The organism is Escherichia sp. E2748 (genome assembly GCF_005781125.1).
Lineage (GTDB): Bacteria > Pseudomonadota > Gammaproteobacteria > Enterobacterales > Enterobacteriaceae > Escherichia.
The window spans coordinates 1-56555 of the sequence record NZ_VATP01000020.1 but is presented as its reverse complement, the minus strand read 5'-3'; the positions used below and the strand labels follow the sequence as shown (position 1 = coordinate 56555).

Here is a 56555-nt window from a genome sequence, read left to right as displayed (position 1 = left end):
ATTGCCACCAGCACGTTTGGGATATGCCAGCCATGCCTGTTCAAACTCCGGAGAGTATTCCGGTCGGTTTGAACGAACCCGCACAGACTCATCAGCAGATTCACCAACAGCTATTGGTTCATTGACTGGTTCTTTGACTGGTTCAAAAGAGTGACTGGTTCTGGGTGAATCTCCTGCACTACCCCCTGGTGCAACTCCTGCACTACCTGGTGAATTTGCTGCACCAGATAGTGAATTATTTGCACTACCCCCTAGTGAATCTCCTGCACCATCCAGATGAAGGAGATAGATATTACTTGAGTTACCTTTTTCACCTTTCCGGGTGACTTTTTTTACCAGCCCGGACTCACAAAGGGCCGCAATATGATTCATCACAGAACGTTTGCTAATCTCGCACTGGTCAGCAATATGCTGGTAGCTGGGCCAGCACTCACCCTGATCGCTGGCATTATCAGCCAGCTTGATCAGAACCAGTTTTCGCAATGGATTACCCACTCGAATTTTCATCGCTTTAACCATCAGCTCCATACTCATGCTGCACCTCCGAGATGCTTCATGTTTTTTCCGGAGCAAAAGGCTATAAGCGGCATACTGACTCGGTAATTACGGCCCAGCGGTTCACAAATCACCTTCTGACATTCACGGTCAACCAGGCTAACACGTAGAACATGCCCTGCAGGCGTGGTGTACCACTGCCCAACTGTAGGAATTGATGTTTTTTTACGCTGAAGCAAACGGCAAATATTGAGGATCAACGGATTAAGCATGACGATGCCCTCCGCTGATATTCAGGAGACGGTGAATATGAAAATTAGCCTTATCCGCCAGACGAATACGTTCAGCCTGCAAGTTAAGAAGGGTTTCTACCAGAACCTGATGCGCCTGCGGATCCGAAAGAGTTACCTTGCGCAGAGCACGTAGTGCAGTTGTTACATAACTGAGTTTATGTAAGTCTTCATCATTCAGACGAGAGAGGGCTGGGACAGTAGCCATGATGGCAGCCTCCGATAACAGTGAATTACCTTCACCACCGGAAACGCCAATTTCGCTGGTGGTGAACTGAACGGGGTTGGCGTAACCGGCGTTATCGGAAACCGGCGCACCTTTCGGTGCCCCCGTCCAGCCCACCATAATTTGGGTGTGCGCAGACGCAGACGATAAAAAAGACGCTGGCGCGTCATATATCGCCGATAACATTTCCAGGACGCCAATCCCGGCACCCGCTTTATAAGGTGCCTGAACAGTGTAACGTCCCGGAATGGCAGAATCAATGTGCTGGTGGTCCTTCACACTCAACAAAATCACGCCTGAATTTCCACAAAGGACTAAAACACTCATGCGGGTAGTCTTTGCGAAGATAGATAACGCGCTGTGTTTCTGGCTCCCAACGAATAACATGGACATAAAGCCCTCTTCCGTCACGAAACCAGCGGTTAAGTTCCTGCACAACTCGCCCCCCACAGTCAGGTAAAGTTCTCTGTGGTTACTTACAGCCAGGTGATTTGGTAATCTGCATTCATGCCGTAACAACAGGTGTTCAGCGACGCTGACCACCTGCTGTTGCGACAAACGGTTATTTGCCGTTAAACTGTTCATGCGTTAGTTTCTCCACAGACACAAAACGCCACGACGCCCGGAGCTGCACACTCGCGGGCGTCACTCTTTTCTGGAGCGCAAAAGATTTTGTAGACCAGTGCTGCATGCTCCTGGAGCTTCGAAATTGACAGATACAACTCATCATTAATTGCTGTCTGCTCGTGTGGCTCCACTACCCCATCTTCGATTGCCGAACGAATCTGCTTTGAGTAACTCCCGATCTGTTCGATGACTTCCAGCAGGCGCTGGTTTATATCGGCGTTCTCCACTTCCTCAATTTCAGGAAGCGATACAAACACCCCACCAGCAGACTGTGCGACAGCATCCGCAATGTAGTGAGTGCCAGCCGCGCGCTGTAAAATCATTGCCCATCCCAGCGGGAAAATCTGATCGCCATCTGCACGAAGGCGGTTGAATAAAGCGTTCTCTGTTACATCCAGCCACTCAGCAGCTTCAGCGTACCCCCCCGGCAACGCCGCGATAGTTTTTCTGACAGCTTTCACGTACCACTCAGGCTGTTTTTCTACTTTCCAGTGATGCTTACCCACGGTTAGCCTCATCGTTCTGTGGTTAAAAATTGAAGGTGTTCTGTTAATCTTTCGGATAGATATCCGGTCTTAAGTCAGATTTCGTAATTGCACCTGACGTGCATTGCTCAAGTTTTTTAGCCAGCACAAAACTGGCTTTTTTATAACCATTGAAAACCAGCCGTAAGTAGCCTGGTGTTGAGCCAACTTTTCCGGCCAACTCGCCCTGCTGTTCTTTGGTTAAAGAGTCCCAATACGCTTTCATACAATATGTACCTCCGATGTACATATTACATGATTAAAATGAACCTTCAAGATACTTGTACCTTAACGGTACAAGGGTTTTAATTTCATTATGAAAACAGTCCATGACATCCGGCGGTCTAACGCCAGAAAACTGAGAGATGGTGTTGGCGGGAATTCTTCCTTTGCCACCATGATTGATCGCGAGCCAACCCAGACCAGCAGGTTTATGGGAGATGGTGCAACTAAAAATATCGGTGACAGCATGGCACGGCACATCGAAAAATGTTTCGACCTGCCTGTCGGATGGCTTGATCAAGAACACCAGACAACGAACATCACAAAAAAACCTGATGTTTCAATCACTAACAAACAAATAACGTTAGTCCCTGTCATATCATGGGTACAGGCCGGAGCATGGAAAGAAGTTGGCTATTCTGAGGTTGATTTGAGCACAGCAGAAACTTATCCCTGCCCTGTACCCTGTGGCGAAATGACTTATATCTTGCGGGTGATTGGTGATTCAATGATTGATGAGTACCGCCCGGGAGACATGATTTTTGTTGATCCTGAAGTCCCTGCCTGCCACGGTGACGACGTTATTGCATTGATGCACGATACAGGCGAAACCACCTTCAAGCGGTTGATAGAAGATGGAACACAGCGTTACCTCAAAGCATTAAACCCAAACTGGCCTGAACCTTACATTAAGATCAACGGTAATTGCTCTATAATTGGTACAGTGATTTTCTCGGGAAAACCAAGAAGATACAAAATAAAGGCCTAATCAATATTTATGAACCTGCTTCGGCAGGTTTTTTTATACTTGACAATGTACCTTTGAGATACATAATGTATCCAAAAGAAACATGCAACAGGCAAGATTCAAACAAAATTTGGTTGTAACACGGCGTATGGCACATGCGTCGTTAGCGGTCTGGGGACGTTAAAGGGGACAATCCACTCCTTGCTCGGGCAAACAAACCAGGTAGCCGGAATGTGCAAGTCAATGATGATGCTGATAAGACGCCTAACCAGCGTGGCGATTCGGTTTGACGCCTGGGAAGAGACCAGGGTGCAACGATAAGAGCATTTATGGAGCCGCGACAAAGTGTGGTGCCGTAACTGGCTAAGTGCTCTCAGCGTTGTGGTAATCCGCGAAATGGCGCGGCGGTAAGTATGGCGGGGTTACTCTTTCCCCGTTGAGGACACCGGATTGTCAGGCTGACCATACGCCTGAGTGACAATCCCGCCACAACAGCCACTGCTTTGGCGGTACCAGTTTGTACACTTGCTTCCGGCTGGTACCGCTCTTTTTACAAAACAGAGAAGAGCATCACCGGACGACGGGCTCATAACCCAATCCATCCGGGCGGCTGTCACCGCAGGTGTTCTTCTCTGTTTTGTGGAGAAACTAACCGACCTTGCAGGGTCGATATGATGAGGAGCAGCAAAATGGCTAGCGAACGCAGTACTGATGTGCAGGCATTTATCGGGGAGCTGGACGGCGGCGTATTTGAAACCAAAATCGGCGCAGTTCTCAGTGAAGTCGCTTCCGGTGTGATGAACACGAAAACCAAAGGTAAGGTCTCACTCAACCTGGAAATCGAACCGTTTGATGAGAACCGTGTGAAAATCAAACACAAACTCTCATATGTTCGCCCGACTAACCGCGGGAAAATTTCCGAAGAAGACACCACCGAAACGCCGATGTATGTCAATCGCGGTGGTCGCCTGACTATTCTGCAGGAAGACCAAGGACAATTACTGACTCTTGCCGGTGAGCCTGACGGAAAACTCCGCGCAGCAGGTCGTTAATATCGTTCTTAATAAACTGATTATTTATCTCATCACTGAATATCTTTATATAGTGAGGACTTATTATGTCTCAGAACTTAGACGCAACCGCAATTAATCAAATCCATGCCCTTATTTCTGCTCAGGGTGTTAATGAAATTATCAGTAAGATTGGTGCCGATGCTGTGGCATTGCCTGAGAATTTCCGCATTCATGATCTGGAAAAATTTAATTTAAATCGCTTCCGTTTCCGTGGTGCGCTTTCCACTGCCAGCATCGATGACTTTACCCGTTATTCTAAAGATCTTGCAGATGAAGGCACCCGCTGCTTTATCGATGCCGATAATATGCGAGCCGTCAGTGTGCTTAACCTGGGTACTATTGATGAACCAGGTCACGCAGATAACACCGCCACTCTCAAACTGAAAAAGACAGCACCGTTCTCTGCTCTGTTGTCTGTTAACGGCGAGCGTAACTCCCAGAAGTCACTGGCAGAATGGATTGAAGACTGGGCCGACTATCTTGTGGGCTTTGATGCTAATGGTGACGCTATTCAGGCAACAAAAGCGGCTGCGGCGGTCCGTAAAATCACGATTGAAGCAAACCAGACCGCTGATTTTGAAGATAATGACTTCAGCGGCAAACGCTCCCTGATGGAGTCTGTCGAAGCGAAAACCAAAGACATTATGCCAGTGGCATTTGAATTTAAATGCGTTCCGTTTGAAGGCCTGAAAGAACGTCCGTTTAAATTACGCCTCAGCATTATCACTGGCGATCGTCCTGTACTGGTTCTGCGCATTATTCAGCTGGAAGCGGTGCAGGAAGAAATGGCTAACGAATTTCGTGATCTGCTTGTTGAGAAATTCAAAGACAGCAAAGTAGAAACCTTTATTGGTACTTTCACCGCCTGATTTCATTACTGCAAATGCCCCTGCGGGGGCATTTATGGAAACATAATTTACTCAATAATCGCCGGATGGTGAGGGCTTCCTTTTACCAAAATTCAGCGCGGTGCAGCGCATATAAAGTGGAGAACGAAATGTCATTTATTAAAACTTTTTCCGGGAAGCATTTTTATTATGACAAGATAAATAAAGACGACATCGTTATTAACGATATCGCGGTTTCCCTTTCAAATATCTGCCGCTTTGCCGGTCATCTTTCTCACTTCTACAGCGTCGCCCAACATGCGGTGCTTTGCAGCCAGCTGGTGCCGCAGGAATTTGCTTTTGAAGCGTTAATGCATGATGCAACAGAAGCGTATTGCCAGGACATCCCCGCACCACTGAAACGCCTTCTTCCTGACTATAAACGGATGGAAGAAAAAATAGACGCCGTAATCCGTGAGAAATACGGGTTACCTCCGGTTATGAGCACGCCAGTGAAATATGCCGATCTCATTATGCTGGCAACCGAACGCCGCGATCTCGGGCTTGATGATGGCTCTTTCTGGCCTGTACTGGAAGGTATCCCGGCAACAGATATGTTCAAAGTGATTCCACTGGCACCGGGCCATGCCTACGGGATGTTTATGGAACGTTTTAACGAGTTATCGGAGTTACGCAAATGCGCATGAATGTTTTCGAAATGGAAGGGTTTCTTCGTGGGAGATGTGTACCGCGAGACCTGAAAGTGAATGAAACAGATGCTGAATACCTGGTGCGTAAATTCGATGCGCTTGAAGCTAAATGTGCGGCACTGGAAAACAAAGTAATACCAGTGTCAACTGCACTGCCACCAGCAAATGAAAGTGTTTTGTTATTCGATGCTAACGGAGAAGGCTGGCTAATTGGCTGGCGTTCTCTCTGGTACACCTGGGGGCAAAAAGAAACCGGAGAATGGCAGTGGACATTTCAGGTCGGGGACCTTGAAAACGTCAATATCACTCACTGGGCAGTAATGCCGAAAGCACCGGAGGCTGGAGCATAATGATCACGTTTACCGACAAAGAACTGATTAAAGAAATCAAAGAGCGAATTGGGAGCCTGGACGTTCGAGACAATATTGAGCGCCGTGCTTATGAAATAGCGTTAGCTTCGCTGGAAGCCGAACCTGTAAGCCAGACTTACAAGTTGAACGAGCTATCTGGCAACTCTCCGGTAACTCCGGCTGGTTGGATAAGCTGTAGTGAGCGAATGCCGAACGACGCGCAGTGGTGCGTAGTGGACACAGAAGGCGGGTATTACGTGCAATGCTGGTCTGAAGGTCAAGGATGGCTTGGAGATGACATCAACCTAAGTAATTGCGATGTAATCAGATGGATGCCGATACAAGAACCGAAGCAGGAGGTGGAGTGATGAACAACTTAATGATCGACCTTGAGACGATGGGGAAAAATAAAGATGCACCGATCGTTTCCGTTGGCGCGGTGTTCTTCACCCCAGAAACCGGAGACATCGGACAAGAATTCTATACGGTTGTCAGCCTGGACAGTGCTATGGAGCAAGGGGCTACACCTGACGGCGATACCATCCTGTGGTGGTTGAAACAAAGCCCTGAAGCACGAGCTGCAATCTGTATTGATGATGCTTTGTCGATCAGCGATGCACTCTCTGAACTGAGCCATTTCATTAATCGGCACGCAGACAATACGAAATATTTAAAAGTCTGGGGTAACGGAGCCAACTTCGACAACGTAATTTTACGCGGAGCTTATGAGCGAGCTGGACAAATCTGCCCATGGGCGTACTGGAATGATCACGATGTACGCACGATCGTTACGCTTGGGCGTTCCATCGGATTCGACCCAAAAATGGACATGCCTTTCGATGGCGAACGGCACAACGCCCTGGCTGATGCCCGTCATCAGGCAAAATATGTTTCCGCTATCTGGCAGAAATTAATTCCTGCCACCAGCACAGAATTATGATTTTCCCGGGTGCAGCCGGTTTTGATGGAGAAAATTATGAACACCTTGTTTTTACTGATGGCTGAATTCAATACCCCAAACATTGAACTCTCAGCAGTTAGCCAAAAGTACTTTGGTATGAGTCCAGCCACAGCAGAAGCAAAAGCAAATGCTTGTAAGTTACCTGTTCCAACATATCGCATCGGCACATCACAAAAAGCAAAACGTTGCATCAATATTCAGGATCTTGCGGAATACATAGACAAAAGACGAGAAGAAGGACGAGCTGAGTGGGAAAAGGTCAGAACGGATAAACAAAAATATAACTAAACTAAAACCATGAATAACCCGTGTATATACGGGTTATTTTTCTTTATCGCCATCTTTTCTTGATTTGAACAATCCACTAACAACGAAGCCAACCAAACCAACAATGCTAATTGTACTTGTACCTAGTAATGCAACGATTGCTTCAACTGGAGGCTTTCCTTCATGAGCAATAAGAAACGATACAAACATTACGGCTACAAATAAGCACCACCACGACATAAACCAAACCGTGAATGATGCCATTTTTGTCCGAAGTTCATTGTCTATTTCTTTACCAGTTGCGTCAGCTATCTTATCGCGTACTTGTGATTTGAGCATATCAAGCTGAGCTTGAAGACTGTCCATTCTGTGCTGCTGCATAAACTCATGCAATGCACCTGTATTAGAACCAAACTCTTCTTCCTCCAGAATAGCTTTATTTTCTGAAGAAGAATCATCATCGCTCTCATGATTAGACGGCTCAAATGCAGATTTAAAAACCTGTTCTTGACTGTCAGTATAGTTTAAGGATGCTTCAGAGCGACCATTTTCAACACCTGCAGCCGCTCCGATAAGTTTATAGATATCTGAATTGCGAGACATGTCATCCCTGAATATTACTTTTTCAGAGGCCCTGACATTGCTGTCGGTTATTCAATAAATCATGATAATAAGTCTTGATCGCATCATCTGGGATGATTGACGAGCCAATACCATTATAAGTTTGTGACCAAGGCGTACCTGGCATATGAGTTAGAGTTGATAACTCAATTCCATTTTTCGAGCCGTAAAATTTATAAACAGCCCCTATAATGCTCTCTGCTTGCGGATCCATAGTAACAATGCCACCAAAAGGAGCTACTGCTACATTCGTAACAGGCTTATTCCCATAATCTTTGAAAGCATCGTACATTCCGGGAATAACCGGACCGTACTTCCACGCAGAGACACATTCGTTGAGCAAAGGCTTACCTGTTAATGCTAAATAGTAACCATGGGCAATATAAGTAAGCTTCTGCAGTTGCATGTGGGTCAGAGGATTATGATGTTGGTTTCCCAACGTTATGAATTTATTGGCTATTTGTACCGGGCTGTACATAACCACCCTCCTCATTACACTGAATGTGCAAACAGTATCATCACTGTTATCTCAACCTAGCACGAACAAAAAAATTTTGGAAGATTGCAAGAGCAATTCACTGTGTTTATAACCAGTAAACAACTGTACATATACACAGGTTACAAATTGGTGGCGAATTATACATGCAGACGTTGCGATGTCAACAAAGCTACCATCACAGTGTTTTGCACCTCACACTGTTTATGACAAAAAATCTTTTGATAGGTTCCCAATAGGCTCCCACAAAACACATAACCAATTGTTTTTCAAAAACGATACATCCTATCGAGCATAGGAGCAATAGAGAAACGGTATGCGGGATAAGCGGTTTGTGATTCTGCTGACATGGCGATTTTTTAAGCATCTGGTGAATTGGGGGCGCTACTATAGCATAACGAATATGCGATCAGGCAATGTGGCAGCTTCGATGCCCGGTTGTCGGTGTTTAAGTGAGAATTATGGTAAAGTAAGGACATTCTTAACCCCACTTTCGAGGTGCACAATGGAAAAGACCACAACGCAGGAGTTATTGGCGCAGGCTGAAAAACTCTGCGCGCAGCGTAATGTGCGCCTGACACCGCAACGTCTCGAAGTGCTGCGCCTGATGAGCCTGCAAGAAGGGGCTATCAGCGCCTACGATCTACTTGATTTGCTGCGCGAAGCCGAGCCGCAAGCCAAGCCGCCGACGGTTTATCGCGCGCTCGATTTTCTGCTTGAACAAGGTTTTGTGCATAAGGTGGAATCCACCAACAGTTATGTGCTCTGTCATCTGTTCGATCAGCCTACGCATACTTCAGCCATGTTTATTTGCGATCGCTGCGGCGCAGTGAAAGAAGAGTGTGCAGAAGGCGTGGAAGACATTATGCATACGCTGGCGGCAAAAATGGGTTTTGCCCTGCGGCATAATGTGATTGAAGCACATGGTCTCTGTGCGGCATGTGTGGAAGTTGAAGCGTGTCGTCATCCTGAACAGTGCCAGCATGATCACTCTGTGCAGGTTAAAAAGAAACCGCGTTAAGAGGGCGTACATCCTTGTACACGTCGGGCAGGAGGGATTAATTACCAGCGGTAATCATGGCGTTTTTCCCAGCTATCAACCTCTTTTTCTGCCTGATCTTTCTGGTAACCGTAACGTTCCTGGATTTTACCCACTAACTGGTCACGCTTACCTTCAATGACCGTCATGTCATCATCGGTCAGTTTGCCCCATTGCTCTTTCACTTTACCTTTGAACTGTTTCCAGTTACCGCCGACTTCGTCTTTATTCATATTCAAATCCTCATCGTTAGGTGGTGAATGAGTGTACGCTCACTTTTCTTCTGAACGTGGGATTAAGTGTAGTCAGGAATTTGGCTTAGGATTATTTATTCAGAACTTTTAACCGTCATGTTGCTGAAAACCAGGTTCCATTACGCCAGTGACGACGCCAGATAACCGCCAGTGAAAGCCCGCGCAGCGCCAGAAAGACGGTTAACGCCAGCCATAAACCATGGTTACCCAACCACGGCAACGTCAGTAGCGTCAAAGCGAACCCTGCTGCTGCGACTGCCATACTATTGCGCATTTCGGCAGCGCGCGTTGCGCCAATAAACATACCATCCAGCAGATAACACCAGACTCCTACCAGCGGTAAAATAACCTGCCAGATTAGGTAGCGATCGGCCAGTTGCTGAATCTGAGTTAACGACGTTAGCAACGCGATGATATGTTCACCCGCCAGCAAATAAACCACCGAAAACAGCAATGCCACGATCCCCGACTGGCGGCATGCTGCGCGCCAGACATCCAGTAACTGGCTACCGTCGCGCGCACCATACGCCTGACCGGAGTGGGCTTCAACCGCGTAGGCAAAACCATCCAGCGCATAAGCGGTAAAGGTGAGTAGCGTCATCAGGACTGCGTTGACGGCGATAATATCGCTCCCCAGCCGCGCCCCAAGAACCGTTATTGCGCCAAAACAGAGTTGTAGCAGCAGTGAGCGCAGCATAATGTCGCGGTTAAGCGCCAGCAAGCGACGGAAGTTTCCTCGCCAGGCAGTTTTCAGCATTTCGCCGGAGATGCCACGTAGTTTGAGGATTTTACGCACCATTAGCAGACCAATCATCAATGTTGCATATTCCGCAATAACCGTCGCCAGCGCCGCGCCCTGCACGTTCATATGCAGCCCCATCACCAGCCAGACATCCAGCACAATGTTGAGGATATTGCCAACCACTAACAAAATCACTGGCGCGCGGGCATATTGCACGCCGAGCAACCAGCCGAGCAGCACCAGATTCGCCAGCGACGCCGGTGCGCTTAACCAGCGGATTGCAAGAAAGCGCCGCGCCTGTTCCAGAACCGCTTCGCTACCACCAACAATATGCAGCGCCAGCTCGATAATCGGCGTACGCAGTAAGGCAATCAACGCTCCGGCCCCCAGTGCCAGCAGCAACGGCTGCACCAGTGCACGCGCCAATGCCTGAGGATTTTTGGCACCATAAGCCTGTGCAGTAAGCCCGGTAGTGCTCATACGCAAAAACAGCAACAGCATAAAGAGAAAACTGGTCGCCGTTGCGCCAACCGCCACGCCGCCCAGATAAACCGGACTATCAAGATGACCAATGACCGCCGTATCAACCAGTCCCAGCAAGGGAACGGTGATATTGGAGAAAATCATGGGTAAAGCCAGATGCCAGAGTGCCTTATCAGATGAAGTGAGGAATGCCATGCAGACAAGCCTGATGAAGAGAGATTAAAAACAAACCGCGATGCCAGGCGGCATCGCGGTATCAGAGATAGATTACAGCCAGTCGCCGTTGCGAATAACACCAACCGCCAGCCCTTCAATGCTGAAGCTCTGCTGACGAAGGTCAACGACAATGGGTTTAAACTCGCTATTTTCTGGCAGAAGTTCGACTTTATTACCCTGTTTTTTCAGACGCTTAACGGTAACTTCGTCATCTATACGCGCGACAACGACCTGACCATTACGCACATCCTGGGTTTTATGCACTGCCAGCAAGTCGCCGTCCATAATGCCGATATCTTTCATCGACATCCCACTGACGCGCAGCAGGAAATCGGCATTCGGTTTGAACAGGGAAGGATCGACCTGATAATGACCTTCAATATGCTGCTGCGCCAGAAGCGGTTCACCGGCAGCCACACGACCCACCAGCGGCAACCCTTCTTCCTCTTCCTGCAACAGACGAATCCCGCGCGATGCGCCGGAAACAATTTCAATAACGCCTTTGCGTGCCAGCGCCTTCAGATGTTCTTCTGCCGCATTTGGGGAACGGAACCCCAAACGCTGCGCGATTTCCGCACGCGTCGGCGGCATACCTGTCTGGCTGATGTGATCACGGATGAGATCAAACACCTCTTGTTGCCTGGCCGTTAACGCTTTCATTCCGCCCCCTGGGTGTATATACAGTTATGCTGTGAGTATATACAGCAAAAGGTGATTTTGGAACCATAAACTACACAATAAACCAGAGATTTATCGAATTCTGGAAGGGTTATCCAAAATGCGACCATAACAGAATGCACCAGGTAATCACGGCGACGATAATAGCGATCAGCACCGCGGCAGAGCCCATATCTTTCGCCCGCCCGGAAAGCTCATGGTATTCAGAGCCAATACGGTCAACCACCGCTTCGATGGCACTATTGAGAATTTCCACAATCATCACCAGCATGACAGAACTAATAAGCAATACTCGGGTTATTGCATCCACATCCAGCCAACAGGCAATAACAACTGCCAACAATACCGCCACGCCTTCCTGACGGAATGCCGCTTCGTTGATCCATGCGGCACGTAAACCTTTCCAGGAATAGCCAGCAGCTTTGATAATTCGGGTGAATCCAGTGGTATTATTGGCCATCGAAAGAACCTTTTTACATTATGAGCGTCAATATCAGTGTACCGTTGAATCCGAAGATTACGGTTAGCGTAACGTCGCGCGAAACATGAGCGGATACCACAGAATTTCCCATGACTTTCTGCTATCCTTCCCGCGCATTTGCATTATTAACCAGAGGCTTTACATCGTTTATGTCCGGCTGGCCACGAATTTACTACAAATTACTGAATTTACCATTAAGCATCCTGGTAAAAAGCAAGTCTATTCCGGCAGATCCTGCCCCGGAACTGGGACTCGATACCTCTCGTCCAATTATGTACGTTTTACCGTACAACTCAAAAGCGGATTTGCTGACGTTGCGCGCCCAGTGCCTGGCGCACGACCTGCCTGACCCATTAGAGCCGCTGGAAATAGACGGCACGTTACTACCGCGCTATGTGTTTATTCATGGCGGGCCGCGTGTTTTCACCTATTACACACCGAAAGAAGAGTCTATTAAGCTGTTCCACGACTATCTCGATCTGCACCGCAGCAACCCAAATCTGGATGTGCAGATGGTGCCGGTATCGGTGATGTTTGGTCGTGCGCCGGGGCGCGAAAAAGGTGAAGTTAACCCGCCACTGCGCATGCTCAACGGCGTACAGAAATTTTTCGCCGTGCTATGGCTCGGTCGCGACAGTTTTGTGCGCTTCTCTCCGTCAGTTTCGCTGCGCCGTATGGCGGATGAACACGGCACGGATAAAACCATCGCCCAAAAACTGGCACGCGTGGCGCGTATGCACTTTGCCCGCCAGCGTCTGGCTGCCGTAGGGCCGCGCCTGCCAGCTCGTCAGGATCTGTTTAACAAACTGCTCGCCTCCCGCGCCATTGCCAAAGCGGTAGAAGACGAAGCGCGCAGCAAAAAAATCTCCCATGAAAAAGCGCAGCAGAATGCTATTGCACTGATGGAAGAGATTGCTGCGAACTTCTCTTACGAGATGATCCGCCTGACTGACCGTATTCTGGGCTTCACCTGGAACCGACTTTATCAGGGCATCAACGTCCATAACGCCGAGCGCGTTCGCCAGTTGGCCCACGACGGTCATGAGCTGGTGTATGTGCCTTGCCACCGCAGCCACATGGACTACCTGCTGCTTTCTTACGTGCTGTATCACCAGGGGCTGGTGCCGCCGCATATCGCCGCCGGGATCAACCTGAATTTCTGGCCTGCCGGGCCGATTTTCCGCCGTCTGGGTGCGTTCTTTATTCGCCGCACGTTTAAAGGCAATAAACTCTATTCCACGGTTTTCCGTGAGTATCTCGGCGAACTGTTCAGCCGTGGTTATTCCGTCGAGTACTTTGTGGAAGGCGGTCGTTCGCGTACAGGCCGTTTGCTGGACCCGAAAACCGGTACGCTGTCGATGACCATTCAGGCGATGCTGCGTGGCGGCACACGTCCGATTACGCTGATTCCGATCTACATCGGTTATGAGCACGTCATGGAAGTGGGTACTTACGCCAAAGAACTGCGCGGGGCAACGAAAGAGAAAGAGAGCCTGCTGCAGATGCTGCGCGGTTTAAGCAAGCTGCGTAATCTCGGTCAAGGCTATGTCAACTTCGGTGAACCAATGCCGTTGATGACCTACCTTAACCAGCACGTGCCAGACTGGCGTGAATCTATCGATCCCATCGAAGCGGTGCGTCCGGCCTGGTTAACGCCGACGGTCAATAACATTGCTGCCGATCTGATGGTACGCATTAACAACGCGGGCGCGGCTAACGCCATGAACCTGTGCTGTACTGCACTTCTGGCGTCACGTCAGCGCTCACTCACCCGCGAGCAGTTAACCGAGCAACTCAACTGCTATCTGGATTTGATGCGCAACGTGCCTTACTCCACGGACTCTACCGTTCCTTCAGCCAGTGCCAGCGAGCTTATCGATCACGCGCTGCAGATGAACAAGTTTGAAGTTGAGAAGGATACTATCGGCGACATCATCATTCTGCCGCGCGAGCAAGCAGTGCTGATGACCTACTATCGCAACAACATTGCGCATATGTTGGTGCTGCCTTCGCTGATGGCGGCAATTGTCACCCAGCATCGCCACATCTCTCGCGACGTATTGATGGAGCACGTCAATGTGCTGTATCCGATGCTGAAAGCGGAGCTGTTCCTGCGCTGGGAGCGCGACGAGTTGCCGGGCGTTATTGATGCGCTGGCGAATGAAATGCAACGTCAGGGGCTGATTACGCTGCAAAATGATGAATTGCATATCAACCCAGCGCATTCCCGCACGCTTCAGTTGCTGGCCGCAGGCGCGCGCGAAACGCTGCAACGTTATGCCATCACTTTCTGGCTGCTGAGCGCCAACCCGTCGATCAACCGCGGTACGCTGGAGAAAGAGAGCCGCACCGTGGCGCAACGTCTCTCCGTGCTTCACGGCATCAACGCGCCAGAGTTCTTCGACAAAGCAGTATTCAGTTCTCTGGTACTGACGCTGCGTGATGAAGGGTATATCAGCGACAGCGGCGACGCCGAACCGGCAGAGACGATGAAGGTCTATCAGTTGCTGGCGGAGTTGATTACGTCAGATGTACGTTTGACGATTGAGAGTGCGACGCAAAGCGAAGGGTAATCGGTGAGAGTTGCCGGATGCGGCGCAAACGCCTTATCCGGCCGACCATAATCTGCAAATTCAATAAATTGCGATTTATTGTGTAGGCCTGATAAGCGCAGCGCATCAGGCAGCCCAGAAGAAAGCCGGATGATCATCCGGCTTTTTTACATCATCAGAAATGCCAGTAACTCATTGCCAGCCCTAAAAACAGCACCAGGCCAACATAGTTATTATTCATAAATGCTTTAAAGCAGGCTTCACGCTCGCGGTTGGCAATCAGTTTTTGTTGATAAACAAACAGAGCGCCAGCCACCAGAATTGACCAGTAATATCCCCAGCCTAAGCCATTTAACTCACCGATGATTGCCATCAGCGCCAGTACGCCAATCTGCAAAATACCGATAATCAACTTATCGTATTGGCCGAACAGAATTGCGGTGGATTTAATACCAATCTTCACGTCATCGTCACGGTCGACCATCGCATATTGCGTGTCGTAAGCCACCGCCCACAGAATATTGGCAAGGAACATCAGCCAGCAGCTTAACGGCACCGATTCACTCACAGCGGCAAAAGCCATTGGAATCGACCAACCAAACGCCGCACCCAGCACCACTTGCGGTAAATGGGTATACCGCTTCATAAACGGGTAAACCCACGCCAGCGCCAGTCCGGCAATCGACAACAGAATGGTCATCGTGTTCAGTGTCAATACCAGTAAGAACGAAAGCAGCACCAGCACCACAAATAGCGTTCGCGCCTCTTTCTCCGTAACCGCACCGCTGGGAAGTGGTCGGTTTGCCGTGCGCTTAACATGGCCGTCAAACTTACGGTCAGCATAGTCATTCACCACGCAACCGGCGGCGCGCATCAGCCAGACGCCTGCGACAAACACCGCCAGGATCCAGAGTTGGGGAACACCTGGGGTCGCCACCCACAGCGCCCATAACGTTGGCCAGAGCAGCAGTAACGCGCCAATTGGCTTATCCGTACGCATTAAGCGGTGAAACGCCAGCAGCTTATTTTGCGTCAGACTCCACTCCATATTTTTTTCCTCTTAGTACAACGGTGACGCCGGTAAAAACAGCTCGGTCAGCAGCAGTGGCTTACCGCTTAATCGCAGGCGGGAACGTCGCCCCCACAATCCGGCATCACGGCCTATCTCAATAAAGTCCCGGGTTAATGTCGATGATGTGAACAGATAGCGGCCTAACGGCGTTTTACCTAATTTTTGTAACGCCAGCTCGGGGCCACTTAACGTTGACACAGGAACGACGGTACGTCCGGCGAGCCAGGGTTCACCATCAGCACATAACAATATTTCTCGTAACCAGTAACGGGGCTCTTTCGGCAGCAGCGGTAATTCTTCGGGGATTTCATTCTGCTCGACAAACCCTTCACGGATCATCGTTACGCTCACCGTTTTTCCCTGCTGTTCAAAACGTTTAGTCATGGAATCTTCCAGCAACAACCAGTCGAGCAGTTGCGGTTCCAGCGCAGGGATCTCTGCAAAATAGCGCAGCGCACGCAGTTGCGTTAACGCGGGGTGTGACATGCCGAACTCTCCGTTACATAACGTAAAGGCATTGTATCGCAGAAAAGCGATAACGGGAGATGTAAAGCATATTAAGTGATCTAATACGCAACAAAAACGCAACAATCACTGGGAGGGAGAAAAAAAGGTGCGCCCGAAGACGCACCAGTTGTTGCAAAATCAGCACTGTGGGGCGTACTTACCCCTTGCCTTTTACACTGCTGATAAAGGTGGAACGGGCAGATGTCGATCCCAGACGTTCAGCTTCATCAAGCAGTTTTAACGCCTTATCAACATCACCTTTCGCGACAGCGTTTTTGATCGCGGTATTAAAATAACTTTCCGTGTCGTTGAGCATCGGTTCGCTTTTCTTCGCTGGCGCCGGAGCGGGTGCAGCCACGGTTGGTGCCGCCGTGTTGCCTACCGTAACCGGAGCTGGGGCGGAAGAACCAAATAACGGCCCCACCAACACGCTGGAGCTGGAGTTGGTTTTCACTTTCAGTTTCAGCAGGCCATCAGTGGTATGACGGGCAACCGGATCTGGAATATCTGGCACCGAGTTACCAACACCTTTGGCATAGGCTTTTGCCGGGTCGAGCAGTTGCGTCGTCTGCTGGAGATCTTTTTCCGTGGTAAAGACCAGAACATACAGTTTTTGTTGCCCCAGTGCTGGTGTCAGGCGCATCACTCCTTCCAGACGATCGGCGCTCATGACGCCAGGTTCCTGGTAAGTGAAATAACTGCTGGGGAAGAAGGCAGATGGCGTCATGTTTTGATCAAGAATCAGCACGTTCGGCGCAAATACACTGGTTTGTTTGTTCACTTCGCTGGTCAGCGTAAGGGTCAGTTCGCCAATGTTTGCCGGAACGCTGTATGCCGCAACCGGGCCACTGATACCAGGAACGTTCAACCGTTGGCCGCCAGTCGCTAACTGGGTAGTCTGAGTTTTGGATTGATCGACGGGTGTCCAAGTTAATTGTTGCAGCGCAGCAGATGGAATGGCAGGCGCGTCACTGGTGTTTTGCGGTACGTAGTTGACGTCGGCGAGGCTAATTCCAGGCGCGCTCGCCAGCAACCCTGCTGATAAACAGAGGGCGATGAGACTTTTATTCATTTTCATTGTTTTCACCTCAAAATCTGGAGTTCAGCGGTAGCCAGGCAATAGCGCGCTAAACCGATAATCAGAGGGGCTTGCGCCCCTTATAGATAATGGCAACGTGTTTTTATGCCGGATGCGGCGTAAACGCCTTATCCGGCCTACATTCGGCAACAGTTGTAGGCCTGATAAGACGCGGCAGCGTCGCATCAGGCGTTGGTTGCCGCATGCGGCGTAAACGCCTTATCCGGCCTACATTCGGCAGCTGTTGTAGGCCTGATAAGACGCGGCAGCGTCGCATCAGGCGTTGGTTGCCGGATGCGGCGCAAGCACCTTATCCGGCATACACATTGCTATTACCACCAGATTTCCATCTGGGCGCCGAAGGTCCACTCGTCGCTATCACCGCGACCGAAGCTACCACCTTCGAAGCTCGCCGGAACGGCTTTACCGTAGTTCGGGTTGGAAGAGGAACTACCGTTGTAGTCATAGCCCCATTTCTCATCCCACTTGGCGTAGGTTGCGAAGACACGAATAGCCGGGCGTGACCAGATGCTGTCGCCAGCCTGCCATTGTTGTGCGAGGGTAATTTTGTACTGATTGTTCTTGTCGCCAGTGCGCTGGGATTCGACGTTGTCGTAGCCGATCTCCATCAAAGTGCTCATGATTGGCGTCCACTTGTACATCGGGCGAATACCGACGGTCCACCACTTGGTGCCGTTATCGTTATCCCAGTTGATATCCTGATACATACCCACGTACATCATGTCCCAGTTGTCGCCCATCGAGATCGCACCATGATCAAGAATACGCAGCATGTGACCGTTGTTGTTGATGTTGTAGGCAAAGTGTTCGTTATCAAACGCGACGCCAGAGCCCTGTGACAGACCTTTACCCTGCGAGGTCATCGAGTCAGTTGCGTACTGAACAACAAACTTGTTGAAGCCCTTCAGGATGCTCTGAGTATGTTCAGCAGTGAATAACCAACCGTCTTTCGATGCGCCATCAACCAGACGATAGTTATCACGCAGGTTAGCGCGACCGTAGTCGACACCCAGTTCTAACGTACCGCCTGGGTTGATTTCCATCTGCGCTAAACGCACGTCGAAGACATCGTTCGCAGTTTCGTTGGTGTAGTCATAGATATTGTTGCTGGCGAACGAGGAAGAACCACCTGCTTCAGAAGAGCGGGTTGCAGCCAGAGAGAGCTTACCGAAGCCAACATCGATGTTTTCCAGACCGGCACCAGGACCAGAAATATCCCAGTAGTAGAAGTCGATCATATGAACGTCATGACGTTGATAGAAACGCTTACCCGCCCAGATGGTGGAACCAGGCAGCCATTCAATCAGGTTTTTACCCTGCACGTTCGCTTCACGGAAGGCCGGATCAGTGGCTTCCCAGTCATTCTGTTGCGCGACGGAATAGGCCACGTTAGTGTCGAAATAGAAGCTCTTATCGCCCTCTTTCCACACTTCCTGACCCAATTTTAATTCAGCATAAGTTTCACATTCGTTGCCAAGACGGTATTTACTTTGAGCACCAGTGGTCTGGAAACACTGTTGTTCACCGCCACTCCCTGTCCAGCCGATACCGGAACGAGCGTAACCGTGGAAATCCACAGCCATTGCCTGAGCAGACATTACGCCCGCTGCGACGGCAACCGCCAGAGGAAGTTTGCGCAGAGTAATCATCATTCTATCTCCTGAGTCATTGCTTTTCTTTTTTCACATCACCTGTCACAGGTTTTGTGTCTTTTGTAGGGTGCTTAAACGCCCGGCTCCTGATGCAGTCGACGACATGCAGTGCCATCCTCACGGAACAGATGGCAACGCTCTGGCGGCAGGCCGATAGCGAATGTGGCACCTTCTTCTACCAACACCACGTCAGACTGGCGGTACACCAGGTTTTGACGAATGGAAGGGATCTGGATATGAATTTGGGTTTCGTTGCCGAGTTGCTCGACGACCTGAACTTCACCTTCAAGGATGACGTCGGCGATATCACTTGGCAGTAGATGTTCCGGGCGAATGCCCAGTGACATGTTGGCTCCGACCTGAACGTTGTGGCTTTCAACCGGAAGCCAGACTTGCTGGAGGTTTGGCATCGGCAGCTCAACCTGGACTTGATCGATTGCAACGGCGGTCACTTTTACCGGCAGGAAGTTCATTTTCGGCGAACCAATAAAACCTGCGACAAAGCGGTCTGCCGGATAGTGATACAGTTCGAGAGGTTTCCCGACCTGCGCCACGCGCCCGGCATCCAGCACCACGATTTTATCGGCCAGCGTCATCGCTTCGACCTGATCGTGGGTGACGTAAATCATCGTGCGGCCCAGACGTTTATGCAGGCGGGAGATTTCGATACGCATCTGCACACGCAGCGCAGCGTCAAGGTTGGATAGCGGTTCATCAAGTAAAAACACGCTTGGCTCTGCCACCAGCGTTCGACCAATCGCCACTCGCTGACGCTGCCCGCCGGAGAGTGCCTTCGGTTTGCGATCAAGCAAGTGCGCCAGTTGCAGTACTTCCGCCACCTGGTTAACGCGCTGGTTGATCACCTCTTTCTTCGCGCCCGCCAGTTTCAGGCCAAAGGACATGTTTTCTGCCACTGACAGATGGGGATAGAGCGCATAGGACTGGAACACCATGCCGACGCCGCGTTCGGCTGGCGGGGTATCGTTCATTCGTTTCTCACCGATGAACAGGTCGCCGCTGGTGATCGTCTCAAGACCGGCAATCATGCGCAGTAACGTTGATTTACCGCAGCCAGATGGCCCGACAAACACCACGAACTCACCTTCGTGGATCTCGAGGTTGATATCTTTCGATACCACCACATCCCCCCAGGCCTTCGTTACATTTTGCAGCTGTACGCTCGCCATGCCCTTCTCCCTTCGTTACAACCTGTCATCGACAGCAACATTCATGATGCGGTGACTATGCTTGATCGACAGATAGCTTAAATCCTCCACCCCCAGGCTTTTTTATGGGGGAGGAGGCGGGAGGATGAGAAGGTGGTGTCTGCGTACTAATCCGAAGGAAAGTAAGGAAATTCGTGATGTTGCTTGCAAAAAACATGGCGATTTTGTGTGCGCCCTCCCGCAATACTGCCGTTTCTGCGACATGGATCACACAAAACGAAGGTGGGGCGTAGGGGCAAGGAGGATGGAAAGAGGTTGCCGTATAAAGAAACTAGAGTCCGTTTAGGCGTTTTCACAAGCACTTCACCAACAAGGACCAGAGATTATGAAAATAAAAACAGGTGCACGCATCCTCGCATTATCTGTTTTAACGACGATGATGTTTTCCGCCTCGGCTCTCGCCAAAATCGAAGAAGGTAAGCTGGTAATCTGGATCAACGGCGATAAAGGCTACAACGGCCTTGCTGAAGTCGGTAAGAAATTCGAGAAAGATACCGGAATTAAAGTCACCGTTGAGCATCCGGATAAGCTGGAAGAGAAATTCCCCCAGGTTGCGGCAACTGGCGATGGTCCGGACATCATCTTCTGGGCGCACGACCGCTTTGGCGGCTATGCCCAGTCTGGTCTGTTAGCTGAAATCTCTCCGGACAAAGCGCTCCAGGACAAGATTTATCCATTCACCTGGGATGCCGTGCGTTTTAACGGCAAACTCATTGCTTACCCGGTTGCCGTTGAAGCGTTATCGCTGATTTATAACAAAGATCTGCTGCCGAACCCGCCAAAAACCTGGGAAGAGATCCCGGCGCTGGATAAAGAACTGAAAGCGAAAGGTAAGAGCGCGCTGATGTTCAACCTGCAAGAACCGTACTTTACCTGGCCGCTGATTGCTGCCGACGGTGGTTATGCGTTCAAGTATGAAAACGACAAATACAACGTGAAAGACGTTGGCGTGGATAACGCTGGCGCGAAAGCGGGTCTGACCTTCCTGGTTGATCTGATAAAAAACAAACACATGAATGCGGATACTGACTACTCCATTGCAGAGGCAGCCTTTAACAAAGGTGAAACTGCGATGACCATTAATGGTCCGTGGGCATGGTCTAACATCGACACCAGCAAAGTGAACTACGGTGTGACGATGCTGCCAACCTTCAAGGGACAACCGTCCAAACCGTTCGTTGGCGTGCTGAGCGCAGGCATTAACGCGGCCAGTCCGAACAAAGAGCTGGCGAAAGAGTTCCTCGAAAACTACCTGCTGACCGACGAAGGTCTGGAAGCGGTGAATAAAGACAAACCGCTGGGTGCCGTGGCGCTGAAGTCTTACCAGGATCAGCTGGCGAAAGATCAACGCATCGCCGCCACCATGGATAACGCCAAGAACGGTGAAATCATGCCGAACATCCCGCAGATGTCCGCCTTCTGGTATGCCGTGCGTACCGCAGTAATCAACGCAGCCAGTGGTCGTCAGACCGTTGATGCCGCGCTGAAAGATGCACAGGGTCGTATCACTAAGTAATGCCTGAAATGCCGGATGCGGCGTGAACGCCTTATCCGGCCTACGAAAATAAAACGTATGTAGGCCTGATAAGACGCATCAGCGTCGCATCAGGCAGTTGTTGCCGGATGCGGCGTAAACGCCTTATCTGTCCTGGAATGAGGAAGAACCCCATGGATGTCATTAAAAAGAAACATTGGTGGCAAAGCGACGCGCTGAAATGGTCAGTGTTAGGTCTGCTCGGCCTGCTGGTGGGTTACCTTGTTGTTTTAATGTACGCACAAGGGGAATACCTGTTCGCCATTACCACGCTAATTTTGAGCTCAGCGGGGCTCTATATTTTCGCCAATCGTAAAGCCTACGCCTGGCGCTATGTCTACCCGGGAATGGCCGGGATGGGGCTATTCGTTCTCTTCCCTCTGGTCTGCACCATCGCCATCGCCTTCACCAACTACAGCAGCACCAACCAGCTTACCTTTGAACGCGCTCAGGAAGTTCTGTTGGACCGCGCCTGGCAGGCAGGGAAAACCTATAACTTTGGTCTTTATCCCGCGGGTGACGAGTGGCAACTGGCGCTCACCGACGGCGAAACCGGCAAAAATTATCTCTCCGACGCCTTTAAATTTGGCGGCGAGCAAAAACTGCAACTGAAAGAAAGCGCCACGCAGCCTGAAGGCGAGCGTGCGAATCTGCGCGTGATTACCCAGAATCGTCAAGCCCTGAGCAACATTACCGCCATTCTGCCGGATGGCAACAAAGTGATGATGAGCTCCCTGCGCCAGTTCTCCGGCACTCAGCCGCTGTACACATTAGGCGATGACGGTACGCTGACCAATAACCAGAGTGGCGTAAAATATCGTCCAAACGACCAGATTGGTTTTTACCAGTCCATCACTGCTGACGGCAACTGGGGTGACGAAAAACTCAGCCCGGGTTATACCGTGACTACTGGCTGGAAAAACTTTACCCGCGTCTTCACCGACGAAGGGATCCAAAAACCGTTCCTTGCAATTTTCGTCTGGACCGTAGTGTTCTCACTTATCACCGTCTTTTTAACGGTGGCGGTCGGCATGGTGCTGGCGTGTCTGGTGCAGTGGGAAGCGTTGCGCGGCAAAGCTGTCTATCGCGTCCTGCTGATTCTGCCCTACGCGGTGCCATCGTTTATTTCAATTTTGATTTTCAAAGGATTGTTCAACCAGAGCTTTGGTGAAATCAACATGATGTTGAGCGCGCTGTTTGGTGTGAAGCCCGCCTGGTTCAGCGATCCAACCACCGCCAGAACGATGCTGATTATCGTCAACACCTGGCTGGGTTATCCGTACATGATGATCCTCTGCATGGGCTTGCTGAAAGCGATTCCGGACGATCTGTATGAGGCCTCAGCGATGGATGGCGCAGGTCCGTTGCAGAACTTCTTCAAAATTACGCTACCGCTGCTGATCAAGCCGCTCACACCGCTAATGATCGCCAGCTTTGCCTTTAACTTTAATAACTTCGTGCTGATTCAACTGTTAACCAACGGCGGCCCGGATCGTCTTGGCACGACCACGCCAGCCGGTTATACCGACCTGCTCGTTAACTACACCTACCGTATCGCTTTTGAAGGCGGCGGGGGTCAGGACTTCGGTCTGGCGGCGGCGATTGCCACGCTGATCTTCCTGCTGGTGGGTGCGCTGGCGATAGTGAACCTGAAAGCCACGCGAATGAAGTTTGATTAAGGGAGATAACAAAATGGCAATGGTCCAACCGAAATCGCAAAAAGCACGTTTGTTTATTACTCACCTGCTACTACTACTTTTTATCGCGGCAATTATGTTCCCGCTGCTGATGGTCGTCGCCATCTCGCTGCGCCAGGGGAACTTCGCGACCGGTAGCCTGATCCCGGAGCAAATCTCGTGGGATCACTGGAAACTGGCGTTAGGTTTTAGCGTTGAACAGGCGGATGGCCGCATTACGCCACCGCCATTCCCGGTACTGCTGTGGCTGTGGAACTCGGTAAAGGTCGCCGGTATTTCCGCGATTGGTATTGTGGCGCTCTCCACCACCTGCGCTTATGCCTTCGCCCGTATGCGCTTCCCTGGCAAAGCGACGCTGCTGAAAGGGATGCTGATTTTCCAGATGTTCCCGGCAGTACTCTCACTGGTGGCGTTGTATGCGTTGTTTGATCGTCTGGGTGAGTACATTCCGTTCATCGGCCTGAATACTCACGGCGGCGTGATCTTCGCGTACCTGGGGGGGATTGCGCTGCACGTCTGGACGATTAAAGGCTATTTCGAAACCATCGACAGTTCGCTGGAAGAAGCAGCGGCGCTGGATGGTGCGACGCCGTGGCAGGCCTTCCGCCTCGTCCTGTTGCCATTATCTGTACCGATTCTGGCGGTGGTGTTCATCCTGTCGTTTATCGCTGCCATTACCGAAGTTCCGGTCGCGTCGTTGTTACTGCGTGACGTGAACAGTTACACCCTGGCCGTGGGTATGCAGCAATACCTCAACCCGCAAAACTACCTGTGGGGCGACTTTGCTGCCGCTGCCGTGATGTCTGCATTACCCATCACCATCGTCTTCTTGCTGGCTCAACGCTGGCTGGTTAACGGCCTGACGGCAGGTGGTGTGAAAGGTTAAAGATGTTGTTCTGCCAATGTTATGCCGCTAGACCCTCAACTTACGTTATCCTAACTTGTGACTGTTATTCGGCGCTCTTCGGAGCGCCTCTTTTTTACTCCCGCTTCAGCCGTTTCGAATTACATAACCACAGGGTGATCACCAGCAACAAGATCGCTGCCGAGTAGATCAACACATCCAGTGGCGATTTATGATCGACGATGATCAAGCGCACAATGGCGGTGATCCCGATATAGACAAAGTAACGCAGCGGGAAGTGAAAACCGGACTGAAAGTACTTCACAATCAGCGCGATAAATTCGAAATAGAGAAAGTAAACCACCAGTCCTTCCACCAGCTCATATTTGCTGGTTTGTTCTGGCGCGAACAGCACATCAGCCAGATGCACCGTTTCTTTGCCGAGGAAGACAACCAAAATCAGGCCGAGACACAGCAGGCCCAGATTGAGTACGGTCTGCAAAATGGTGGAGATAAACTCCACGCGCGGACGAGAGAGTGACGTCATAGCAGTACCTCCTTCACAGTGGCGAGCTTCCTGTATAACGTAAAAATGTGACGGAGATCTATATTTTTTGTGTATGTTTTGTTCAACCTGGATTTGGGGGGCGCATCCGGCAAGGCAAACCGCACCAAAGCCGGTAATGCAAAAATCACCCATTCAGGTGATTCTCAGCAACCAGTAATGCGCGAAAAATCGACAATGTTCCTCTGGAACAAATGAAACGTAACCTGATAAAGGTGGTAAAAATGAAGCCTTATTTTGCTGCTTTGTTGTTATCAGTCTCTGTTCTTCCTGCTTATGCCGGTCCGCTCGGTACTGCTGATAAAGCCGACCTACCGCAAAGCAATGTCTCCAGCCCAATGATGGCCCAGTCGCTCAGGCAACCAGACCTGCAACCCATATCGACGGACAGGAAGACAGAATGTTTTCGCCTTTACACACCAGATCGCAAACCGGGGGTGAACTGCGTTCCTGATGGCTCAACAGGCCATTAAGAATGAGGGTGCCAGTGATTGCGAAAACTGGCACCTTTCCCATGACTTAGCGGAAATTCACGCTACGGTCGCTGGTCATATCATACAACTGGAACTTACGCCCAAGTTGCTGACCCCCGTCGCGCGTCAGCGGCGTCCAGCCAATTGCCGCACGGCTACGTGTCGGGCCAGACGAGAAGAGATCCAGCGGTACAGAGACATACACACCTTTGGTGAAGTCCCCTTCGCCGTACTCCTCTTTCGAAACATTAGTGATCGTGGCATAGCCACCCACCACCACGCCGCTATCAAAGCGTTTGGCGATCTCCAGCGTGCCGCCTTTATCCCCTGCCAGATACTGCCCGACACTCGCTTTCACCAACACGTCCTGGGCGAAAGATGGCGTCCAGTACGCGGTCAGATGTCCGGTTTTCACACTGTAATCGGTGAATTTCATCATATCTTTTGCGCTACGCCAGTCGCGCTGTTTAACGTAGTTGGCATCCAGACCAAACGCCCAGTTGCTGTCCAGGGGGCGATACAACACCTCTGCCCCCACACCGCCAAACATGGTTTCGAGATAGCCGCCGTAGACCTGACCGTAGAAGCCGTTGCCCAGATGCTGGAAGTAGTTGGCTTGCAGGTTATTCACATAGACATCGTTCTGCACATACTCGCGCACATGGGTACGAACACGCGGTAAGTGTGAGTCCTGCGGTGGATTGGTGTAGTTAAACTTGTCGTAATTGTTGGCAAGGTTAGCAAACAGGCTACCGGTGGTGAGCAGATGGTCCGTCAGCCACAAATCCGCCGTTCCCATCACGCCCAGCTGATACATGTAAAAGTTTTCCGGGCCACCGACCGACTGGTTCAGCACCGGATCGATATGGAAATCAAAGCGCGATTTGTCGATATACCAGCCCTGCTCGGTGGACTTCGGAACCACTGGCTCGACGCGTTTTTGCGCCAGCTTCGTTTCGTGGCCCAGCGGCTCTCCGGCGAGATGATTTTTCAAGCTGGCGACATCGGTTTCCGTCGTCACCTGCGGCATGTTAAGGCGATTTTCCGTAACGCGGATCGTCTTGATCCCCTCCGGCAGATCGTTCATCACGATCCGATTAGCACGAATGATCCCTTCGCGCGAATCACGATACTTCACCTGCTCGCCAGTAACATACAGTGTATCGCCTTTCGCCTGGATCTGCGGATCGGCCAGTCCGGCGTTGTATTTCAACAGCGTTAACTGATTCGCCACCACCGAATGCTGCAAAATGGCATCCTGTGGCTGCGGTTGATATTGCGGGCGGGCGTTATCGTTGTACGAAGGACGTAAATCATTAAAGTTGGTGCGCAGCGTGACGCCAAACATGAAGGTGTTGCCACGTTCATAGCTAAGGTTAACGTCGGCCCAATCGGTAACGCGATAAATCGCACCGACGTTAAACTTACTTTTTTGCTCCAGCTTCCCGGCAAAATCCTGCTGATAATTATTGCCTTCATACTCCAGTTTCAGGCGCAGCGGTTGCCAGGGCGTCTGGTATTCCACGCCGCCAAACAGTGAGGCCGGGCCGTGGAACATCTGGCTGCCGTCGATAGATCCCGCCTGTTTGTAGCTGTTATCGCGATAGCAATATTTATCACTGGCTGAACAGAGCGGATTTTTCACGTTACCGCTGGTGCCCAGATATCCCCAGCCCAGACCGAGCGTAAAATCGAACGGCCCCCAGGCTTTGCTGGCGACAAGATATTCTGCATCGAACAGCCCCGTACCGCCGATATCCCGCGCGCCAACCGCCACTTGCGGCATCCAGTAACTCTCTTCCCACAAACGCAGTTTGAGATCGAAGGCTTTATCTTTATACGTTTGATCACCAGAGAACGCTTCGACGCTGCTGTACTGCCGGGTGCGCACGTCGGTGTAGCGCAGCGTTGTTTCCAGCCACGGGAAGAGTTGCACTGAAGCTGAGTAATAACGGTACTGATCGTTATCGCGATAGTTCAGGCTCAACTCCCCTTCCCGCGCCATGCGGGCGGTGGGCGTTTGTAACAGTCCTACGCCACCGAAATCCGATTGCGATGGGCCAATGGGCGCAGGATACGTTTCGCCGTAGCAAGCCGTGCTAATGCCCAGCGCCAGTAAGCTAAGCAGATGTCTTTTTTTCATTATTGGGGTATCCGCTGCGTCAGGGTCTGAAGAATGTCTGCGTTAAGGGCGTCGGGCGTCTTACTCCAGACAGAATCCGCGAGGCCAACATAAATAATGCTGCCGGGCATTGGCTCTACGTGACGCTTGTTCCAGTAAGCCACCGGCGCTTTTTGCGTGCGTCCGTCCGGGTAAACCACCCACGCGTAGCTGCGATCCGCCCCGCTAAGCAGACTTTGCCCGGAGAGATAGCTCGCCACGTCGCGACCGGGAGTGAATGGCTGATTGCCAGGACGGCTGATAAGCCCGAACAATGTGACCGTGGACGGCGGTGGTCCGACCCACAGCGTGTAGTTGCCCTGCAACGGCGGGTTACCGCGTTCAGCAACGCGGACGATATCGGGATCAAGTTTGATTTTTTGCCTGCCCGCCACTTTCAACGCCTGAATTTGCTGGCGTAAGGCGTTAATGGCGGCGGCATCGTCGGCGCTGGAATCTGCAGCCAGTTCTGCCAGCCGTGTCAGCAACGCCTGCTGCTGACGCAATGCTGCCGCCGTTGCCAGCTCTTCGCTAATCACCGCACCGGGCCACCAGCTGTTTGCCAGTCGAGGTTGGCCTACCAGATCGATTAAATGCTCTGCACCCGTCAGCGTTTTGGCCTCACTGCTGCCATTGCTGAATACCTTGACGGTTCCCGCCGCGAAGACCGATGACGCCCCCACACTCAAAAGCAACGCGACAATAGTTTTTTTAATCATTGTTTTGCCGCCTTGATGAGAGTGGTTTTCACCGGGAAATAATCCGCGCCGAGATACTGTTCCGACTGGCGAATTTGCCCTTCGCTGTCGATCCAGTAGCGGTTATGCCAGCGCGCCTGGTCGGTGGAGACTTCTTCGTCCAGCACGCGAACCGGGGTTTCATCGCTGCCGACTTTGACGGTATCGGTGCCATCCCATTTGAAGACTGAGCGTGCGGTGGCGTAGCGTACCTGCTGGTACTCGGTCCAGCCCATCGTGCGCGTCCAGGTTGCGCCATCAACGATTTGTGCGGGTTTGATCAGCGGGTCAGTGGCAAGGTTATTCACTTCAATCAGGTTGTCGCCGCCAAGCAAAGTTTTCACCAGACGCCCATGTTGTGTAACGAGAGTGGCCTGATCCTGAGTAACCCATTTTTGTTGTCCGTCTTCAGCGAAGGCCAAAACGACAAATAATTGTGGACCGCCATTTAGCCGCATGTACTGGCTGGCGTAGGGCATATTTTGAATATCATCGTCCGTCAGCTGTACGCCTGGCGTACCGAACAGACTGTCCCACAGTGAATTGCCCAGCTCTTTAGTCGTGGCTGAACAGGCCTGTAATAACAAGCAGATAAGAATGAGTGCAGGTCGCTTCACGACTCTTCTCCAGAGGGGCAGAATAACCACACCGGAGTGTGGTTATGGTTAATCCCCGTCATACTGAATTATTTTGGGGATACATACGTTATTACTGGGTACTGGTGGTCGTGGTTGTGGTGGTCCCGGTATTAGAACCATCACCGCCACCGCTTGCCGCGAGCGCGACACCCACCGCCGAGCTTACGGTGCTGACGCTGGTCGCGGAGGAACTACCCGCTGAAACCGACGTTGCTGCCGACCCTGCCGCTTCGCCCACCTGTACAGGTGCAGCCCACGCAGAAGTCGCCGCAAGCGCAGATATGGCAAAAATGCCATACAGAACTTTTTTCATAACAATTTCCCTTCATTGAATGAATGGAGATTTACCCAAAAACATTTCGGGCGGGATCGAGTATACACAACTAAAGCATGCGAATTACGGCGCGGGGAATTAGTGAAGGTGTTTTAGGACAATTGGAATGAATATCAAATATAAGCTTTAACTTATATATAAATAAGATTAAAAATCATAATGTTAAAATAAAAGTAAAAGTAATTAATCTGCGTATTTTCCGAAATCATTACAGATTAAAAATCTATTTTAGGATTAACCTCACGGTATGATTTTCGTTAAATCTCCGACAAGGGGATTTATCTGATAAAACAATGCCGACTTTAAGTCGGCATTGTTATTAAGGTTTTTAAATTAACCGCGCCACGCTTTATAGCGGTTAATCAGACCATTGGTCGAGCTATCGTGGCTGCTGATTTCTTTATCATCTTTCAGCTCTGGCAGAATACGGTTCGCCAGCTGTTTACCCAGTTCAACGCCCCACTGGTCGAAGGTGAAGATGTTCAGGATCACGCCCTGAGTAAAGATTTTGTGCTCATACAGCGCAATCAACGCACCCAGGCTGAACGGAGTGATTTCACGCAGCAGGATGGAGTTGGTCGGGCGGTTACCTTCGAACACTTTGAACGGCACCACGTAGTCAAGCGTTGCCGGATCTTTACCCTGATCGCGATATTCCTGCTCAACCACTTCACGGGATTTACCAAACGCCAGAGCCTCGGTCTGAGCGAAGAAGTTAGACAGCAGTTTCTGGTGATGATCAGAGAGTGGGTTATGGGTGATGGCCGGAGCGATGAAATCGCACGGTACCATTTTGGTTCCCTGGTGGATCAGCTGGTAGAACGCATGCTGACCGTTAGTGCCTGGTTCACCCCAGATAATCGGGCCAGTCTGGTAATCCACTACGTTACCGTTACGGTCAACATACTTACCGTTGGACTCCATATTGCCCTGCTGGAAGTACGCCGCGAAACGGTGCATATACTGGTCGTACGGCAGAATCGCTTCAGTTTCCGCGCCAAAGAAATTGTTGTACCAGATGCCAATCAGCGCCAGCAGTACAGGCAGGTTTTTCTCGGCAGGCGTAGTGGAGAAATGCTTGTCCATCGCGTGTGCGCCAGAAAGCAGTTCAACAAAATTATCAAAGCCGATAGAGAGAACAATCGACAGACCAATCGCTGACCACAGGGAGTAACGACCGCCGACCCAGTCCCAGAACTCGAACATGTTGGCGGTATCAATACCAAACTCGCCAACGGCTTTGGCATTGGTGGAGAGCGCCGCAAAGTGTTTCGCAACGTGTTTTTCATCACCTGCCGCTTTCAGGAACCAGTCTCGCGCGCTATGGGCGTTGGTCATGGTTTCCTGAGTAGTGAAGGTTTTAGATGCTACCAGGAACAGCGTGGTTTCTGGGTTTACTTTTTTCAGCACTTCCGCGATGTGAGTGCCATCAACGTTAGAAACAAAGTGCATGTTCAGGTGGTTTTTGTAAGGGCGCAGTGCTTCGGTCACCATGTACGGGCCGAGGTCAGAACCGCCGATCCCAATGTTCACCACGTCAGTGATTGCTTTGCCGGTATAACCCTTCCACTCACCAGAAATAATCGCTTCTGAGAAGGTTTTCATCTTCTCCAGCACCGCGTTGACTTCCGGCATAACATCTTTGCCATCAACCAGAATCGGGGTATTGCTACGGTTACGCAGCGCCACGTGCAGTACGGCACGGTTTTCGGTGCGGTTGATCTTCTCGCCAGAGAACATCGACTTAATCGCGCCCGCCAGATCGCACTCTTTCGCCAGATCTTGTAATTTCGCCAGCGTTTCTTCGGTGATGCGGTTTTTGGAGTAATCCACCAGCATCTGATCGTCGAAGGTTGCGGAGAACTTAGAAAAACGATCGCCGTCTTTAGCAAAAAGATCGGCGATCGTAACGTCTTTCATTTCATCGAAGTGTTTCTGTAGTGCCTGCCAGGCCGCGGTCTGCGTTGGATTGATGTTTTTCATTAGCAATACTCTTCTGATATTGAGAATTGTGACTGTGGAAGATTGTAGCGCCAGTCACAGAAAAATGTGATGGTTTTAGTGCCGTTAGCTCAGCTAACCACTGAAGAGGATAAAAAGTGTAGACGTTATAAGCACAATTTCTGACCACGCCCGCTGCATGAATAATCCGCATAATCCCGGCGTTGACACACTCCCCTACACCTTTTATTTATAAATACGGTCTGCGCCTGCACCGGTTTCTGTTTTGCCTTTGTGCCAAGGTCGCTTCTTTCATTCCCTGACACGAGGTTGTTATGCCCGATATTGTTGTCTCCAAATTTGGTGGTACTAGCGTGGCTGATTTCGACGCCATGAACCGCAGCGCCGACATTGTGCTTTCTGATGTGAATGTGCGTTTAGTTGTGCTTTCTGCTTCTGCGGGCATTACCAATCTGTTGGTTGCACTGGCTGAAGGTCTGGAACCGGTTGAGCGTTTCGAAAAACTCGATGCCATTCGCAATATTCAGTTCGCCATTCTGGAGCGCCTGCGTTACCCGAACGTCATCCGTGAAGAGATTGAACGTTTGCTGGAGAACATTACCGTCCTGGCCGAAGCTGCTGCACTGGCAACCTCTCCAGCGCTAACTGATGAACTGGTCAGCCACGGCGAACTGATGTCTACCCTACTGTTTGTGGAGATTCTGCGTGAACGCAATGTTCAGGCCCAGTGGTTCGATGTGCGTAAAGTGATGCGCACAAACGATCACTTTGGCCGCGCGGAGCCAGATATTGCTGCGCTGGCGGAACTGTCTGCGCTGCAACTAACCCCACGTCTCAGCGAAGGTTTAGTCATCACCCAGGGCTTTATTGGCAGTGAAAGTAAAGGGCGCACCACAACGCTTGGTCGCGGCGGTAGTGACTACACGGCGGCACTATTGGCAGAAGCGTTAAACGCTGCCCGCGTCGATATCTGGACAGATGTGCCGGGGATTTATACTACCGACCCACGCGTCGTGCCTGATGCCAAACGAATTGATGAAATCGCCTTTGAAGAAGCAGCTGAAATGGCAACCTTTGGTGCCAAAGTACTTCATCCGGCAACCTTACTGCCTGCAGTTCGCAGCGATATCCCGGTGTTTGTCGGTTCAAGCAAAGATCCGCGTGCTGGCGGTACTTTGGTGTGTAATAAAACCGAGAATCCGCCGTTGTTTCGTGCGCTGGCTCTGCGTCGCAAACAAACGCTATTAACCCTGCATAGCCTGAATATGCTGCATTCTCGCGGCTTCCTCGCGGAGGTTTTCGGCATTCTCGCACGGCATAATATTTCGGTGGATTTAATTACTACGTCAGAAGTGAGCGTGGCATTAACCCTCGACACTACCGGTTCAACGTCAACTGGCGATACGTTGCTGACACAATCGCTGCTGATGGAGCTTTCAGCTCTGTGCCGGGTAGAAGTGGAAGAAGGCCTGGCGCTGGTGGCTCTGATTGGTAACGACCTGTCAAAAGCCTGTGGTGTTGGCAAAGAGGTGTTTGGCGTACTTGAACCGTTCAACATTCGCATGATTTGCTACGGCGCTTCCAGTCATAACCTGTGCTTCCTGGTGCCAGGCGAAGACGCGGAACAGGTGGTGCAGAAACTGCATAGTAATTTGTTTGAGTAAAAACAGTGCGGCCCGGATGATACTTGCCGGGCCGAATTTATTCTCCCATCACTGTCGCCATCAACAACCTATCCAGCTCCCTGGCATCACCATCCCTACTATCCGGTAACAGCGGCGGAATTTCCCCACGCGCCAGTTCCGCATGGATAAACGCATGTAGCAATGGACGGCGTGGGCCATATTCCGCTTCACCCGCACGCTGTTTACGTTCCAGCAATTCATCTATTTCTGCGCGTAATGCCGCATCCAACTCACTTCCCGCCAGCAATTCGGAAAAACGCATTGGCGGTACGCCTTTTCCCGCTTCAACCCAACGCACGGCCAGCAGCGGACGCAGCACATAAAAGTATTTTTTCAGCCGCACTTCGTCGCCTTGTAAATAACCGCGAAAATTTTTCCGCGCCATCGAATAATAATGCCAACGCGCACGCAACGGAGAAAACCACATTGGGACCATTGCCTTAAGCGCCGTTATCGTGTCTTCATCTTGTTGATAGACCACCGGTGAATCCAGCCATTCAATTAGCGTCGGGTTCGCACCTTTCAGCAATCCCAGCGCTTTGCGCCATTCCCAACCGGAAACATCAAGTTCGTCGTCGATAGGCAGTTCGATAACATCGCGCGGTGACTCTACCCGCAGATACCATTCCAGCGGATGGACATACAAAAACCGCACATCGTAATCGCTGTCGGGCGAAGCAAATCCCCAGCCGCGACTCCCCGATTCGCAGGCGTACAGCACTTTCACGCCATAGCGACGTTCAATTTCCTTTAACTGCTGCGATACCCGTTCACGCATCGCAGCACTGACTCCATTTAATGGCATTTGACTCATCCTTTGATATTAACTACCCCGTACAAGACCACTGAAAACAGAGATGTTATCAATGAGATAGCGTTATTGCGAGAAACAGGCCAGAAGTAAAATCACAACTTTAACGTATTGAATAACAAAGAATTAATTAAATTTTATAAGTTAGCGGTCATTTATTTTCGTTACATTTTATCTGTATTTATCGCCAATTATCTAAGCAGATAAAAATAAAGAGAAGGCAAATGAATCTTATCAGTTCTGCTTGCAAATAAATTCCCGTACACTGAACTATCCGATTAACAGAGGGCACCATCATGGCACTCCCCCGTATTACTCAAAAAGAGATGACTGAGCGTGAACAGCGCGAACTGAAGACGCTGCTGGATCGCGCGCGTATTGCACATGGTCGCGTGCTGACCAACGCCGAAACCAACAGCATTAAGAAAGAGTACATCGATAAATTAATGGTTGAGCGTGAGGCTGAAGCGAAAAAAGCCCGCCAGTTGAAGAAAAAGCAGGCTTATAAACCGGATCCTGAAGCGTCATTCAGTTGGTCGGCAAATACGTCGACGCGCGGCAAACGCTGATTAACGACCTTTTTTCTTCCGCCCCGGCGAGGCGAAACGCTTGCCGTTTGATGCCGGGCGGCCACCTTTCTCCGCCGTTTTTTCTACCTTCACTACCGGGCGTTTGATGCCTGCCGTTTTCGGTTTGGCCTTCGCTTTGGGCTTCGCCTCGGAAGAGGAATTTTCAATGAGCTTAAAGAGATCGATAAGCTCGTCGTCGGTTAAATCGCGCCATTCTCCCAGCGGAATGCCGCTTAAGCTGACGTTCATAATGCGCGTACGTTCCAGCTTTTTCACTTCGTAGCCAAAGTGCTCGCACATGCGACGGATCTGACGGTTCAGCCCCTGCACCAGGGTAATGCGGAAGACAAACGGCGCTTCTTTTTTGACTTTGCATTTTTTAGTCACCGTCCCGAGGATTGGCACTCCCGCACTCATGCCGCGAATAAACTCCTCGGTAATCGGTTTATCGACCGTCACCAGATATTCTTTCTCATGATCGTTACCCGCACGGAGGATCTTATTCACCAGATCGCCGTGGTTGGTGAGGAAAATCAGCCCCTGGGAGTCTTTATCCAAGCGACCAATCGGGAACACGCGTTTGCTGTGGTTAACGAAATCGACAATGTTATCGCGCTCGCCATCTTCGGTGGTGCTGACAATACCGACGGGCTTGTTCAGGGCGATAAGAACCAAATCTTCGGCTTCCCGTGGCTCAATCAACTGACCGTTTACTTTTACAACGTCGCCGGGTTTCACCTGATCGCCAATGGTGGCACGCTTGCCATTAAGGAACACATTGCCTTGCTCGATGTAGCGATCCGCTTCGCGGCGTGAGCAAATTCCGCTTTCGCTGATGTATTTATTTAAACGGACTGATGAGTCGGGCAGCATAAATTCTCCTGTAAAACGCGGAATATACCGTACCTCTTAGCGGGGAAAAACAGGGTTATGCGGCAACGTCGAAATTAAATGTGATCTGCCGCGCCTTTTATCACAAAAGTGTCACCAGAAGCCCGATGCAAATTTGCCTGGCGAAAACCAGGATAATCAACCTATTACGAATCTCTGCACACTTGTGCTGATGACTGCTACGCAGAGAAACAAATGTGCAAGATAAAGCGCCATTTCAGTCCAAACAAAGAGTGAAAAATCGCTTTTAAAGGTCACCATGATGGAGTTATATCAGATCAAGCGGTTAAAAAGCATATTTGCACAAATGTGCAAAATCAGGAGGCGGCGATGGAAAACAGTGACGATATCCGTTTGATTGTGAAGATTGCCCAACTCTATTACGAACAGGACATGACGCAGGCGCAAATCGCCCGCGAACTGGGTATTTATCGGACTACCATCAGCCGCTTACTTAAACGGGGCCGCGAACAGGGAATTGTCACCATCGCCATCAACTATGACTACAACGAAAATCTCTGGCTGGAGCAGCAACTGAAGCAAAAGTTTGGTCTGAAAGAAGCTGTGGTGGTATCAGGGCGCGATGAAGAGGAAGACGCTCAGTTGGCGGTAATGGGGTTACACGGCGCGCAATTGTTAGATCGTTTGCTGGAACCTGGTGATATTGTTGGTTTTTCCTGGGGCCGCGCGGTGAGCGCACTGGTTGAAAACTTGCCGCAGGCGGGGCAATCGCGGCAGTTAATTTGCGTGCCGATTATTGGCGGCCCGTCCGGTAAACTCGAAAGCCGCTATCACGTAAACACATTAACCTACAGCGCGGCGGCAAAGCTGAAAGGGGAATCGCAGCTCGCGGATTTTCCAGCTCTGCTAGATAACCCCTTAATTCGTAATGGGATCATGCAGTCTCAGCACTTTAAAACCATCTCAGCCTACTGGGATAATCTGGATGTCGCCCTGGTGGGGATTGGCTCACCGGCTATTCGCGATGGCGCCAACTGGCATGCATTTTATGGCGGCGAAGAGAGTGACGACCTGAATGCCCGTCAGGTTGCCGGTGATATTTGCTCGCGCTTTTTTGATATTCACGGCGCAATGGTTGAAACGAATATGAGCGAAAAAACGCTCTCTATCGAAATGAATAAATTAAAGCAGGCGCGGTATTCCATTGGTATTGCTATAGGTGAAGAGAAATACAGCGGAATTATTGGTGCACTGCGTGGAAAATATATTAATTGTCTGGTAACGAATAGCAACACAGCTGAACTATTACTGAAATAAAAATCTTCCCGATGTTTACCGTAATAAAAAATTACGGCGGGACTCTATTACCTAAAATCAGGAGTCTGTTATGCAAACGTGGTTAAATTTGCAGGATAAAATCATTATTGTCACCGGTGGCGCATCCGGTATTGGACTGGCGATTGTGGATGAATTATTAGCACAAGGCGCGAATGTACAGATGGTCGATATTCACGGTGGCGATGGTCAATATGAAAGTCATAAAGGTTATCAGTTCTGGCCGACCGATATTTCCAGCGCCAAAGAGGTAAATCATACGGTAGCGGAAATTATTCAGCGTTTTGGTCGCATCGACGGTCTGGTCAATAACGCCGGGGTCAATTTCCCGCGTCTTCTGGTCGATGAGAAAGCGCCAGCCGGGCAGTATGAACTCAGCGAAGCCGCATTCGAAAAAATGGTCAATATCAACCAGAAAGGCGTTTTCCTGATGTCACAGGCAGTGGCGCGGCAGATGGTCAAACAACACGATGGGGTGATTGTGAACGTCTCATCGGAAAGCGGGCTGGAAGGCTCAGAAGGCCAAAGCTGTTATGCCGCGACCAAAGCCGCGCTCAATAGCTTCACGCGCTCCTGGTCGAAAGAGCTGGGTAAACACGGTATCCGTGTGGTCGGTATCGCGCCGGGGATTCTGGAAAAAACCGGGCTGCGCACGCCGGAATATGAAGAGGCGCTGGCGTGGACGCGCAATATCACCGTCGAACAGCTGCGTGAAGGCTATACCAAAAACGCCATTCCTATTGGGCGCGCCGGAAGATTAGCGGAAGTGGCTGATTTTGTTTGTTATCTGCTGTCTGAACGCGCCAGCTATATCACCGGAGTAACCACTAACATTGCCGGCGGCAAAACGCGCGGCTAAGGAGGCTTTATGGTCAATGCCATTTTTTGCGCCCACGGCAAATTAGCTTGCGCCATGCTGGAATCGGTTCAGATGGTGTACGGCGACGCCAATGTTGAGGCAGTTGAATTTGTGCCCGGCGAGAACGCCGGAGACATCGTGGCAAAGCTGGAAAAGTTAGTGAGTATTCACAATCATGACGAGTGGTTAATCGCCGTGGACTTACAGTGCGGCAGCCCGTGGAACGCGGCGGCAACGCTTGCGATGCGTAATCCGCGCCTGCGGGTAATCAGCGGCCTTTCCCTGCCGCTGGCGCTCGAACTGGTCGATAACCAGGACAGCATGAACGTTGATGAACTGTGTGAACACCTGACGCAAATCGCAAAGCAAACCTGCGTTGTCTGGAAACAACTGGCAACGGCAGAGGAGGATTTCTGATGAACATTACGCTCGCCCGCATTGATGACCGCCTAATCCACGGCCAGGTCACTACCGTCTGGTCGAAAGTGGCTAACGCCCAGCGCATTATTATCTGCAATGACGAAGTGTATAACGATGAAGTTCGCCGGACATTATTGCGTCAGGCCGCCCCGCCGGGAATGAAAGTTAACGTGGTCAATATTGAAAAAGCTGTCGCGGTGTATCACAACCCACAATATCAGGACGAAACCGTATTTTATCTTTTTACCCGACCTCAGGATGCCTTAGCGATGGTTCGCCAGGGAGTAAAAATCGGCACCCTGAATATTGGCGGCATGGCCTGGCGACCCGGTAAAAAACAGTTAACCAAAGCAGTTTCATTAGATGACGATGATATTAACGCATTTCATGAGTTAAATAATCTTGGCGTCACGCTGGATTTACGCGTTGTAGCGTCAGATCCTTCAATCAATATTATCGACAAAATAAAAGAACAGTTAGTCGCAAATTAAATAATAGCGCCTGTGTATATATGCTTTAACAGGCAGGGATGACGACACTTAAAAGGTGACAAATCATGGAAATAAGTACCCTACAAATCATTGCCATATTTCTTTTTTCCTGTATTGCCGGAATGGGCAGCGTGCTGGATGAATTTCAGACTCATCGCCCGTTAATTGCCTGTACGGTGATTGGTTTAATTCTCGGTGATTTAAAAACCGGAATTATGCTCGGTGGTACGCTGGAATTGATAGCTCTCGGCTGGATGAACGTCGGCGCGGCGCAATCTCCGGATTCTGCACTCGCCAGCATAATCTCCACCATTCTGGTTATCGTTGGCCAGCAAAGCATCGCCACCGGTATCGCCATCGCGTTGCCTGTGGCTGCGGCAGGCCAGGTGCTGACGGTGTTTGCCCGCACCATCACCGTTGTGTTCCAGCACGCGGCGGATAAAGCAGCGGAAGAAGCGCGGTTTCGCACTCTCGATATTCTGCATGTCTCCGCGCTTGGCGTGCAGGCACTGCGCGTTGCGATTCCAGCACTGATTGTCTCGCTGTTCGTCAGCGCCGATATGGTGAGCAATATGCTGAGCGCCATTCCCGAATTTGTGACCCATGGATTGCAGATTGCTGGCGGTTTTATCGTGGTGGTCGGTTACGCCATGGTGCTTCGCATGATGGGCGTGAAATATTTGATGCCTTTCTTTTTCCTCGGTTTCCTCGCAGGTGGCTACCTCGATCTCAGTCTGCTGGCGTTCGGTGGTGTCGGCGTGATCATGGCCCTGCTCAACATCCAGCTAAATCCACAGTGGCGTAAAGCTGAACCACATCCCCAGGCCACCACTATCACCGCCCTTGACCAACTTGATGATTAACGGAGCCATCATGGAACAGAGAAAAATTACACGCAGCGATCTGGTGAGCATGTTTCTGCGCTCCAACCTGCAACAGGCGTCCTTCAACTTTGAACGCATTCATGGGCTGGGCTTTTGTTACGACATGATCCCCGCCATCAAGCGACTCTACCCATTAAAAGAGGATCAGGTTGCGGCGCTCAGGCGACACCTGGTGTTCTTCAATACCACGCCAGCCGTATGTGGTCCGGTCATCGGCGTGACCGCCGCCATGGAAGAAGCGCGGGCCAACGGTGCAGAAATTGATGACGGCACCATTAACGGCATCAAAGTCGGTCTGATGGGACCATTGGCAGGAGTTGGCGATCCACTGGTCTGGGGAACCCTGCGCCCGATTACCGCCGCGCTCGGCGCATCTCTGGCTCTTTCTGGCAACATTCTCGGCCCACTGCTGTTCTTCTTTATTTTCAATGCAGTACGTCTGGCAATGAAATGGTATGGGCTGCAACTGGGCTTTCGTAAAGGCGTGAATATCGTCAGCGATATGGGCGGGAATGTGCTGCAAAAACTGACTGAGGGCGCATCGATTCTCGGACTGTTTGTGATGGGCGTGCTGGTCACCAAATGGACGTCAATCAACGTGCCGCTGGTCGTCTCGCAAACGCCTGCCGCAGACGGTTCCACCGTCACCATGACCGTGCAGAACATTCTCGACCAGCTCTGCCCCGGCCTGCTGGCGCTGGGTTTGACGCTGCTGATGGTGCGTCTGCTCAACAAAAAAATTAACCCGGTATGGCTGATCTTCGCCCTGTTTGGCTTAGGGATTATCGGCAATGCACTGGGCTTCCTGTCCTGATTCTTCGCCCCGGCGCAACCGTCGGGGCCATCGTTCAACACGAGGTGGTTTATGAAAACAACAGCTCTGCGTCTTTATGGTAAACGTGATTTACGCCTGGAAACCTTTGATCTTCCTGAAATGCAGGAGGATGAAATCCTCGCGACGGTGGTCACCGACAGCCTGTGCCTCTCTTCCTGGAAAGAGGCCAATCTGGGTGAAAACCATAAAAAAGTACCCGACGATGTGGCGACCAATCCCATCATCATCGGCCATGAATTTTGCGGCGATATTCTGGCCGTGGGTAAAAAGTGGCAGCACAAATTTCAGCCGGGCCAGCGCTATGTGATTCAGGCCAACCTGCAATTGCCGGAAAGCCCGGACTGCCCCGGTTACTCTTTCCCGTGGGTGGGTGGTGAAGCCACACATGTGGTTATCCCAAATGAGGTTATGGAACAGGATTGCCTGCTGGCATACGACGGCGAAACCTACTTTGAAGGCTCGCTGGTTGAACCGCTTTCCTGCGTGATTGGCGCGTTCAACGCCAACTATCATCTTCAGGAAGGTAGTTATAACCACACGATGGGGATTCGCCCGCAAGGGCGCACACTGATCCTCGGCGGCACCGGACCAATGGGACTGTTAGCGATTGATTATGCGCTGCATGGGCCAGTTAACCCGTCGCTACTCGTTATTACCGATACCGACAATAACAAATTGAGTTATGCGCGACAGCACTATCCATCAGAACCGCAAACACTGATTCATTATCTCAATGCCGCCGATGCAGCATTTGATACGTTAATGGCACTGAGTGGCGGTCACGGCTTCGATGATATTTTCGTCTTTGTGCCAAATGAAGGACTGGTGACTCTCGCCTCTTCCTTGCTGGCGACAGATGGTTGTCTGAATTTCTTCGCCGGACCGCAGGATAAACACTTCAGCGCACCCATTAATTTCTACGATGTGCATTATGCCTTTACTCATTACGTTGGCACATCGGGCGGCAATACCGATGACATGCGTGCGGCGGTCAAACTGATCGAAGAGAAAAAAGTGCAGGCCGCAAAAGTGGTAACACATATTCTTGGGCTGAATGCTGCGGGCGAAACCACGCTTGAATTGCCTGCCGTCGGCGGCGGCAAAAAAATGGTGTATACCGGGAAAGACCTGCCGCTGACGTCACTCACGCAGATTCAGGATCAAGCACTGGCGGCAATTCTGACGCGTCATCAGGGAGTATGGTCCGGTGAGGCGGAGCAATATCTGCTCACTCATGCAAAGGCAATCAGCCATGATTAATCGCGATACTCAACTGTGCATGTCGCTGGCCGGTCGCCCCGGCAACTTCGGCACGCGTTTTCACAATTATCTGTATGAAAAGCTGGGGCTGAATTTCATCTACAAAGCGTTCACCACCCAGGATATTGAGGCGGCGGTGAAAGGTGTTCGCGCATTAGGTATTCGCGGCTGTGCCGTGTCGATGCCGTTTAAAGAAAGCTGTATGCCCTTTCTCGATGCGATCGATCCGTCAGCGAAAGTCATTGATTCAGTGAATACCATCGTGAATGACGACGGCAGGCTGACCGGGTTTAACACCGACTACATTGCGGTGAAAAGCCTGATTATTCACCACCAGCTCAATAGCGCCGCACGCGTGATGATTCGCGGCAGTGGCGGCATGGGCAAAGCGGTCATTGCCGCCTTTCGCGACGCGGGGTTTACCGATGTCATTATCGCCGCCCGCAACCACGAGAGCGGCCCGGCGCTGGCGAAGCAGTATGGCTTCCAGTGGCAACCGCAGCCAGAAGGAATCGACTGCGACATTCTGGTTAACGTTACCCCCGTTGGCATGGCTGGCGGTAAAGAGAGCCATGAGCTGGCCTTCAGCGAGGCAATGATCTCTACGGCAAGCGTCGTTTTTGACGTCGTGGCATTGCCACCGGAAACGCCGCTCATTCGTCTGGCGCAGCAGCTTGATAAGCAGACGATCAGCGGCGCAGAGGTGATTGCTTTACAGGCCGTCGAGCAGTTCGCGATGTATACCGGTGTGCGACCTGATGCGCGGCTGATTACTGAAGCGGCACAATTTGCACGAGAAGGATAAGAAACATCAGCGCATTAAGGGGCGCTCTGATTGGTGGCAAAGTGCACGTTGTTTATGCCGGATGCGGCGCAAACACCTTATTCGGCCTACAAAATCGCGAAAATTCAAGATATTGCGATTAGCTTGTAGGCCTGATAAGCGTAGCACATCAGGCAATCTTACGTTTGTCATCAGCCTCAGCGCCTTGTTTGCTAACCGTCTTCAGAACGCCTGGTACAATGTGTGACATCGTGAGCCACGTCAGTAAGTGGTTAAATTTGCAGTGGTAGCATTCCTTCCGTGTTTTCTTACTAACCGGAGAAGTAATGGAACTGCTTTTATTGAGTAACTCGACGCTGCCGGGTAAAGCCTGGCTGGAACATGCGCTGCCGTTGATTGCTGAACAGTTGCAAGGTCGCCGTTCAGCGGTGTTTATTCCTTTCGCTGGCGTAACGCAAACCTGGGATGATTATACGGCCAAAACGGCTGCGGTCCTTGCCCCACTTGGCGTTTCTGTCACCGGTATTCATAGCGTGGCCGATCCTGTTGCCGCGATTGAAAATGCTGAGATCGTGATTGTCGGCGGCGGTAACACTTTCCAGTTGCTGAAACAGTGCCGCGAGCGCGGGCTTTTGGCACCCATTGCCGACGTAGTAAAACGTGGCGCGCTGTATATCGGCTGGAGCGCAGGCGCTAACCTTGCTTGCCCAACTATCCGCACCACCAACGATATGCCGATTGTCGATCCGCAAGGTTTCGATGCGCTGAATCTGTTCCCGCTGCAAATCAACCCGCACTTCACCAACGCGCTGCCGGAAGGCCATAAAGGGGAAACGCGCGAGCAGCGTATTCGCGAACTGCTGGTCGTCGCGCCAGAACTGACCATTATTGGCCTGCCGGAAGGTAACTGGATCACGGTGAGTAAAGGTCACGCTACGCTGGGCGGCCCGAATACCACTTATGTATTTAAAGCTGGTGAGGAAGCGGTGCCGCTGGAAGCGGGTCACCGTTTTTAAGTGAATTGCCGGATGCATGATCCGGCATCTTGTACATAGTGCCTGATGCGACGCTTGACGCGTCTTATCAGGCATATTAATACTCGTCCCGTCCCTCATCTTCATCCGGCTGTTCCAGCACACTGTAAGCCACCGAACAAAACAGCGAGTTCAGACGCTGCATATCGCCCAGTAAGCCTAAATGCAGCGAACTGGTTTCAATGCTTTGCACGTTTTGCTGATGCAGGCGATCGACGTGAGCATGGGAATAACGGCGATTAAGAATGCGAAAGCGATGCTTACTACGGCGCAAACGACGAGCGCTGGTGACATCGCCAGAGAAGAACACCGACATTGCCAGCTTTAAATTACTGAGCAATTGCTCATAGAGCGCATCCAGTTCCTTCAACCCATCAAGCGAAAATGCCCGCCGTGCTGCCAGTGATTTGTCAGCAATTTCGCTGCCCATGCGCTCGACGATATCGGAAGCCTGCTCCAGGTTGAGAGCCATTTCGATAATCTCTGCCCAGCGGCGCGACTCTTCTTCCGCCAGCTCTTCTTTTGGCATCCTCGCCAAATAAAGTTTAATCGCGGTGTAGAGGACGTTGATATCATCCGCCAGCTTGCGCAACTCCTTCTCTTCACGCGGTTCACCGTGCATCACTTTATTCAGCCCTTCCATCATCTGTTCCATCGCGTCACCGATGCGCAGTGTTTCACGGGCGGCATTCGCCAGAGCAAGAGTCGGAGTATCCAGCGCACTAACGTCCAGATGTTTTGGTTTCAGATGGGCATCCAACTCAGGTTCATCGCGAATAATCGTTTTGCAAAATCGCGCCATTGGATCGACAAACGGCAGCATGACCAGGCAACGAACGAGGTTGTAGAAGACGTGGAAATAGATAACCAGTTCCGCTTTTGGCAAAGGCAGTTTATCCATTGATTCAGCCAGAACATGGACAAATGGCAGGATAATCAAGCTCCCCACCAGCTTAAACAACAAGCTACCCATCGCAACACGTCGAGCGGCGGCATTGGCGGCACTATTGTTGAGCATCGCCAGCAGGCCGGAACCGAGGTTGGCTCCGATTACCAGACAGAGCGCCACCGGGAAGGAGATAATGCCTGCGGCGGTCAAAGTAGCGGTCAGCAATACAGCTGCAAGGCTGGAGTAGCTGATAACGGCGAACATCGCGCCAATCAGCGCATCCAGCAGAATATCGCCAGTCAACGAAGCAAAGATCACCTGAACGCCGTTTGCCTGGGTGATCGGCGTTACGGCCTGCACAATCAACTCCAGCGCCAGCAAAATCAGCCCAAGACCAATACCGACGCGGCCCAGTTGCCCGGCGCGTGACTGTTTGCGTCCGAGGAAAAAAATAACGCCGATAAAAATGAGCAGCGGTGACAACCAGGATAAATCGAAGGTGAGGACCCGCGCCATTAGCGCCGTCCCGACATCAGCCCCCAGCACAATCACCAGCGCGGGCGCGAGAGCAACCAGATCCTGGGCGACAAACGAGGTCACCAGCATGGTGGTGGCATTACTACTCTGTACCAGTGCGGTAACGCCGATCCCCGCGCAAAAGGCGAGCGGCTTCTTTTCGACGCTCCGGCTAAGGACTGTACGCAGGCGTGCGCCGAAGACGCGCATTACGCCTGTTCGAACAATATGCGTCCCCCAGACCAACAGGGCGACGGCAGAAAGCAGGTGAAGCAGCGTTAACACGAGTTCAGGTTCTCCTTATCGTTATATGTTCCTGAAGCAATTGAATGACCAAAGGACCGGAAACACGCTGGCTGGCATCTTTACTGTGCCTTTTGACATTCGTTTTTCCGGCTAAGATTATTCCAGCCTGATTCCAGTATAAGTGTTTCATATTAATAAAGAGACAGGGCACCCATTGAGTGCCCTGTTTGTTGTAAGGAAAAGTGACATATTTGTGAATCAGTCCGCGTCATACCCCAGATTCGGCGCCAGCCAGCGCTCAACTTCGGTAACGCTCATACCTTTACGACGGGCATAGTCTTCGACCTGATCGCGTTGAATCTGCGCCACGGCATAGTACTTGCTGTCCGGATGGCTGAAGTACCAACCCGAAACCGATGCACCGGGCCACATCGCGAAAGATTCTGTGAGTTTCATGCCAGTGTGTTTTTCCACTTCCAGCAGCTCCCAGATGGTGGCTTTTTCCGTATGTTCCGGGCAGGCCGGATAGCCCGGTGCCGGACGGATGCCCTGGTAGTTTTCGCGGATCAGCTCTTCGTTGCTGAGGTTCTCGTTCGGCGCATAGCCCCAGTAAACTTTACGCACGCGCTCATGGAGATATTCCGCAAAGGCTTCCGCCAGACGGTCAGCAAGGGCTTTCACCATGATTTTGTTGTAATCATCGTGCTGCGCTTCGAAGGCATCAGCCAGTGCGTCCTCTTCCAGCCCGCCAGTTACGGCAAATGCGCCGATGTAATCCGCTTTGCCAGAGAGTTTCGGCGCCACGAAGTCAGCGAGACAGTAGTTGGCGAAGCCCGTTTTTTCGGTCTGTTGACGCAGATGGTGGCTGACGTTGATCACATGTGTACGCGTTTCGTCACGGTAGATTTCAATGTCATCGCCCACACGGTTTGCCGGGAACAGCCCCACCACACCACGCGGATTGAGCGTTTTCTCGGCGCTTAATTTATCCAACATGTCGTTGGCGTCTTTAAACAGCCGCTTCGCCTCTTCGCCCACCACTTCATCTTCCAGAATGCGCGGATACTTCCCGGCCAGCGACCAGGTCATAAAGAACGGTGTCCAGTCGATGTAATTACGCAGCGTTTCAATGCTGGCTTCGACTTCCTGCACGCCGAGACGGTGTGCCACGGGCGGCGTGTAAGCCTGCCAGTCAAAAGCGAAATCGTTATCGCGCGCCGCTTCCAGCGTAACTGGCGGGGTGCGCGGTTTCTTGCGTCCGTGCTGAATACGCACGGTTTCGTACTCTTTGCGGGTACGAGCGACAAAGTCATCACGCTGAGTGTCGGAAAGCAGCGCCGCCACGACGCCAACGGTGCGCGAGGCGTTCTGCACATACACCGTCGGGCCGCTGTAGTTTTGCTCGATTTTCACCGCCGTGTGCGCTTTTGAGGTGGTCGCACCGCCAATCAGTAGCGGAATGGTGAAGCCCTGACGCTCCATCTCTTTCGCCACGTTGACCATTTCGTCCAGCGATGGCGTGATCAATCCCGAAAGGCCAATCAAATCGGCATTCACTTCTCTGGCGGTACGGAGGATTTTTTCCGCAGGCACCATCACGCCGAGATCGACGATTTCATAGTTGTTGCATTGCAGCACCACGCCAACGATATTTTTACCGATATCGTGCACATCGCCCTTCACGGTGGCGATCACCATCTTGCCGTTGGTTTTGCCCTGCTCTTTGCTGGCTTCGATAAACGGTTCGAGATACGCCACCGCCTGTTTCATGACGCGCGCCGATTTCACCACCTGCGGCAGGAACATTTTCCCTTCGCCAAACAGGTCGCCGACCACGTTCATGCCGTCCATCAGCGGGCCTTCAATCACCTGAATGGGGCGCTCGGCCTGCTGGCGGGCTTCTTCGGTGTCCTGTTCGATAAACTCGGTAATGCCTTTGACCAGCGAGTATTCCAGACGTTTATTCACTTCCCACGAGCGCCACTCCGCCTGCTGGGCGTTAGCGGTATCGTCGGTTTTGCTGCCGCGATATTTCTCGGCAAGTTCCAGTAAACGCTCGGTGCCATCGTCGCGACGGTTAAGGATCACATCTTCCACCGCGTCGCGCAGTTCAGCGGGCAGGTCGTCGTAAATCGCCAGTTGCCCGGCGTTGACGATCCCCATATCCATACCGTTACGAATGGCGTAGTAGAGGAACACCGCGTGAATAGCTTCGCGCACCGGATCGTTACCACGGAACGAGAAGGAAACGTTAGAGACGCCGCCGGAAATCAGCGCGTGCGGCAGTTCGCGTTTGATGTCTTCACACGCGCCGATAAAGTCCTGCGCGTAGTTGTTGTGCTCTTCAATGCCAGTTGCGACCGCGAAGATGTTCGGATCAAAGATGATGTCTTCCGCCGGGAAGCCGACTTCCTCGGTGAGTATTTTGTACGCCCGACGGCAAATTTCGATTTTCCGTGCGCGGGTATCGGCCTGACCCTGTTCGTCAAAGGCCATTACCACCACCGCTGCACCGTAACGACGCAACAGTTTCGCATGATGGATAAAGGCGTCGACGCCCTCTTTCATTGAGATAGAGTTAACAATGCCTTTGCCCTGAATACACTTCAGCCCCTTTTCGATGACCTCCCATTTTGAGGAGTCGATCATAATCGGCACGCGGGCGATATCCGGTTCCCCCGCAATCAGGCTGAGGAAACGCACCATCGCCGCTTCGGCGTCGAGCATCCCTTCATCCATGTTGATATCGATAATCTGCGCGCCGTTTTCCACCTGCTGGCGCGCCACATCCAGCGCCTCGCTGTATTTATCTTCTTTAATCAGGCGTTTGAATTTGGCAGAACCGGTGACGTTAGTCCGCTCACCGACGTTAACAAACAGGCTGTCATCGCCAATGTTCAGCGGCTCCAGACCGGACAAACGACAGGCGACGGGGATCTCCGGCAGTTTGCGCGGCGCTAATCCTTCTACTGCGCGACTCATTGCCGCAATATGTCGTGGCGTGGTGCCGCAGCAACCGCCGACGATATTGAGGAATCCCGCTTCCGCCCATTCACGTATCTGTTTTGCCATCGTGTCGGCATCGAGATCGTATTCACCAAAAGCGTTGGGCAGCCCGGCGTTCGGGTGGGCGGTGACGTAGCATTCTGCAATCCGAGACAGCTCCTGCACGTACTGGCGCAGTTCATCGGGTCCCAGCGCACAGTTCAGGCCAAAGGTCAGCGCTTCGGCGTGGCGCAATGAGTTGTAAAATGCTTCGGTGGTCTGCCCGGAGAGTGTGCGCCCGGAGGCGTCGGTGATGGTGCCGGAGATCATAATCGGCAGTTCAACGCCCAGCGCTTCGAACTCCGTTTTCACCGCAAAAATCGCCGCTTTGGCGTTGAGGGTGTCGAAGACGGTTTCAATCAGAATCAGATCCGCACCACCTTCGACTAATGCTTTGGTGGATTCGCGATAAGCCGCCACCAGCTGGTCAAAAGTGATGTTGCGGAATGCCGGATCGTTTACGTCCGGCGATATAGACGCCGTGCGGTTGGTTGGGCCGAGAACACCAGCAACGTAGCGCGGTTTCTCCGGCGTGCGCGCGGTCCACTCATCAGCACAAGCACGCGCCAGTTTCGCCGCCGCAAAGTTGATTTCCGCCGACAGGGATTCCATCTGGTAATCCGCCATCGCAATAGTCGTGGAGTTGAAGGTGTTGGTTTCGATGATATCTGCGCCCGCTTCAAAGTAAGCGTTGTGGATGGCGGCGATCACTTCCGGTTTACTGAGCACCAGCAGGTCGTTGTTGCCTTTGAGATCGCACGGCCAGTCGGCAAAGCGTTCACCGCGAAAATCTGCCTCGTTCAGTCGATAACTCTGGATCATGGTGCCCATACCGCCGTCCAGCACCAGAATACGTTCATTTAACTGCGCACGCAGTTGTTCAACTTTGCTGCTCACACTCGCTCCCGACACGCTCAACCCAGACTGTAAAAAAATTCAACAGACCATACTGGCATAAACGCATCAGTGGTAAAAGCGACCACCACGCAACATGAGATTTGTTCAACATTAACTCATCGGATCAGTGTGGCAACTATTGCATTACACCGTAATAAAAATGAAAATGATTTCCACGATACAGAAAAAGGAGACTGTCATGGTCGCACCCATTCCCGCAAAACGCGGCAGAAAACCCGCCGTTGCCACCGCACCCGCGACTGGACAGGTTCAGTCTTTAACGCGTGGGCTGAAATTACTGGAGTGGATTGCCGAATCCAATGGCAGTGTGGCACTTACGGAACTGGCACAGCAAGCCGGATTACCCAATTCCACGACTCACCGCCTGCTAACCACGATGCAACAGCAGGGGTTCGTCCGTCAGGTCGGTGAACTGGGTCACTGGGCGATCGGCGCACATGCCTTTATGGTCGGCAGCAGCTTTCTCCAGAGCCGTAATTTGTTAGCCATTGTCCATCCTATTCTGCGCAATCTGATGGAAGAGTCTGGCGAAACAGTCAATATGGCGGTGCTGGATCAAAGCGATCACGAAGCGATTATTATCGACCAGGTGCAGTGTACGCATCTGATGCGTATGTCAGCCCCTATCGGCGGTAAGTTACCGATGCATGCCTCTGGTGCCGGTAAAGCTTTCTTAGCCCAACTGAGCGAAGAACAGGTGACGAAACTGCTGCATCGCAAAGGCTTACATGCCTATACCCACGCGACGCTGGTGTCTCCTGTGCATCTAAAAGAGGACCTCGCCCAGACGCGTAAACGTGGCTATTCATTTGACGATGAAGAACATGCGTTGGGGCTTCGTTGCCTCGCGGCGTGTATTTTCGATGAGCACCGCGAACCATTTGCCGCAATTTCGATTTCCGGGCCGATTTCACGTATTACCGATGACCGCGTGACCGAGTTTGGCGCGATGGTGATTAAAGCGGCGAAGGAAGTCACGCTGGCATATGGCGGTATGCGGTGATTTTTCGTCTCTGATTTATACGAATCGCACGCTAAACCGCTGCCTGCGCCGATACGCATAAACATCTTCCACGTGCCCTTCACGGATGCGTTTTTGTAGCGCGCGCCAGTAATCAGCGCGGAACAGGTCGGCGTGCATCTCTTCAAACAGTGGCCCAATGCGTGAGTCGGCGCATAGCCAGTGACGGAACTCTTCCGGGAAAACATCGCCCGGCGAGACGCTGTACCACGGCTCACTGGCAAGTTCGTCCTCCGGGTAGCGCGGCGGTGGGATGTCGCGGAAATTCACTTCCGTCATGTAGCAAATTTCATCGTAATCATAAAACACCACGCGCCCGTGACGAGTGACACCAAAGTTTTTAAATAGCATGTCGCCAGGGAAAATATTGGCGGCGGCAAGCTGGCGAATAGCGTTGCCGTACTCTTCAATAGCGTCGCGCAGCTGTTGGCCCTCAACCTGTTCCAGCCAGATATTGAGCGGCACCATCCGCCGTTCGATGTAGAGATGGCGAATCACAATCTGTTCGCCGAGATCGGTGATTTTTTCCGGCGCTTCCTGGAGCAGTAATTCCATTAATGCCGGTGCGATTTGCCGTTTCTCCAGCACAAAGTTTTCAAACTCCTGGGTATCCGCCATTCGACCTACGCGATCGTGCTCTTTAACCAACTGATAGCAGGCGCGAACGTGAGCCGCAGACATCTCTTTCTGCGGCGCGAACTTGTCTTTAATCACTTTGAATACCCGATCAAATCCCGGCAGCGTGAACACCAGCATCACCATTCCACGAATGCCCGGCGCTTCAATGAACTGCTCATTACAGCCCTGTAGATAAACGAGATATTCGCGGTAGCTTTCGGTTTTGGCGTGCTTCTGGCAGCCGATAGCCATATACAATTCAGCGGTGGTTTTACCTGGCAGAATTTCCCGTAACCACTCGACCAGTGCGGCAGGTAGCGACGCGTAAACCATAAAATAGGAACGCGCGAAGCCAAAGACAATGCTCGCTTCGGCGGTGGTCGTCAGGCAGGTATCAATAAACAGCTCGCCGTCGTCCGCCTGGTGGATAGGCAGCAAAAAGGGCAACGTGCCGGAAGGCGTGATCAGTTTGCCCACCAGCCAGGCGGCTTTATTGCGGTAAAACAGTTCGTTCGCCACCTGTAAATGGCTTTCCGCGAGGTTTTCTGTCCCCAGCGTTTCCGTCAGATGGCGAATGATGTAATGAATGTCACGGCTTTTATTCTGCCAGCGCAGACGCAGCGGCAGGTCGCTGAGGACACGCATTAGTAGCGATTCCCAGCCGTGATCGGGATAAAAGTCTTTTGCCAGCGGGCGCGGAATGGTACGAAAGCGGCGCTCTGGCTGGGAGCTAAAGATAAAAAGCCGCTCGGGAGTCAGCGAGCGGTGGTCAAATAACCGACAGTACACGGAGTTAAAAAAGCTCTCCGCAATCTCGAAGCGCGGGTAATCCGGCAACAGCCGGGTGTAATGCTCTTTGACGCGCAGTAAAAATTCCGCGTCCGTGCTTTGGCCGTTAGTGATACAGCGCAGCTGTTCCACCACCAGACCAACGTGATGATCATAAAGATGGATACGGTTTTTCATCGCCTGCTGGACAGCGTGCCAGTCGGCTTGCTCGAAACGCTGCTGCGCCCCGGAAGTCACTTCGAGGAATCGACCATACTGAGCGTCGAAACCTTGCAAAATGGTTTGTGCAATCAGTAATTCCAGGCCACGCGGCATTTGTTGTCCTCGTCGGGAGCAGAGAATTGCCGGATAAGACGCGCAAGCGTCGCACCAGGCGTTGATTGCCGGATGCGGCGTGAACGCCTTATCCGGCCTACAGTTAGCAACGTTTATCGGTTGTTAGAACTGCGATTCTTCGGTGGAGCCGGTCAGCGCGGTAACTGACGACGTGCCGCCCTGAATAATGGTCGTCACTTTATCGAAATAACCTGTCCCCACTTCCTGCTGGTGAGAAACAAAGGTGTAGCCATCTTTCGCGGCGGCGAATTCCGGTTGCTGCACTTTTTCAACATAGTGCTTCATACCCTCGCCCTGGGCATAGGCGTTTGCCAGGTCGAACATGTTGAACCACATGCTGTGGATGCCTGCCAGGGTGATGAACTGGAACTTGTAACCCATATCCGACAGCTGCTGCTGGAAGCTGGCAATAGTTTTGTCGTCGAGGTTTTTCTGCCAGTTGAACGACGGCGAGCAGTTATAAGCCAGCAGTTTGCCCGGATATTTCGCGTGGATGGCTTCCGCAAAGCGACGCGCCAGTTCCAGATCCGGCGTGGAGGTTTCACACCATACCAGGTCAGCATACGGCGCATACGCCAGGCCGCGGCTGATCGCTTGTTCAATGCCTGCGTGAGTACGGAAGAAACCTTCGTTGGTACGCTCGCCGGTAATAAATTCGCTATCATACGGGTCGCAATCGGAGGTGATCAAATCCGCCGCATCGGCATCGGTACGTGCAACCAGCAGGGTTGGAACGCCCGTCACGTCAGCTGCCAGACGCGCCGCGACCAGTTTCTGAATAGCTTCCTGAGTTGGCACCAAAACTTTGCCGCCCATATGACCGCATTTTTTCACGGACGCCAGCTGATCTTCGAAGTGAACTGCCGCTGCACCGGCTTCAATCATCGCTTTCATCAGTTCAAAGGCATTCAGGACACCGCCAAAACCGGCTTCCGCATCAGCAACGATCGGCAGGAAGTAATCGACATAGCGCGGATCGCCCGGCTCAATGCCCGCGGACCACTGGATCTGATCCGCACGGCGGAAAGTATTGTTGATCCGCTCCACTACGGCAGGAACCGAGTTCGCCGGATAGAGCGACTGATCCGGATACATGCTGGCCGCCAGGTTAGCGTCTGCCGCAACCTGCCAGCCAGACAGGTAGACCGCTTCAATGCCCGCTTTCGCCTGTTGCAGCGCCTGACCGCCAGTCAGTGCACCGAGGCTGTTGATGTAGCCTTTTTTCGACTCGCCATGCAGCAGACGCCACATTTTCGCCGCGCCCAGTTGCGCCAGCGTGCATTCAGGATTGACTGAACCGCGTAATTTCACCACATCTTCCGCGCTGTATGGGCGAGTAATGCCTTCCCAACGCGGTTGAGTCCACTCTTTCTGTAATTCTTCAATTTGTTGTGTACGGGTTTTCATGTGCAGATGCTCCATAGTTATGTGGTGGTTTACGCTAACAGGCGGTAGCCTGGCAGGGTCAGGAAATCAATTAACTCATCAGAAGTGGTGATCTGTTCCATCAGGCGTGCGGCATCGTCGAAACGCCCCTGGGAGAAACGCTCTTCGCCCAGTTCGCTGGCAATGACTTTCATCTCTTCGCCCAGCATCTGGCGGAACAAGGCTTTGGTCACCGGTTTGCCATTGCTCAACGTTTTTTGATGATGGATCCACTGCCAGATCGAGGTACGGGAAATTTCAGCCGTCGCCGCATCTTCCATCAGGCCATAAATCGGCACGCAGCCGTTGCCGGAGATCCATGCTTCGATGTACTGCACAGCCACGCGAATGTTGGCGCGCATACCTTCTTCGGTGCGTTCACCATCACAAGGTGCCAGCAGCTGATCGGCAGTAATCGGCGCGTCTTGTTCGCGCATTACGTCAAGCTGGTTTTTGCGGGAGCCGAGAATGTCGTTGAATACCGCCATTGCCGTATCCGCAAGGCCTGGGTGAGCGATCCATGTACCATCGTGACCGTTATTGGCCTCCAGCGATTTATCCGCTTTTACTTTGTTGAGCACCTGGTTATTGAGCTCTTCATCTTTGCTCGGAATAAACGCCGCCATGCCGCCCATCGCAAAAGCACCGCGTTTATGGCAGGTTTTAATCAACAGGCGTGAGTAAGCATTCAGGAAGGGTTTATCCATCGTCACTGCCTGTCTGTCTGGCAGGACGCGATCGGGATAGTTTTTCAACGTTTTGATATAGCTGAAGATGTAATCCCAGCGACCGCAGTTCAGACCAACAATATGGTCACGCAGCGCGTGAAGGATTTCGTCCATCTGGAACACGGCAGGCAGCGTTTCAATCAGCAACGTCGCCTTGATAGTGCCGCGCGGCAGATTAAAGCGATCTTCTGCATAGCTGAAGACTTCGCTCCACCAGGCCGCTTCCTGCCAGGACTGGGTTTTCGGCAGATAGAAATAGGGGCCGCTGCCTTTTGCCAACAGTGCCTGGTAGTTGTGAAAGAAATAGAGCGCAAAATCAAACAGGCTGCCAGGAATCGCTTCGCCGCGCCAGGTGACATGTTTTTCCGGCAAATGCAGGCCGCGTACCCGACAAATCAACACCGCGGGATTTGGCTTGAGCTGATAGATTTTGCCTGCTTCATTGGTGTAACTGATGGTGCCGTTAACCGCATCGCGCAGGTTAATTTGCCCATCGATCACTTTGTTCCAGTCTGGTGCCAGTGAATCTTCGAAATCGGCCATAAACACTTTCACATTCGCGTTGAGTGCGTTGATCACCATCTTGCGCTCAACCGGGCCAGTTATCTCGACTCGACGATCTTGTAAGTCCGCAGGAATACCACGAATTTTCCAGCCTGTATCGCGAATGGAAGCTGTTTCCGAAATAAAATCAGGCAACGTTCCGTTATCGATATCCCGCTGCTGCTGAATGCGCGCTGCCAGAAGTTTATTGCGTTGTGGCGTAAAATGCGTCACCAGCTCAGTCAGAAATTCTACCGCCTCGGCAGTGAGAACTTGCTTCTCCTGCTCGCCATACGGCCTTGTGAAAGCCAGTTCATCGGTTGTTGTTGCCTGTTCAGTCATCGTGCAGCTCCTCGTCATGGATCCGAAAACTTCCCCACTGTGAACGAAGGATCGTTGTGTGCTTTTCGTTCAGCACAACTAAGACTACTCATTTAAAATGCAAAATCAAAAACAATTTCCATTTTAAATAAAAATATATGATAACTTATTGATAACAATATGAATAAAATTTATTCACCTGCTGAGGTGTGTTTCGGAAATAAAAAAGGCACCCGAAGGTGCCTGAGGTAAAGTGCTGAATCGCTTAACGATCGACTGCCACAGAAGATTAATCCAGTGTAGGATTCATACGGCGTAGATCGTATGGCGTGATCTGGTAGACGTAATAGTTGAGCCAGTTGGTAAACAGCAAATTGCCATGACTGCGCCAGCTCGCTCGCGGTTTGTTTTGCGGATCGTTGTGCGGGAAATAATTATACGGTACATCCGGGTTTAGTCCGGCTTCCACATCGCGGAAATATTCCTGCGCCAGCGTTTGCGCATCATATTCGGGATGGCCCGTCACAAAGGCAATGCGCTTATCTTTACTGGCAAACAGATATGCATCCCCTTCTTCTGTCTCCGCCAGAATTTCCAGATCGGTATAATCACGAATCAACGCTGCCGGAAAGTCAGCATAGCGCGAATGTGGTGCCAGAAATGAATCATCAAAGCCACGCGTCAGAAGCGCATGAGGATGGAGAATATGATGCTCGTAAACGCCAGAGAGTTTGTCGGTGCGGGTTTGCTTAGGAATGCCGTAGAGGATATTGAGCGCGGCCTGTACAGCCCAGCAGACAAACAGCGTCGAGGTGACGTGATCTTTCGACCACTCCAGCACCTGTTTGATCTGCGGCCAGTAAGCGACATCATTAAACTCCACCAGACCCAGCGGCGCACCGGTGACTATCAGACCGTCAAAGTTCTGTTCCTGAATATCTTCAAAGTTGCAATAGAAGTTGTTTAGATGCTCTGCGGGCGTGTTGCGCGATTCACGGGAATCGATGCGCAACAGCTGAATATCGACCTGCAAAGGTGAGTTTGAAAGCAGGCGTAAGAACTGATTTTCAGTTTCGATCTTCTTCGGCATCAGGTTAAGGATAAGCACCTTTAGCGGACGAATTTCCTGACCAGACGCGCGAGAAGTTGTCATCACAAAAACGTTTTCTTCACGCAAGAAATTGACGGCGGGTAGCTCGTCCGGCACACGAATCGGCATAACCTGATTACCTCACTACATACGCTTATACGTTTAGACATCCAGATAGCTGAAGATAACCAGAAAATTTACCAATGTCGAGCCTGCATGTTGAAGGTGAGAAAGTTTCAAGGAAAAGGCTACGTTAGAATATAAGAATGACTAAAAGGAGAGAAAATGGTTATTAGTATTCGCCGCTCACGGCATGAGGAAGGGGAGGAACTCGTTGCGATTTGGTGTCGTTCTGTCGATGCCACCCACGATTTTTTATCAGCAGAGTATAGGGCCGAATTGGAAGAGCTGGTGCGTTCCTTTCTGCCGGAAGCACCGTTGTGGGTCGCGGTTAATGAGCGGGATCAGCCGGTTGGGTTTATGTTATTAAGTGGGCAGCATATGGATGCGCTGTTTATCGATCCTGATGTGCGCGGCTGCGGCGTGGGTCGGATGCTGGTGGAGCATGCGCTCTCGATGGCACCGGAACTGACAACCAACGTTAATGAGCAAAATGAGCAGGCGGTTGGGTTCTATAAGAAGATGGGCTTTAAGGTTACAGGGCGCTCTGAGGTGGACGATTTGGGGAAACCGTATCCGTTGCTGAATCTGGCGTATGTGAGGGAATAATGCGCTGTTGCCCCCTACCGTAACCCTGCGGAGGACGAATAAGACGCACCAGCGCCGCATCCGGCTTTTTTTTCTGCATCAACGCAAAAAGGCCATCCTGACGGATGGCCTTTCGCTTTATTTGATGCCTGGCAGTTCC

At 51.5% G+C, this 56555-nt stretch carries 58 protein-coding genes and 1 pseudogene (1 of these 59 running past the window's edge); 28 read left to right on the top strand and 31 right to left on the bottom strand.

The genetic code is table 11. From position 1 onward, the window contains the following. The 6 genes from FEK42_RS16545 to FEK42_RS16525 form a co-directional block, all read right to left on the bottom strand. Positions 1–534: the 5' portion of a helix-turn-helix domain-containing protein gene (locus FEK42_RS16545; protein WP_131162413.1), read on the bottom strand. 285 nt of this gene lie to the left of the window's left edge; 534 of the gene's 819 nt are visible here — the first part of the coding sequence; the start codon lies at positions 532–534; its stop codon lies off the left edge, out of view. Next, complete coding sequence (locus FEK42_RS16540; protein ID WP_072837645.1) at positions 531–767, bottom strand: hypothetical protein; 237 nt, start codon at positions 765–767, stop codon at positions 531–533. The genes FEK42_RS16545 and FEK42_RS16540 overlap by 4 nt, the downstream gene beginning before the upstream one ends. After that, on the bottom strand, positions 760–1338 hold the full coding sequence (locus FEK42_RS16535; protein WP_240783160.1) for an ash family protein: 579 nt from the start codon (positions 1336–1338) through the stop codon (positions 760–762). The genes FEK42_RS16540 and FEK42_RS16535 overlap by 8 nt, the downstream gene beginning before the upstream one ends. Continuing rightward, positions 1268–1447 carry a DUF4222 domain-containing protein gene (locus FEK42_RS23065; protein ID WP_001341559.1) on the bottom strand — a complete coding sequence of 60 codons (180 nt, stop codon included), beginning with the start codon at positions 1445–1447 and terminating at the stop codon, positions 1268–1270. The genes FEK42_RS16535 and FEK42_RS23065 overlap by 71 nt, the downstream gene beginning before the upstream one ends. 145 nt (positions 1448–1592) lie before the next feature. Further along, positions 1593–2144 carry a protein YmfL gene (gene ymfL / locus FEK42_RS16530; protein WP_000515860.1) on the bottom strand — a complete coding sequence of 184 codons (552 nt, stop codon included), beginning with the start codon at positions 2142–2144 and terminating at the stop codon, positions 1593–1595. A gap of 43 nt (positions 2145–2187) precedes the next feature. Beyond that, complete coding sequence (locus tag FEK42_RS16525; protein ID WP_000649477.1) at positions 2188–2388, bottom strand: YdaS family helix-turn-helix protein; 201 nt, start codon at positions 2386–2388, stop codon at positions 2188–2190. Between the two features lie 90 nt (positions 2389–2478). On the opposite strand from FEK42_RS16525, the gene FEK42_RS16520 reads away from it, so the two are divergent. From FEK42_RS16520 to FEK42_RS16475, 9 genes and pseudogenes are all read left to right on the top strand, one after another. After that, positions 2479–3153 carry a LexA family transcriptional repressor gene (locus FEK42_RS16520; RefSeq protein ID WP_000859462.1) on the top strand — a complete coding sequence of 225 codons (675 nt, stop codon included), beginning with the start codon at positions 2479–2481 and terminating at the stop codon, positions 3151–3153. Positions 3154–3657: 504 nt separating this feature from the next. Further along, positions 3658–3807, top strand: a pseudogene (locus tag FEK42_RS16510) (hypothetical protein); the annotation flags it as partial. Between the two features lie 14 nt (positions 3808–3821). Continuing rightward, complete coding sequence (gene yfdP / locus FEK42_RS16505; protein WP_000135682.1) at positions 3822–4184, top strand: protein YfdP; 363 nt, start codon at positions 3822–3824, stop codon at positions 4182–4184. A gap of 65 nt (positions 4185–4249) precedes the next feature. Continuing rightward, positions 4250–5074 (top strand): DUF2303 family protein, encoded by an 825-nt coding sequence (locus FEK42_RS16500; protein WP_000081287.1) that lies wholly within the window; start codon positions 4250–4252, stop codon positions 5072–5074. 128 nt (positions 5075–5202) lie between these two features. Continuing rightward, positions 5203–5739, top strand: a complete 537-nt coding sequence (yfdR, locus tag FEK42_RS16495; RefSeq protein ID WP_097508965.1) for a 5'-deoxynucleotidase — start codon at positions 5203–5205, stop codon at positions 5737–5739. Then, positions 5730–6092, top strand: coding sequence for a hypothetical protein (locus tag FEK42_RS16490; protein ID WP_135493251.1), 363 nt, complete (start codon positions 5730–5732; stop codon positions 6090–6092). The genes yfdR and FEK42_RS16490 overlap by 10 nt, the downstream gene beginning before the upstream one ends. Then, positions 6092–6460, top strand: coding sequence for a DUF551 domain-containing protein (locus FEK42_RS16485; RefSeq protein ID WP_135493250.1), 369 nt, complete (start codon positions 6092–6094; stop codon positions 6458–6460). The genes FEK42_RS16490 and FEK42_RS16485 overlap by 1 nt, the downstream gene beginning before the upstream one ends. Next, positions 6460–7032 (top strand): 3'-5' exonuclease, encoded by a 573-nt coding sequence (locus FEK42_RS16480; protein ID WP_135493311.1) that lies wholly within the window; start codon positions 6460–6462, stop codon positions 7030–7032. The genes FEK42_RS16485 and FEK42_RS16480 overlap by 1 nt, the downstream gene beginning before the upstream one ends. Before the next feature lie 36 nt (positions 7033–7068). Then, entirely contained in the window at positions 7069–7341 is a 273-nt protein-coding gene (locus FEK42_RS16475) for a pyocin activator PrtN family protein (RefSeq protein ID WP_001093911.1), read from the top strand. Positions 7342–7374: 33 nt separating this feature from the next. Here FEK42_RS16475 and FEK42_RS16470 read toward each other — a convergent pair whose 3' ends face one another. Further along, positions 7375–7923 (bottom strand): hypothetical protein, encoded by a 549-nt coding sequence (locus FEK42_RS16470; RefSeq protein ID WP_135493249.1) that lies wholly within the window; start codon positions 7921–7923, stop codon positions 7375–7377. 22 nt (positions 7924–7945) lie between these two features. Further along, positions 7946–8419 (bottom strand): type II toxin-antitoxin system antitoxin SocA domain-containing protein, encoded by a 474-nt coding sequence (locus FEK42_RS16465; protein ID WP_059242328.1) that lies wholly within the window; start codon positions 8417–8419, stop codon positions 7946–7948. 523 nt (positions 8420–8942) lie between these two features. Here FEK42_RS16465 and zur point away from each other — a divergent pair. Further along, complete coding sequence (gene zur, locus FEK42_RS16460; protein WP_130205794.1) at positions 8943–9458, top strand: zinc uptake transcriptional repressor Zur; 516 nt, start codon at positions 8943–8945, stop codon at positions 9456–9458. A gap of 41 nt (positions 9459–9499) precedes the next feature. On the opposite strand, the gene FEK42_RS16455 is transcribed toward zur, so the two are convergent. The 4 genes from FEK42_RS16455 to dgkA all read right to left on the bottom strand — a co-directional run bounded on the left by FEK42_RS16455 (position 9500) and on the right by dgkA (position 12309). Further along, positions 9500–9709 carry a CsbD family protein gene (locus FEK42_RS16455; RefSeq protein ID WP_001030602.1) on the bottom strand — a complete coding sequence of 70 codons (210 nt, stop codon included), beginning with the start codon at positions 9707–9709 and terminating at the stop codon, positions 9500–9502. 115 nt (positions 9710–9824) lie between these two features. Further along, on the bottom strand, positions 9825–11150 hold the full coding sequence (gene dinF, locus FEK42_RS16450; protein ID WP_135493248.1) for an MATE family efflux transporter DinF: 1326 nt from the start codon (positions 11148–11150) through the stop codon (positions 9825–9827). A 72-nt stretch (positions 11151–11222) separates the two neighbouring features. Beyond that, positions 11223–11831 (bottom strand): transcriptional repressor LexA, encoded by a 609-nt coding sequence (gene lexA / locus FEK42_RS16445; protein ID WP_064525560.1) that lies wholly within the window; start codon positions 11829–11831, stop codon positions 11223–11225. A gap of 109 nt (positions 11832–11940) precedes the next feature. Further along, positions 11941–12309: a diacylglycerol kinase gene (gene dgkA / locus FEK42_RS16440; RefSeq protein WP_000002907.1), complete on the bottom strand. Its 369-nt coding sequence runs from the start codon at positions 12307–12309 to the stop codon at positions 11941–11943. A 170-nt stretch (positions 12310–12479) separates the two neighbouring features. Here dgkA and plsB point away from each other — a divergent pair, with 170 nt between their 5' ends. Further along, a complete protein-coding gene (gene plsB / locus FEK42_RS16435; protein WP_138211893.1) occupies positions 12480–14903 on the top strand; it encodes a glycerol-3-phosphate 1-O-acyltransferase PlsB in 2424 nt (807 codons plus the stop codon). A gap of 154 nt (positions 14904–15057) precedes the next feature. On the opposite strand, the gene ubiA is transcribed toward plsB, so the two are convergent. From ubiA to malK, 5 genes are all read right to left on the bottom strand, one after another. Next, positions 15058–15930, bottom strand: a complete 873-nt coding sequence (ubiA, locus tag FEK42_RS16430; protein ID WP_130205787.1) for a 4-hydroxybenzoate octaprenyltransferase — start codon at positions 15928–15930, stop codon at positions 15058–15060. Between the two features lie 12 nt (positions 15931–15942). Next, positions 15943–16440, bottom strand: coding sequence for a chorismate lyase (gene ubiC, locus FEK42_RS16425; protein ID WP_064525550.1), 498 nt, complete (start codon positions 16438–16440; stop codon positions 15943–15945). Between the two features lie 178 nt (positions 16441–16618). Further along, positions 16619–17539, bottom strand: a complete 921-nt coding sequence (gene malM / locus FEK42_RS16420) for a maltose operon protein MalM (RefSeq protein WP_135493247.1) — start codon at positions 17537–17539, stop codon at positions 16619–16621. Between the two features lie 332 nt (positions 17540–17871). Further along, positions 17872–19212 carry a maltoporin LamB gene (lamB, locus tag FEK42_RS16415; RefSeq protein WP_130205783.1) on the bottom strand — a complete coding sequence of 447 codons (1341 nt, stop codon included), beginning with the start codon at positions 19210–19212 and terminating at the stop codon, positions 17872–17874. Between the two features lie 71 nt (positions 19213–19283). Beyond that, complete coding sequence (gene malK / locus FEK42_RS16410) at positions 19284–20399, bottom strand: maltose/maltodextrin ABC transporter ATP-binding protein MalK (protein ID WP_130205781.1); 1116 nt, start codon at positions 20397–20399, stop codon at positions 19284–19286. A gap of 364 nt (positions 20400–20763) precedes the next feature. Here malK and malE point away from each other — a divergent pair, with 364 nt between their 5' ends. The 3 genes from malE to malG all read left to right on the top strand — a co-directional run bounded on the left by malE (position 20764) and on the right by malG (position 24555). Then, the gene (gene malE, locus FEK42_RS16405; RefSeq protein ID WP_130205779.1) at positions 20764–21954 is read left to right on the top strand and encodes a maltose/maltodextrin ABC transporter substrate-binding protein MalE; all 1191 of its coding nucleotides are present in this window, start codon (positions 20764–20766) and stop codon (positions 21952–21954) included. 152 nt (positions 21955–22106) lie between these two features. Next, on the top strand, positions 22107–23651 hold the full coding sequence (gene malF / locus FEK42_RS16400; RefSeq protein ID WP_130205777.1) for a maltose ABC transporter permease MalF: 1545 nt from the start codon (positions 22107–22109) through the stop codon (positions 23649–23651). Between the two features lie 13 nt (positions 23652–23664). Then, positions 23665–24555, top strand: a complete 891-nt coding sequence (gene malG / locus FEK42_RS16395; protein WP_001252058.1) for a maltose ABC transporter permease MalG — start codon at positions 23665–23667, stop codon at positions 24553–24555. A gap of 94 nt (positions 24556–24649) precedes the next feature. Here malG and psiE read toward each other — a convergent pair whose 3' ends face one another. Then, the gene (gene psiE, locus FEK42_RS16390) at positions 24650–25060 is read right to left on the bottom strand and encodes a phosphate-starvation-inducible protein PsiE (protein ID WP_000202902.1); all 411 of its coding nucleotides are present in this window, start codon (positions 25058–25060) and stop codon (positions 24650–24652) included. Between the two features lie 212 nt (positions 25061–25272). Here psiE and FEK42_RS16385 point away from each other — a divergent pair, with 212 nt between their 5' ends. Then, the gene (locus FEK42_RS16385) at positions 25273–25551 is read left to right on the top strand and encodes a hypothetical protein (RefSeq protein ID WP_024212568.1); all 279 of its coding nucleotides are present in this window, start codon (positions 25273–25275) and stop codon (positions 25549–25551) included. Positions 25552–25597: 46 nt separating this feature from the next. On the opposite strand, the gene FEK42_RS16380 is transcribed toward FEK42_RS16385, so the two are convergent. The 5 genes from FEK42_RS16380 to pgi all read right to left on the bottom strand — a co-directional run bounded on the left by FEK42_RS16380 (position 25598) and on the right by pgi (position 31404). Next, positions 25598–27694 (bottom strand): YjbH domain-containing protein, encoded by a 2097-nt coding sequence (locus FEK42_RS16380; protein ID WP_135410811.1) that lies wholly within the window; start codon positions 27692–27694, stop codon positions 25598–25600. After that, the gene (locus FEK42_RS16375; RefSeq protein WP_135493246.1) at positions 27694–28431 is read right to left on the bottom strand and encodes a capsule biosynthesis GfcC family protein; all 738 of its coding nucleotides are present in this window, start codon (positions 28429–28431) and stop codon (positions 27694–27696) included. The genes FEK42_RS16380 and FEK42_RS16375 overlap by 1 nt, the downstream gene beginning before the upstream one ends. Continuing rightward, complete coding sequence (locus tag FEK42_RS16370; RefSeq protein WP_130205771.1) at positions 28428–29066, bottom strand: YjbF family lipoprotein; 639 nt, start codon at positions 29064–29066, stop codon at positions 28428–28430. Before FEK42_RS16370 ends, FEK42_RS16375 begins: the two co-directional genes overlap by 4 nt. A gap of 91 nt (positions 29067–29157) precedes the next feature. Next, positions 29158–29400 carry an exopolysaccharide production protein YjbE gene (gene yjbE, locus FEK42_RS16365; RefSeq protein WP_001562435.1) on the bottom strand — a complete coding sequence of 81 codons (243 nt, stop codon included), beginning with the start codon at positions 29398–29400 and terminating at the stop codon, positions 29158–29160. Positions 29401–29754: 354 nt separating this feature from the next. Beyond that, positions 29755–31404, bottom strand: coding sequence for a glucose-6-phosphate isomerase (gene pgi, locus FEK42_RS16360; RefSeq protein WP_000789986.1), 1650 nt, complete (start codon positions 31402–31404; stop codon positions 29755–29757). Positions 31405–31697: 293 nt separating this feature from the next. Here pgi and lysC point away from each other — a divergent pair, with 293 nt between their 5' ends. After that, complete coding sequence (gene lysC, locus FEK42_RS16355; protein ID WP_135493245.1) at positions 31698–33047, top strand: lysine-sensitive aspartokinase 3; 1350 nt, start codon at positions 31698–31700, stop codon at positions 33045–33047. 37 nt (positions 33048–33084) lie between these two features. Here lysC and FEK42_RS16350 read toward each other — a convergent pair whose 3' ends face one another. Then, positions 33085–33873 (bottom strand): nucleotidyltransferase domain-containing protein, encoded by a 789-nt coding sequence (locus FEK42_RS16350; RefSeq protein ID WP_135493244.1) that lies wholly within the window; start codon positions 33871–33873, stop codon positions 33085–33087. A gap of 302 nt (positions 33874–34175) precedes the next feature. Between FEK42_RS16350 and FEK42_RS16345 the strand changes: the two genes are divergently transcribed. Next, positions 34176–34448, top strand: a complete 273-nt coding sequence (locus tag FEK42_RS16345; RefSeq protein ID WP_001207629.1) for a DUF3811 domain-containing protein — start codon at positions 34176–34178, stop codon at positions 34446–34448. On the opposite strand, the gene rluF is transcribed toward FEK42_RS16345, so the two are convergent. Further along, positions 34449–35321, bottom strand: coding sequence for a 23S rRNA pseudouridine(2604) synthase RluF (gene rluF, locus FEK42_RS16340; RefSeq protein ID WP_130218604.1), 873 nt, complete (start codon positions 35319–35321; stop codon positions 34449–34451). Positions 35322–35669: 348 nt separating this feature from the next. On the opposite strand from rluF, the gene FEK42_RS16335 reads away from it, so the two are divergent. From FEK42_RS16335 to pepE, 9 genes are all read left to right on the top strand, one after another. Beyond that, a complete protein-coding gene (locus tag FEK42_RS16335) occupies positions 35670–36617 on the top strand; it encodes a sugar-binding transcriptional regulator (RefSeq protein WP_130205763.1) in 948 nt (315 codons plus the stop codon). Between the two features lie 70 nt (positions 36618–36687). Then, the gene (locus FEK42_RS16330) at positions 36688–37494 is read left to right on the top strand and encodes an SDR family oxidoreductase (protein ID WP_135493243.1); all 807 of its coding nucleotides are present in this window, start codon (positions 36688–36690) and stop codon (positions 37492–37494) included. A gap of 9 nt (positions 37495–37503) precedes the next feature. Next, on the top strand, positions 37504–37911 hold the full coding sequence (locus tag FEK42_RS16325; protein WP_131162353.1) for a mannose/fructose/sorbose PTS transporter subunit IIA: 408 nt from the start codon (positions 37504–37506) through the stop codon (positions 37909–37911). Beyond that, positions 37911–38405 (top strand): PTS system mannose/fructose/N-acetylgalactosamine-transporter subunit IIB, encoded by a 495-nt coding sequence (locus tag FEK42_RS16320; protein WP_130205757.1) that lies wholly within the window; start codon positions 37911–37913, stop codon positions 38403–38405. Before FEK42_RS16325 ends, FEK42_RS16320 begins: the two co-directional genes overlap by 1 nt. Positions 38406–38470: 65 nt before the next feature. Further along, positions 38471–39268: a PTS mannose/fructose/sorbose transporter subunit IIC gene (locus FEK42_RS16315; protein ID WP_135493242.1), complete on the top strand. Its 798-nt coding sequence runs from the start codon at positions 38471–38473 to the stop codon at positions 39266–39268. A gap of 10 nt (positions 39269–39278) precedes the next feature. Beyond that, positions 39279–40103 carry a PTS system mannose/fructose/sorbose family transporter subunit IID gene (locus FEK42_RS16310; RefSeq protein ID WP_135405629.1) on the top strand — a complete coding sequence of 275 codons (825 nt, stop codon included), beginning with the start codon at positions 39279–39281 and terminating at the stop codon, positions 40101–40103. A 51-nt stretch (positions 40104–40154) separates the two neighbouring features. Then, the gene (sorE, locus tag FEK42_RS16305; RefSeq protein WP_135493241.1) at positions 40155–41384 is read left to right on the top strand and encodes an L-sorbose 1-phosphate reductase; all 1230 of its coding nucleotides are present in this window, start codon (positions 40155–40157) and stop codon (positions 41382–41384) included. Continuing rightward, positions 41377–42189 carry a shikimate 5-dehydrogenase gene (locus FEK42_RS16300; protein ID WP_135493240.1) on the top strand — a complete coding sequence of 271 codons (813 nt, stop codon included), beginning with the start codon at positions 41377–41379 and terminating at the stop codon, positions 42187–42189. The genes sorE and FEK42_RS16300 overlap by 8 nt, the downstream gene beginning before the upstream one ends. A 305-nt stretch (positions 42190–42494) precedes the next feature. Beyond that, entirely contained in the window at positions 42495–43184 is a 690-nt protein-coding gene (pepE, locus tag FEK42_RS16295) for a dipeptidase PepE (protein WP_130261152.1), read from the top strand. A 76-nt stretch (positions 43185–43260) separates the two neighbouring features. Here the strand turns inward: pepE and FEK42_RS16290 are convergent, their stop codons facing one another. Both FEK42_RS16290 and metH read right to left on the bottom strand, forming a co-directional pair. Then, a complete protein-coding gene (locus FEK42_RS16290) occupies positions 43261–44892 on the bottom strand; it encodes a Na/Pi cotransporter family protein (protein WP_130205749.1) in 1632 nt (543 codons plus the stop codon). Between the two features lie 219 nt (positions 44893–45111). Continuing rightward, on the bottom strand, positions 45112–48795 hold the full coding sequence (metH, locus tag FEK42_RS16285) for a methionine synthase (protein ID WP_135493239.1): 3684 nt from the start codon (positions 48793–48795) through the stop codon (positions 45112–45114). A 199-nt stretch (positions 48796–48994) separates the two neighbouring features. Here metH and iclR point away from each other — a divergent pair, with 199 nt between their 5' ends. Continuing rightward, the gene (gene iclR, locus FEK42_RS16280) at positions 48995–49819 is read left to right on the top strand and encodes a glyoxylate bypass operon transcriptional repressor IclR (protein WP_000226403.1); all 825 of its coding nucleotides are present in this window, start codon (positions 48995–48997) and stop codon (positions 49817–49819) included. Between the two features lie 15 nt (positions 49820–49834). Here iclR and aceK read toward each other — a convergent pair whose 3' ends face one another. From aceK to metA, 4 genes are all read right to left on the bottom strand, one after another. Then, complete coding sequence (gene aceK / locus FEK42_RS16275; protein ID WP_135493237.1) at positions 49835–51559, bottom strand: bifunctional isocitrate dehydrogenase kinase/phosphatase; 1725 nt, start codon at positions 51557–51559, stop codon at positions 49835–49837. 123 nt (positions 51560–51682) lie between these two features. Then, positions 51683–52987, bottom strand: coding sequence for an isocitrate lyase (gene aceA, locus FEK42_RS16270; RefSeq protein ID WP_000857847.1), 1305 nt, complete (start codon positions 52985–52987; stop codon positions 51683–51685). A gap of 29 nt (positions 52988–53016) precedes the next feature. After that, entirely contained in the window at positions 53017–54618 is a 1602-nt protein-coding gene (gene aceB / locus FEK42_RS16265) for a malate synthase A (RefSeq protein ID WP_138211891.1), read from the bottom strand. 268 nt (positions 54619–54886) lie between these two features. Further along, positions 54887–55816: a homoserine O-succinyltransferase gene (gene metA / locus FEK42_RS16260; protein WP_130205743.1), complete on the bottom strand. Its 930-nt coding sequence runs from the start codon at positions 55814–55816 to the stop codon at positions 54887–54889. 156 nt (positions 55817–55972) lie between these two features. Between metA and FEK42_RS16255 the strand changes: the two genes are divergently transcribed. Further along, entirely contained in the window at positions 55973–56416 is a 444-nt protein-coding gene (locus FEK42_RS16255; RefSeq protein ID WP_135408613.1) for an acetyltransferase, read from the top strand. Positions 56417–56555: the final 139 nt, after the last annotated feature.

Excerpts from the sequence above, each read along its gene's own strand:
- FEK42_RS16540 (WP_072837645.1), bottom strand. The coding sequence starts at position 767 with ATGCTTAATCCGTTGATCCTCAATATTTGCCGTTTGCTTCAGCGTAAA.
- FEK42_RS16535 (WP_240783160.1), bottom strand. The coding sequence starts at position 1,338 with ATGAGTGTTTTAGTCCTTTGTGGAAATTCAGGCGTGATTTTGTTGAGT.
- FEK42_RS16525 (WP_000649477.1), bottom strand. The coding sequence starts at position 2,388 with ATGAAAGCGTATTGGGACTCTTTAACCAAAGAACAGCAGGGCGAGTTG.
- FEK42_RS16520 (WP_000859462.1), top strand. The coding sequence starts at position 2,479 with ATGAAAACAGTCCATGACATCCGGCGGTCTAACGCCAGAAAACTGAGA.
- yfdP (WP_000135682.1), top strand. The coding sequence starts at position 3,822 with ATGGCTAGCGAACGCAGTACTGATGTGCAGGCATTTATCGGGGAGCTG.
- FEK42_RS16500 (WP_000081287.1), top strand. The coding sequence starts at position 4,250 with ATGTCTCAGAACTTAGACGCAACCGCAATTAATCAAATCCATGCCCTT.
- yfdR (WP_097508965.1), top strand. The coding sequence starts at position 5,203 with ATGTCATTTATTAAAACTTTTTCCGGGAAGCATTTTTATTATGACAAG.
- FEK42_RS16490 (WP_135493251.1), top strand. The coding sequence starts at position 5,730 with ATGCGCATGAATGTTTTCGAAATGGAAGGGTTTCTTCGTGGGAGATGT.
- FEK42_RS16485 (WP_135493250.1), top strand. The coding sequence starts at position 6,092 with ATGATCACGTTTACCGACAAAGAACTGATTAAAGAAATCAAAGAGCGA.
- FEK42_RS16480 (WP_135493311.1), top strand. The coding sequence starts at position 6,460 with ATGAACAACTTAATGATCGACCTTGAGACGATGGGGAAAAATAAAGAT.
- FEK42_RS16475 (WP_001093911.1), top strand. The coding sequence starts at position 7,069 with ATGAACACCTTGTTTTTACTGATGGCTGAATTCAATACCCCAAACATT.
- FEK42_RS16470 (WP_135493249.1), bottom strand. The coding sequence starts at position 7,923 with ATGTCTCGCAATTCAGATATCTATAAACTTATCGGAGCGGCTGCAGGT.
- FEK42_RS16465 (WP_059242328.1), bottom strand. The coding sequence starts at position 8,419 with ATGTACAGCCCGGTACAAATAGCCAATAAATTCATAACGTTGGGAAAC.
- zur (WP_130205794.1), top strand. The coding sequence starts at position 8,943 with ATGGAAAAGACCACAACGCAGGAGTTATTGGCGCAGGCTGAAAAACTC.
- FEK42_RS16455 (WP_001030602.1), bottom strand. The coding sequence starts at position 9,709 with ATGAATAAAGACGAAGTCGGCGGTAACTGGAAACAGTTCAAAGGTAAA.
- dinF (WP_135493248.1), bottom strand. The coding sequence starts at position 11,150 with ATGGCATTCCTCACTTCATCTGATAAGGCACTCTGGCATCTGGCTTTA.
- lexA (WP_064525560.1), bottom strand. The coding sequence starts at position 11,831 with ATGAAAGCGTTAACGGCCAGGCAACAAGAGGTGTTTGATCTCATCCGT.
- dgkA (WP_000002907.1), bottom strand. The coding sequence starts at position 12,309 with ATGGCCAATAATACCACTGGATTCACCCGAATTATCAAAGCTGCTGGC.
- plsB (WP_138211893.1), top strand. The coding sequence starts at position 12,480 with ATGTCCGGCTGGCCACGAATTTACTACAAATTACTGAATTTACCATTA.
- ubiA (WP_130205787.1), bottom strand. The coding sequence starts at position 15,930 with ATGGAGTGGAGTCTGACGCAAAATAAGCTGCTGGCGTTTCACCGCTTA.
- ubiC (WP_064525550.1), bottom strand. The coding sequence starts at position 16,440 with ATGTCACACCCCGCGTTAACGCAACTGCGTGCGCTGCGCTATTTTGCA.
- malM (WP_135493247.1), bottom strand. The coding sequence starts at position 17,539 with ATGAAAATGAATAAAAGTCTCATCGCCCTCTGTTTATCAGCAGGGTTG.
- lamB (WP_130205783.1), bottom strand. The coding sequence starts at position 19,212 with ATGATGATTACTCTGCGCAAACTTCCTCTGGCGGTTGCCGTCGCAGCG.
- malK (WP_130205781.1), bottom strand. The coding sequence starts at position 20,399 with ATGGCGAGCGTACAGCTGCAAAATGTAACGAAGGCCTGGGGGGATGTG.
- malE (WP_130205779.1), top strand. The coding sequence starts at position 20,764 with ATGAAAATAAAAACAGGTGCACGCATCCTCGCATTATCTGTTTTAACG.
- malF (WP_130205777.1), top strand. The coding sequence starts at position 22,107 with ATGGATGTCATTAAAAAGAAACATTGGTGGCAAAGCGACGCGCTGAAA.
- malG (WP_001252058.1), top strand. The coding sequence starts at position 23,665 with ATGGCAATGGTCCAACCGAAATCGCAAAAAGCACGTTTGTTTATTACT.
- psiE (WP_000202902.1), bottom strand. The coding sequence starts at position 25,060 with ATGACGTCACTCTCTCGTCCGCGCGTGGAGTTTATCTCCACCATTTTG.
- FEK42_RS16385 (WP_024212568.1), top strand. The coding sequence starts at position 25,273 with ATGAAACGTAACCTGATAAAGGTGGTAAAAATGAAGCCTTATTTTGCT.
- FEK42_RS16380 (WP_135410811.1), bottom strand. The coding sequence starts at position 27,694 with ATGAAAAAAAGACATCTGCTTAGCTTACTGGCGCTGGGCATTAGCACG.
- FEK42_RS16375 (WP_135493246.1), bottom strand. The coding sequence starts at position 28,431 with ATGATTAAAAAAACTATTGTCGCGTTGCTTTTGAGTGTGGGGGCGTCA.
- yjbE (WP_001562435.1), bottom strand. The coding sequence starts at position 29,400 with ATGAAAAAAGTTCTGTATGGCATTTTTGCCATATCTGCGCTTGCGGCG.
- pgi (WP_000789986.1), bottom strand. The coding sequence starts at position 31,404 with ATGAAAAACATCAATCCAACGCAGACCGCGGCCTGGCAGGCACTACAG.
- lysC (WP_135493245.1), top strand. The coding sequence starts at position 31,698 with ATGCCCGATATTGTTGTCTCCAAATTTGGTGGTACTAGCGTGGCTGAT.
- FEK42_RS16350 (WP_135493244.1), bottom strand. The coding sequence starts at position 33,873 with ATGCCATTAAATGGAGTCAGTGCTGCGATGCGTGAACGGGTATCGCAG.
- FEK42_RS16345 (WP_001207629.1), top strand. The coding sequence starts at position 34,176 with ATGGCACTCCCCCGTATTACTCAAAAAGAGATGACTGAGCGTGAACAG.
- rluF (WP_130218604.1), bottom strand. The coding sequence starts at position 35,321 with ATGCTGCCCGACTCATCAGTCCGTTTAAATAAATACATCAGCGAAAGC.
- FEK42_RS16335 (WP_130205763.1), top strand. The coding sequence starts at position 35,670 with ATGGAAAACAGTGACGATATCCGTTTGATTGTGAAGATTGCCCAACTC.
- FEK42_RS16330 (WP_135493243.1), top strand. The coding sequence starts at position 36,688 with ATGCAAACGTGGTTAAATTTGCAGGATAAAATCATTATTGTCACCGGT.
- FEK42_RS16325 (WP_131162353.1), top strand. The coding sequence starts at position 37,504 with ATGGTCAATGCCATTTTTTGCGCCCACGGCAAATTAGCTTGCGCCATG.
- FEK42_RS16320 (WP_130205757.1), top strand. The coding sequence starts at position 37,911 with ATGAACATTACGCTCGCCCGCATTGATGACCGCCTAATCCACGGCCAG.
- FEK42_RS16315 (WP_135493242.1), top strand. The coding sequence starts at position 38,471 with ATGGAAATAAGTACCCTACAAATCATTGCCATATTTCTTTTTTCCTGT.
- FEK42_RS16310 (WP_135405629.1), top strand. The coding sequence starts at position 39,279 with ATGGAACAGAGAAAAATTACACGCAGCGATCTGGTGAGCATGTTTCTG.
- sorE (WP_135493241.1), top strand. The coding sequence starts at position 40,155 with ATGAAAACAACAGCTCTGCGTCTTTATGGTAAACGTGATTTACGCCTG.
- FEK42_RS16300 (WP_135493240.1), top strand. The coding sequence starts at position 41,377 with ATGATTAATCGCGATACTCAACTGTGCATGTCGCTGGCCGGTCGCCCC.
- pepE (WP_130261152.1), top strand. The coding sequence starts at position 42,495 with ATGGAACTGCTTTTATTGAGTAACTCGACGCTGCCGGGTAAAGCCTGG.
- iclR (WP_000226403.1), top strand. The coding sequence starts at position 48,995 with ATGGTCGCACCCATTCCCGCAAAACGCGGCAGAAAACCCGCCGTTGCC.
- aceK (WP_135493237.1), bottom strand. The coding sequence starts at position 51,559 with ATGCCGCGTGGCCTGGAATTACTGATTGCACAAACCATTTTGCAAGGT.
- aceA (WP_000857847.1), bottom strand. The coding sequence starts at position 52,987 with ATGAAAACCCGTACACAACAAATTGAAGAATTACAGAAAGAGTGGACT.
- aceB (WP_138211891.1), bottom strand. The coding sequence starts at position 54,618 with ATGACTGAACAGGCAACAACAACCGATGAACTGGCTTTCACAAGGCCG.
- metA (WP_130205743.1), bottom strand. The coding sequence starts at position 55,816 with ATGCCGATTCGTGTGCCGGACGAGCTACCCGCCGTCAATTTCTTGCGT.
- FEK42_RS16255 (WP_135408613.1), top strand. The coding sequence starts at position 55,973 with ATGGTTATTAGTATTCGCCGCTCACGGCATGAGGAAGGGGAGGAACTC.